At 62.0% G+C, this 55,456-nt stretch carries 56 protein-coding genes, 2 tRNA genes and 1 pseudogene (2 of these 59 running past the window's edge); 29 read left to right on the top strand and 30 right to left on the bottom strand.

Going from position 1 to position 55,456, the window contains the following annotated elements; all coding sequences use genetic code 11:
* The 7 genes from tolQ to aspS all read right to left on the bottom strand — a co-directional run.
* Positions 1–322, bottom strand: the 5' portion of a protein-coding gene (gene tolQ / locus GJV18_RS08355; RefSeq protein ID WP_160346047.1) for a protein TolQ. It extends 350 nt beyond the left edge of the window; 322 of the gene's 672 nt are visible here — the first part of the coding sequence; it begins with the start codon at positions 320–322; its stop codon lies beyond the left edge, outside the window.
* 32 nt (positions 323–354) lie between these two features.
* The gene (gene ybgC / locus GJV18_RS08350; protein ID WP_160344383.1) at positions 355–807 is read right to left on the bottom strand and encodes a tol-pal system-associated acyl-CoA thioesterase; all 453 of its coding nucleotides are present in this window, start codon (positions 805–807) and stop codon (positions 355–357) included.
* A 51-nt stretch (positions 808–858) separates the two neighbouring features.
* The gene (gene ruvB / locus GJV18_RS08345) at positions 859–1,911 is read right to left on the bottom strand and encodes a Holliday junction branch migration DNA helicase RuvB (RefSeq protein WP_160344381.1); all 1,053 of its coding nucleotides are present in this window, start codon (positions 1,909–1,911) and stop codon (positions 859–861) included.
* Entirely contained in the window at positions 1,911–2,516 is a 606-nt protein-coding gene (gene ruvA, locus GJV18_RS08340; protein ID WP_160344380.1) for a Holliday junction branch migration protein RuvA, read from the bottom strand. The genes ruvB and ruvA overlap by 1 nt, the downstream gene beginning before the upstream one ends.
* A gap of 21 nt (positions 2,517–2,537) precedes the next feature.
* On the bottom strand, positions 2,538–3,062 hold the full coding sequence (gene ruvC / locus GJV18_RS08335) for a crossover junction endodeoxyribonuclease RuvC (protein ID WP_160344378.1): 525 nt from the start codon (positions 3,060–3,062) through the stop codon (positions 2,538–2,540).
* A 183-nt stretch (positions 3,063–3,245) separates the two neighbouring features.
* Complete coding sequence (locus tag GJV18_RS08330) at positions 3,246–3,995, bottom strand: YebC/PmpR family DNA-binding transcriptional regulator (RefSeq protein ID WP_160344376.1); 750 nt, start codon at positions 3,993–3,995, stop codon at positions 3,246–3,248.
* A 104-nt stretch (positions 3,996–4,099) separates the two neighbouring features.
* Complete coding sequence (gene aspS, locus GJV18_RS08325) at positions 4,100–5,875, bottom strand: aspartate--tRNA ligase (protein WP_160344374.1); 1,776 nt, start codon at positions 5,873–5,875, stop codon at positions 4,100–4,102.
* Between the two features lie 257 nt (positions 5,876–6,132).
* Here aspS and GJV18_RS08320 point away from each other — a divergent pair, with 257 nt between their 5' ends.
* The 6 genes and pseudogenes from GJV18_RS08320 to GJV18_RS18635 all read left to right on the top strand — a co-directional run bounded on the left by GJV18_RS08320 (position 6,133) and on the right by GJV18_RS18635 (position 10,645).
* Positions 6,133–7,251 carry an HD domain-containing phosphohydrolase gene (locus GJV18_RS08320; RefSeq protein WP_160344372.1) on the top strand — a complete coding sequence of 373 codons (1,119 nt, stop codon included), beginning with the start codon at positions 6,133–6,135 and terminating at the stop codon, positions 7,249–7,251.
* A 52-nt stretch (positions 7,252–7,303) separates the two neighbouring features.
* On the top strand, positions 7,304–8,122 hold the full coding sequence (locus GJV18_RS08315; RefSeq protein WP_160344370.1) for an SDR family NAD(P)-dependent oxidoreductase: 819 nt from the start codon (positions 7,304–7,306) through the stop codon (positions 8,120–8,122).
* Between the two features lie 118 nt (positions 8,123–8,240).
* Positions 8,241–8,711 (top strand): Dps family protein, encoded by a 471-nt coding sequence (locus GJV18_RS08310; protein WP_160344368.1) that lies wholly within the window; start codon positions 8,241–8,243, stop codon positions 8,709–8,711.
* A gap of 100 nt (positions 8,712–8,811) precedes the next feature.
* On the top strand, positions 8,812–9,879 hold the full coding sequence (locus GJV18_RS08305) for a GGDEF domain-containing protein (RefSeq protein WP_160344366.1): 1,068 nt from the start codon (positions 8,812–8,814) through the stop codon (positions 9,877–9,879).
* A gap of 163 nt (positions 9,880–10,042) precedes the next feature.
* Positions 10,043–10,363: pseudogene (locus tag GJV18_RS18755) on the top strand (cold shock domain-containing protein membrane protein); the annotation flags it as partial.
* A 24-nt stretch (positions 10,364–10,387) separates the two neighbouring features.
* Positions 10,388–10,645, top strand: a complete 258-nt coding sequence (locus GJV18_RS18635; protein ID WP_233280147.1) for a cold shock domain-containing protein — start codon at positions 10,388–10,390, stop codon at positions 10,643–10,645.
* A 58-nt stretch (positions 10,646–10,703) separates the two neighbouring features.
* Here GJV18_RS18635 and GJV18_RS08295 read toward each other — a convergent pair whose 3' ends face one another.
* Together GJV18_RS08295 and GJV18_RS08290 are read right to left on the bottom strand one after the other, a co-directional pair.
* Positions 10,704–10,913: a SlyX family protein gene (locus GJV18_RS08295; RefSeq protein WP_160344362.1), complete on the bottom strand. Its 210-nt coding sequence runs from the start codon at positions 10,911–10,913 to the stop codon at positions 10,704–10,706.
* Positions 10,914–10,916: 3 nt separating this feature from the next.
* Positions 10,917–11,342: an HIT family protein gene (locus tag GJV18_RS08290; protein WP_160344360.1), complete on the bottom strand. Its 426-nt coding sequence runs from the start codon at positions 11,340–11,342 to the stop codon at positions 10,917–10,919.
* 695 nt (positions 11,343–12,037) lie between these two features.
* On the opposite strand from GJV18_RS08290, the gene GJV18_RS08285 reads away from it, so the two are divergent.
* Positions 12,038–13,300 (top strand): OprD family porin, encoded by a 1,263-nt coding sequence (locus tag GJV18_RS08285; RefSeq protein ID WP_160344358.1) that lies wholly within the window; start codon positions 12,038–12,040, stop codon positions 13,298–13,300.
* Positions 13,301–13,440: 140 nt separating this feature from the next.
* Here the strand turns inward: GJV18_RS08285 and GJV18_RS08280 are convergent, their stop codons facing one another.
* Positions 13,441–13,857 (bottom strand): PaaI family thioesterase, encoded by a 417-nt coding sequence (locus GJV18_RS08280; protein ID WP_160344356.1) that lies wholly within the window; start codon positions 13,855–13,857, stop codon positions 13,441–13,443.
* 268 nt (positions 13,858–14,125) lie between these two features.
* Here GJV18_RS08280 and GJV18_RS08275 point away from each other — a divergent pair, with 268 nt between their 5' ends.
* Genes GJV18_RS08275 through GJV18_RS08265 form a run of 3 tightly spaced genes read left to right on the top strand, consistent with a single transcriptional unit; the run spans position 14,126 to position 17,389 of the window.
* The gene (locus tag GJV18_RS08275; protein ID WP_160344354.1) at positions 14,126–15,841 is read left to right on the top strand and encodes a proline--tRNA ligase; all 1,716 of its coding nucleotides are present in this window, start codon (positions 14,126–14,128) and stop codon (positions 15,839–15,841) included.
* A 23-nt stretch (positions 15,842–15,864) separates the two neighbouring features.
* Positions 15,865–16,803: a hypothetical protein gene (locus GJV18_RS08270; protein ID WP_160344352.1), complete on the top strand. Its 939-nt coding sequence runs from the start codon at positions 15,865–15,867 to the stop codon at positions 16,801–16,803.
* A 13-nt stretch (positions 16,804–16,816) separates the two neighbouring features.
* Positions 16,817–17,389: a lytic transglycosylase domain-containing protein gene (locus GJV18_RS08265; RefSeq protein WP_160344350.1), complete on the top strand. Its 573-nt coding sequence runs from the start codon at positions 16,817–16,819 to the stop codon at positions 17,387–17,389.
* 61 nt (positions 17,390–17,450) lie between these two features.
* On the opposite strand, the gene GJV18_RS08260 is transcribed toward GJV18_RS08265, so the two are convergent.
* Together GJV18_RS08260 and GJV18_RS08255 are read right to left on the bottom strand one after the other, a co-directional pair.
* Positions 17,451–17,726: an acylphosphatase gene (locus GJV18_RS08260; RefSeq protein ID WP_160344348.1), complete on the bottom strand. Its 276-nt coding sequence runs from the start codon at positions 17,724–17,726 to the stop codon at positions 17,451–17,453.
* A gap of 4 nt (positions 17,727–17,730) precedes the next feature.
* On the bottom strand, positions 17,731–18,180 hold the full coding sequence (locus GJV18_RS08255; RefSeq protein WP_233280082.1) for a TlpA disulfide reductase family protein: 450 nt from the start codon (positions 18,178–18,180) through the stop codon (positions 17,731–17,733).
* Between the two features lie 60 nt (positions 18,181–18,240).
* On the opposite strand from GJV18_RS08255, the gene GJV18_RS08250 reads away from it, so the two are divergent.
* Together GJV18_RS08250 and GJV18_RS08245 are read left to right on the top strand one after the other, a co-directional pair.
* Positions 18,241–19,647 (top strand): PilZ domain-containing protein, encoded by a 1,407-nt coding sequence (locus GJV18_RS08250; protein ID WP_160344344.1) that lies wholly within the window; start codon positions 18,241–18,243, stop codon positions 19,645–19,647.
* 125 nt (positions 19,648–19,772) lie between these two features.
* Entirely contained in the window at positions 19,773–20,165 is a 393-nt protein-coding gene (locus tag GJV18_RS08245; protein ID WP_160344342.1) for a hypothetical protein, read from the top strand.
* 47 nt (positions 20,166–20,212) lie between these two features.
* On the opposite strand, the gene GJV18_RS08240 is transcribed toward GJV18_RS08245, so the two are convergent.
* A complete protein-coding gene (locus tag GJV18_RS08240) occupies positions 20,213–20,431 on the bottom strand; it encodes a hypothetical protein (protein ID WP_160344340.1) in 219 nt (72 codons plus the stop codon).
* 163 nt (positions 20,432–20,594) lie between these two features.
* On the bottom strand, positions 20,595–21,818 hold the full coding sequence (locus GJV18_RS08235) for a YihY family inner membrane protein (RefSeq protein WP_160344338.1): 1,224 nt from the start codon (positions 21,816–21,818) through the stop codon (positions 20,595–20,597).
* Between the two features lie 112 nt (positions 21,819–21,930).
* On the opposite strand from GJV18_RS08235, the gene arsC reads away from it, so the two are divergent.
* Genes arsC through GJV18_RS08220 form a run of 3 tightly spaced genes read left to right on the top strand, consistent with a single transcriptional unit; the run spans position 21,931 to position 23,286 of the window.
* The gene (gene arsC, locus GJV18_RS08230) at positions 21,931–22,284 is read left to right on the top strand and encodes an arsenate reductase (glutaredoxin) (protein ID WP_160344336.1); all 354 of its coding nucleotides are present in this window, start codon (positions 21,931–21,933) and stop codon (positions 22,282–22,284) included.
* Complete coding sequence (gene wrbA, locus GJV18_RS08225; RefSeq protein WP_160344334.1) at positions 22,281–22,886, top strand: NAD(P)H:quinone oxidoreductase; 606 nt, start codon at positions 22,281–22,283, stop codon at positions 22,884–22,886. The genes arsC and wrbA overlap by 4 nt, the downstream gene beginning before the upstream one ends.
* A complete protein-coding gene (locus GJV18_RS08220; RefSeq protein ID WP_160344332.1) occupies positions 22,879–23,286 on the top strand; it encodes a DUF2069 domain-containing protein in 408 nt (135 codons plus the stop codon). The genes wrbA and GJV18_RS08220 overlap by 8 nt, the downstream gene beginning before the upstream one ends.
* 54 nt (positions 23,287–23,340) lie before the next feature.
* Here GJV18_RS08220 and hda read toward each other — a convergent pair whose 3' ends face one another.
* From hda to GJV18_RS08205, 3 genes are all read right to left on the bottom strand, one after another.
* The gene (gene hda / locus GJV18_RS08215) at positions 23,341–24,045 is read right to left on the bottom strand and encodes a DnaA regulatory inactivator Hda (protein ID WP_160344330.1); all 705 of its coding nucleotides are present in this window, start codon (positions 24,043–24,045) and stop codon (positions 23,341–23,343) included.
* Positions 24,042–25,133: an AI-2E family transporter gene (locus GJV18_RS08210; RefSeq protein WP_160344328.1), complete on the bottom strand. Its 1,092-nt coding sequence runs from the start codon at positions 25,131–25,133 to the stop codon at positions 24,042–24,044. Before GJV18_RS08210 ends, hda begins: the two co-directional genes overlap by 4 nt.
* Positions 25,134–25,391: 258 nt before the next feature.
* Positions 25,392–26,435 (bottom strand): DUF2066 domain-containing protein, encoded by a 1,044-nt coding sequence (locus GJV18_RS08205; RefSeq protein WP_160344326.1) that lies wholly within the window; start codon positions 26,433–26,435, stop codon positions 25,392–25,394.
* A 197-nt stretch (positions 26,436–26,632) separates the two neighbouring features.
* On the opposite strand from GJV18_RS08205, the gene purM reads away from it, so the two are divergent.
* The 3 genes from purM to GJV18_RS08190 are packed head-to-tail and all read left to right on the top strand — an operon-like array spanning position 26,633 to position 29,082.
* The gene (gene purM, locus GJV18_RS08200; RefSeq protein WP_160344324.1) at positions 26,633–27,691 is read left to right on the top strand and encodes a phosphoribosylformylglycinamidine cyclo-ligase; all 1,059 of its coding nucleotides are present in this window, start codon (positions 26,633–26,635) and stop codon (positions 27,689–27,691) included.
* Positions 27,691–28,341: a phosphoribosylglycinamide formyltransferase gene (gene purN, locus GJV18_RS08195; protein ID WP_160344322.1), complete on the top strand. Its 651-nt coding sequence runs from the start codon at positions 27,691–27,693 to the stop codon at positions 28,339–28,341. The genes purM and purN overlap by 1 nt, the downstream gene beginning before the upstream one ends.
* Before the next feature lie 24 nt (positions 28,342–28,365).
* Positions 28,366–29,082, top strand: coding sequence for a DUF3108 domain-containing protein (locus GJV18_RS08190; protein ID WP_160344320.1), 717 nt, complete (start codon positions 28,366–28,368; stop codon positions 29,080–29,082).
* 51 nt (positions 29,083–29,133) lie between these two features.
* On the opposite strand, the gene GJV18_RS08185 is transcribed toward GJV18_RS08190, so the two are convergent.
* The 5 genes from GJV18_RS08185 to cysM all read right to left on the bottom strand — a co-directional run bounded on the left by GJV18_RS08185 (position 29,134) and on the right by cysM (position 35,391).
* Complete coding sequence (locus GJV18_RS08185; RefSeq protein ID WP_160344318.1) at positions 29,134–29,673, bottom strand: DUF2058 domain-containing protein; 540 nt, start codon at positions 29,671–29,673, stop codon at positions 29,134–29,136.
* Between the two features lie 101 nt (positions 29,674–29,774).
* Entirely contained in the window at positions 29,775–30,605 is an 831-nt protein-coding gene (gene mazG / locus GJV18_RS08180) for a nucleoside triphosphate pyrophosphohydrolase (protein WP_160344316.1), read from the bottom strand.
* Between the two features lie 140 nt (positions 30,606–30,745).
* Positions 30,746–32,989 (bottom strand): GTP diphosphokinase, encoded by a 2,244-nt coding sequence (gene relA, locus GJV18_RS08175; RefSeq protein ID WP_160344314.1) that lies wholly within the window; start codon positions 32,987–32,989, stop codon positions 30,746–30,748.
* 153 nt (positions 32,990–33,142) lie between these two features.
* The gene (rlmD, locus tag GJV18_RS08170; RefSeq protein WP_160344312.1) at positions 33,143–34,495 is read right to left on the bottom strand and encodes a 23S rRNA (uracil(1939)-C(5))-methyltransferase RlmD; all 1,353 of its coding nucleotides are present in this window, start codon (positions 34,493–34,495) and stop codon (positions 33,143–33,145) included.
* Complete coding sequence (gene cysM, locus GJV18_RS08165) at positions 34,495–35,391, bottom strand: cysteine synthase CysM (protein ID WP_160344310.1); 897 nt, start codon at positions 35,389–35,391, stop codon at positions 34,495–34,497. The genes rlmD and cysM overlap by 1 nt, the downstream gene beginning before the upstream one ends.
* Positions 35,392–35,544: 153 nt before the next feature.
* On the opposite strand from cysM, the gene GJV18_RS08160 reads away from it, so the two are divergent.
* Genes GJV18_RS08160 through GJV18_RS08145 form a run of 4 tightly spaced genes read left to right on the top strand, consistent with a single transcriptional unit; the run spans position 35,545 to position 40,169 of the window.
* Complete coding sequence (locus GJV18_RS08160) at positions 35,545–38,310, top strand: response regulator (protein ID WP_160344308.1); 2,766 nt, start codon at positions 35,545–35,547, stop codon at positions 38,308–38,310.
* A 9-nt stretch (positions 38,311–38,319) separates the two neighbouring features.
* Entirely contained in the window at positions 38,320–39,312 is a 993-nt protein-coding gene (locus GJV18_RS08155; protein ID WP_160344306.1) for a 2-hydroxyacid dehydrogenase, read from the top strand.
* Positions 39,313–39,339: 27 nt separating this feature from the next.
* The gene (locus tag GJV18_RS08150; RefSeq protein ID WP_160344304.1) at positions 39,340–39,777 is read left to right on the top strand and encodes a hypothetical protein; all 438 of its coding nucleotides are present in this window, start codon (positions 39,340–39,342) and stop codon (positions 39,775–39,777) included.
* Entirely contained in the window at positions 39,774–40,169 is a 396-nt protein-coding gene (locus GJV18_RS08145; protein WP_160344302.1) for an META domain-containing protein, read from the top strand. Before GJV18_RS08150 ends, GJV18_RS08145 begins: the two co-directional genes overlap by 4 nt.
* 78 nt (positions 40,170–40,247) lie before the next feature.
* On the opposite strand, the gene dinB is transcribed toward GJV18_RS08145, so the two are convergent.
* Together dinB and GJV18_RS08135 are read right to left on the bottom strand one after the other, a co-directional pair.
* Positions 40,248–41,336, bottom strand: a complete 1,089-nt coding sequence (gene dinB / locus GJV18_RS08140) for a DNA polymerase IV (RefSeq protein WP_160344300.1) — start codon at positions 41,334–41,336, stop codon at positions 40,248–40,250.
* 144 nt (positions 41,337–41,480) lie between these two features.
* Positions 41,481–42,113, bottom strand: a complete 633-nt coding sequence (locus GJV18_RS08135; RefSeq protein ID WP_160344298.1) for a LysE family translocator — start codon at positions 42,111–42,113, stop codon at positions 41,481–41,483.
* Positions 42,114–42,300: 187 nt separating this feature from the next.
* On the opposite strand from GJV18_RS08135, the gene GJV18_RS08130 reads away from it, so the two are divergent.
* Genes GJV18_RS08130 through GJV18_RS08115 form a run of 4 tightly spaced genes read left to right on the top strand, consistent with a single transcriptional unit; the run spans position 42,301 to position 47,071 of the window.
* Positions 42,301–43,164 (top strand): MBL fold metallo-hydrolase, encoded by an 864-nt coding sequence (locus GJV18_RS08130; protein WP_160344296.1) that lies wholly within the window; start codon positions 42,301–42,303, stop codon positions 43,162–43,164.
* A gap of 9 nt (positions 43,165–43,173) precedes the next feature.
* A complete protein-coding gene (locus GJV18_RS08125; protein ID WP_160344294.1) occupies positions 43,174–44,916 on the top strand; it encodes a bifunctional protein tyrosine phosphatase family protein/NAD(P)/FAD-dependent oxidoreductase in 1,743 nt (580 codons plus the stop codon).
* Positions 44,913–46,694 (top strand): SulP family inorganic anion transporter, encoded by a 1,782-nt coding sequence (locus GJV18_RS08120; RefSeq protein ID WP_160344292.1) that lies wholly within the window; start codon positions 44,913–44,915, stop codon positions 46,692–46,694. The genes GJV18_RS08125 and GJV18_RS08120 overlap by 4 nt, the downstream gene beginning before the upstream one ends.
* Positions 46,691–47,071, top strand: a complete 381-nt coding sequence (locus GJV18_RS08115) for a rhodanese-like domain-containing protein (protein ID WP_160344290.1) — start codon at positions 46,691–46,693, stop codon at positions 47,069–47,071. Before GJV18_RS08120 ends, GJV18_RS08115 begins: the two co-directional genes overlap by 4 nt.
* 68 nt (positions 47,072–47,139) lie before the next feature.
* Here the strand turns inward: GJV18_RS08115 and GJV18_RS08110 are convergent, their stop codons facing one another.
* The 5 genes from GJV18_RS08110 to GJV18_RS08090 form a co-directional block, all read right to left on the bottom strand.
* Positions 47,140–47,556, bottom strand: coding sequence for a DsrE family protein (locus GJV18_RS08110; protein ID WP_160344288.1), 417 nt, complete (start codon positions 47,554–47,556; stop codon positions 47,140–47,142).
* A gap of 194 nt (positions 47,557–47,750) precedes the next feature.
* Positions 47,751–49,424: a thiol reductant ABC exporter subunit CydC gene (cydC, locus tag GJV18_RS08105; protein WP_160344286.1), complete on the bottom strand. Its 1,674-nt coding sequence runs from the start codon at positions 49,422–49,424 to the stop codon at positions 47,751–47,753.
* The gene (cydD, locus tag GJV18_RS08100) at positions 49,417–51,102 is read right to left on the bottom strand and encodes a thiol reductant ABC exporter subunit CydD (protein ID WP_178113421.1); all 1,686 of its coding nucleotides are present in this window, start codon (positions 51,100–51,102) and stop codon (positions 49,417–49,419) included. Before cydD ends, cydC begins: the two co-directional genes overlap by 8 nt.
* Positions 51,086–52,087 carry a cytochrome d ubiquinol oxidase subunit II gene (cydB, locus tag GJV18_RS08095; protein WP_160344284.1) on the bottom strand — a complete coding sequence of 334 codons (1,002 nt, stop codon included), beginning with the start codon at positions 52,085–52,087 and terminating at the stop codon, positions 51,086–51,088. Before cydB ends, cydD begins: the two co-directional genes overlap by 17 nt.
* Before the next feature lies 1 nt (position 52,088).
* Positions 52,089–53,489, bottom strand: coding sequence for a cytochrome ubiquinol oxidase subunit I (locus tag GJV18_RS08090; protein WP_160344282.1), 1,401 nt, complete (start codon positions 53,487–53,489; stop codon positions 52,089–52,091).
* Positions 53,490–53,810: 321 nt separating this feature from the next.
* Between GJV18_RS08090 and GJV18_RS08085 the strand changes: the two genes are divergently transcribed.
* Complete coding sequence (locus GJV18_RS08085; protein ID WP_160344280.1) at positions 53,811–54,350, top strand: rhodanese-like domain-containing protein; 540 nt, start codon at positions 53,811–53,813, stop codon at positions 54,348–54,350.
* 44 nt (positions 54,351–54,394) lie between these two features.
* On the opposite strand, the gene GJV18_RS08080 is transcribed toward GJV18_RS08085, so the two are convergent.
* Positions 54,395–54,661 carry a metal-sensing transcriptional repressor gene (locus GJV18_RS08080; protein ID WP_160344278.1) on the bottom strand — a complete coding sequence of 89 codons (267 nt, stop codon included), beginning with the start codon at positions 54,659–54,661 and terminating at the stop codon, positions 54,395–54,397.
* Positions 54,662–55,202: 541 nt separating this feature from the next.
* On the opposite strand from GJV18_RS08080, the gene GJV18_RS08075 reads away from it, so the two are divergent.
* Together GJV18_RS08075 and GJV18_RS18575 are read left to right on the top strand one after the other, a co-directional pair.
* Positions 55,203–55,279, top strand: a tRNA-Met gene (locus GJV18_RS08075).
* A 122-nt stretch (positions 55,280–55,401) separates the two neighbouring features.
* A tRNA-Met gene (locus tag GJV18_RS18575) sits at positions 55,402–55,456 on the top strand (it continues 122 nt past the right edge of the window).

Below are 55,456 nucleotides of genomic sequence, written 5' to 3'. Positions count from 1 at the left end.
CCCGGGCCACACCGTCCATCACCGCATCCGGATCGACGCCCTGCTGTTGGCGCAGGCGGGAGAACTCCTTGAAACCGGCACGGAAGATCTGCTCCAGGCCTGAATCCGGATCCGGGTTGCTGCCGGCCTGGCGATACAGCTTGGACAGGTCGATACCCGACCAGAAACGATCCTCGAAATTGTCCAGGGCGCGCTTGGCCGCACGGATAGCGGTGCTGCGCTGGAAAATCATGACCCAGGAAATGACCGAAGCGGCCACCAGGGTGAGCATCACCAGTTGCACAAGCAGACTGGCATTGCTGATCAGACTCCACATCGACATATGGTCAACGGCGTTTGCGTTGGCTTCCACGCTTACTCTCCTGCGTCAGATAATCCCGCGCCGGCCTGCTCGGCAAACGCCGCACGCAAGGCCTGGGGTATGGCCCGGGGTTTCAAATTGTCGGCGCGCACACAGGCCACCAGAAACTGCCCCTCGCAGAGCAGCACGTCATCCGCAGCCCGCCTGACCTGTTGACGAAAGCGCAGGCTGGCACGGTTTAATTCAATGACTTCGGCGCTTACCAGCAACTCGTCGTCAAGCTTGGCCGGCGCGTGATAGCGCGCTTCGGCCGAATGCACAACGAACAACAGGCCCTCCTCGGCCAGCGTTGACTGGAAAAAACCCAGGTCACGCAGGCGCTCGGTACGAGCCCGTTCCATAAATTTGAGGTAATTGACGTAGTAGACGATGCCACCCGCATCGGTGTCTTCGAAATACACCCGACAACGATGGGTAAAGGGTTCAACTCCGTTTTGCGCGCGCATACTCTAGTCCCCGGCCTCGGTCTTGCCAATCGTCTGTAACAAGTATTTTTCTCACTCGGCTGGATTGCCAAACAGGTCAGCAGACGGCAGCTCGCCAAGACGTCCTGGCACATTCAAACCGAAGTGCAGATAAGCGTGCCGCGTTACCACTCGCCCCCTGGGGGTACGCATGATATAGCCCTGCTGGATCAGGTAGGGCTCCAGTACATCCTCGATGGTATGGCGCTCTTCACTGATGGCCGCCGCCAGGTTGTCGATGCCCACCGGGCCGCCGTCGAACTTCTCGATCATGGTCAGCAGCAGGCGGCGGTCCTGATGGTCGAAGCCACGCTCGTCCACATCCAGCAGATTGAGCGCCAGATCGGCAATCTGCCGGGTAATCTCACCCTGCCCGCGCACCTCGGCGAAGTCCCGCACCCGGCGCAGCAGTCGATTGGCAATACGCGGTGTACCGCGCGCGCGGCGGGCAATTTCTAGGGCACCATGGGCCTCGATGGGCAGACCGAGAATGCCGGCCGAGCGCATGACGATGGTGGCCAGATCATCCGTGTTGTAGAACTCCAGGCGCTGGACGATGCCGAAGCGGTCACGCAGCGGGTTGGTCAGCATGCCGGCACGGGTAGTGGCGCCGACCAGGGTAAAGGGTGGCAGGTCGAGCTTGATCGAACGGGCCGCGGGGCCTTCGCCGATCATGATATCGAGCTGGAAGTCCTCCATGGCCGGGTACAGCACCTCCTCGACTATGGGTGAAAGGCGATGAATCTCGTCGATAAACAGCACATCGCCCGGCTGCAGATTGGTCAGCAGCGCCGCCAGATCGCCCGGCCGCTCCAGCACGGGGCCAGAGGTGCTCTTGATCGAGACGTTCATTTCCTGGGCGATGATATTGGCCAGGGTGGTCTTGCCCAGGCCCGGCGGACCGAAGATCAGGGTGTGATCCAGCGCCTCGCTGCGGCCGCGAGCGGCCTGGATAAACAGTTGCATCTGCTCGCGCACCACCGGCTGACCAATATAGTCGGCGAGTTTGAGCGGGCGTATGGCGCGATCGACCTGCTCATCGCGGTCGCGGGCCGTGGCGGTAATCAGGCGGTCGGCTTCAAGCACTAGAGCATTCCCTTCAGGGCACGGCGGATCATATCTTCACTACTCAAACCATCCTCCTTGACCGCAGACACCGCCCGGCTGGCCTCCTGGGGCTTGTAACCCAGGGAGATCAGGGCGCTGACCGCATCATTCTCGGCGCTTGAGACTGCGTCAGCGGCCCGAGGTTCCACCACCAGACCACTCATGCCGGGCAGCGTCTCCCAGGCCTTGAAACGATCCTTGAGCTCTACCAGCAGGCGCTCGGCGGTTTTCTTGCCGACCCCCGGCACCTTGACCAGCACCGAGCTGTCCTGGGCCTGTACGCAGCGCACCAGCTCATCCACCTCAAGACCCGACATCAGCGCCAGGGCCAGCTTGGGGCCCACACCGTTGAGCCGGATCAGCTCGCGGAACAGCTCACGCTCGCGCTTCTCGAAAAAGCCGTAGAGCAGCTGGGCATCTTCACGCACCACCAGATGGGTGTGCAGAGTCAGCGGCTCGCCCACCGCGGGCAAACGGTACAGCGTGGTCATGGGCACTTCCAGCTCATAACCCAAACCATTTATGTCGAGAGTCACATGGGGCGGCTGTTTTTCCGCCAGGGTGCCGCGCAAACGTCCGATCACCGCTATCATCCTAAAATAAAGTTACAAACGCAGACGACCCGAACGCCGTTTGGCGCCCAGCAAGCCATGGGGGATCAGACTCTGCCGATGATGGGCATGACACAGGGCGATGGCCAGGGCATCGGAGGCGTCGATCTGCGGCTTCTGCACCAATTTGAGCAGATGCATGACCATCAACTGCACCTGCTCCTTATCCGCCCCGCCCGTACCGGCAATCGCCTGCTTGACCTGAGTGGCGGTGTATTCGGCGACGTCCAGCCCGGCCTCGACACCCGCCACGATGGCCACACCACGGGCCTGACCCAGCTTGAGGGCCGAATCCGGGTTGCGCGCCATAAACACCTGCTCGATGCCCATGGTCACCGGTCCGTAGGTGGCGATAACCTCGCGCACCCCGCGGAACACCGCCTGCAAGCGCTCGGGCATGCTGCCACTGCCGGTGCGGATGCAACCCGAGGCGACATATTCGCAGCCGCGTCCGGTATCGCGCACCACACCGTAGCCGGTGATACGCGAACCGGGATCGATCCCCAAAATCAGCGTCATGCTTGCTATCCATAGGTGACGCGACGAGCGCCACACTGTCTATTTATCCAGTTCGCGAGTATAGGGGCGCCAAGAGGCGTCGTCACTCACAACAAGATATCCGGCGGGCTGATACGAAAAAGCCGGAAGCGCCCGAAGGCGGCCTCCGGCCCGCACCGCTACCTCAGCAGCCCGCTCACGACCTCAGCCAAGCTGCTCCATCAGCTCATCGGCGATCTCGGCGTTGTGGTAGACGTTCTGCACGTCATCCAGGTCTTCCAGCATATCGATCAGCTTGACCACCTTCTGCGCGGTTTCCAGATCGGTGATCGGCGCACTGATCGAGGGAATCATGGCGATATCGGCTTCTTCGCCCTTGAGACCAGCGGCGTTCAGCGCCTCGTTGACCGCATGGAAGTCGGCAAAACTGGTGGACACCAGGGCGGAGCCATCCTCGCCCATTTCCACGTCGTCGGCGCCGGCCTCCAGGGCCGCTTCCATCAGAGCGTCCTCGTCAACGCCCGGAGCAAAACTGATCTGCCCCTTGCGCTCGAACATATAGGCCACCGAACCATCGGTACCCAGGTTGCCACCGCACTTGGTAAAGGCATGGCGCACTTCGGCTGCGGTACGGTTGCGGTTGTCGGTCATGGCTTCAACGATGATCGCCACGCCGCTCGGCGCGTAGCCCTCGTAGCTCAGCTCGACAACGTTGTCGGCTTCGTTGTTACCCGCACCACGGGCGATGGCACGGTCGATCACCTCGCGGGACATATTGGCGGTCAGCGCCTTGTCCACGGCCAGACGCAGACGCGGGTTATCCGCCGGCACCGGGCCGCCATGCTTGGCTGCAACGGTCAGCTCGCGAATGATTTTGGTGAAGATCTTGCCCCGCTTGGCGTCCTGACGCCCCTTGCGGTGCTTGATATTGGCCCATTTGGAATGACCAGCCATAACTCACTCCGGTTGTTTCATTTAACAGTTGCCAGGGTGTGAGAGTTCGAGTCTCTCCGCCCCATAACGAAGAAGCCTGGTAATCCAGGCTTCTCGGTAACGGCTTATTCGGCCTTGACTTGCTCGCGCAGGCGAATATGCAGCTCGCGCAGTGCCTTGTTTTCCACCAGCCCCGGTGCCTGGGTCATGACGCAGGCCGCGCTCTGGGTTTTCGGGAAGGCGATCACTTCGCGGATCGAGCTGGCGCCGGTCATCAGCATCACCAGGCGATCCAGGCCGAAGGCCAGGCCACCGTGGGGCGGCGCGCCGTACTTGAGCGCATCGAGGAGGAAGCCGAACTTCTCCTGCTGCTCTTCCTCACTGATACCGAGCACGCGGAACACGGTCTGCTGCATGGCCTTGTCGTGGATACGGATCGAACCGCCACCCAGCTCGGTGCCGTTGAGCACCATGTCATAGGCGCGCGACAGCGCGGCGGCCGGGTTGGCTTCCAGTTCCTCCGGGCTGCAGCTCGGCGCGGTGAACGGGTGGTGCATGGCGGTCAGGCTGCCATCGTCGTTTTCCTCGAACATCGGGAAGTCGACCACCCATAGCGGTGCCCACTCGCAGGTCAGCAGATTGAGGTCGTGACCCAGCTTGATACGCAGCGCACCCAGGGCTTCGGAAACGATCTTGGCCTTGTCGGCGCCGAAGAACACGATATCGCCATCGACAGCGCCGACGCGATCAAGGATCACGTTGATGTTGTCCAGCGGGATGTTCTTGACGATCGGCGACTGCAGGCCGTCCACGCCGGCCGCACGCTCGTTGACCTTGATATAGGCCAGGCCCTTGGCGCCGTAGATGCCGACGAACTTGGTGTAGTCGTCGATCTGCTTGCGCGGCATGCTCGCCCCGCCCGGGACGCGCAGCGCGGTGACGCGGCATTTCGGGTCGTTGGCAGGTCCCGCAAAGACCTTGAACTCGACGTCCTTGAGCTGATCCTCGACGTCCACCAGTTCCAGCGGGATGCGCAGGTCCGGCTTGTCCGAACCGAAGCGGCGCATGGCCTCGGCCAGGGTCATGTGCGGCAACTCGCCGAACTCGACGTCCAGCACTTCCTTGAACAAGTTGCGCACCATGGTCTCGGTGATGCCCATGATGTCTTTCTCATCGAGGAAGCTGGTCTCGATGTCGATCTGAGTGAATTCCGGCTGGCGGTCGGCACGCAGGTCCTCGTCGCGGAAGCACTTGGCGATCTGGTAGTAGCGGTCGAAGCCGGCCACCATCAGCAGCTGCTTGAACAGCTGCGGCGACTGCGGCAGGGCGAAGAAGCTGCCGGCGTGGGTACGGCTCGGCACCAGATAGTCGCGGGCGCCTTCCGGGGTGGCGCGGGTGAGGATCGGCGTCTCGACGTCGAGGAAGCCGTTGTCATCCAGGTAGCGACGGATGCTGCTGGTGATGCGCGAACGCAGCTTGAGCTTCTCGGCCATCTCCGGGCGACGCAGGTCGATAAAGCGATAGCGCAGGCGGGTTTCTTCACCGACGTCGGTGTATTCGTTGAGCGGGAACGGCGGGGTTTCCGCCTCGTTGAGCACTTCCAGCTCATAGCCCAGCACTTCGATGGCGCCGCTGGCCATATTGGCATTGCGCGCACCTTCGGGGCGCAGACGCACCTTGCCGGTGATCTTGACCACATACTCGCTGCGTACGCGGTCGGCCTTGGCGAAGGTCTCGGCGCGATCCGGATCGAACACCACCTGGGCCAGGCCTTCACGGTCACGAATATCGAGGAAAATCACCCCGCCGTGATCACGGCGACGGTGCACCCAGCCGCAGAGGGTAATTTCCTGGCCATCCAGGCTCTCGTTCAGTTGGCCGCAATAATGGCTGCGCATCATGGATCGCTTCTCTTGAGTCTTGAATTCGTTGGGTCGCCTGTTCGCGACGCGGTTGACCGGGCAAGCCGGCTGGCGCAAAGGCCGCTCTTGCAACCTCTGCACAGGGCCGTTCGCGCCTATCCGGACGCCCACCCTGCCTTGCAAAACGCGGGATTATATATGGTTAAGGCGTCACATGCAGCCGCCACACCACGCGCTTTTGCCCAGCCTCCCTATACTCAGGTGACATCGACAGCTTCGCCACCACCGGAGGCGCCATGGCTACGCCGAATCTTGCAGAGATCCCCAGCGACCTGCTGGCGGACTTTCGCCTGGAATCCAGTGAACAATTCCAGCGCTGCGAGCAACTGCTGATCGAACTGGAACACCACCCCAATGACGGCGAACGCCTGCGCGAACTGTTTCGCCTGGTGCATACGCTCAAAGGCAACCTGGGTTATATCGGCCTCAACGAGCTGATGCAGGTGCCCCAGGCCATGGAAGATGTACTGGCCTGCCTGCGTGAAGCCAGCCTGAGTTTTGACAGCCTGCTGGGCGATATCCTCCTGCTCACCCTGGACCACAGCAAAGCCCTGATCGCCCAGACCCTCGGCGACACCCCCGCACATATCACCGAGGCCCAGAGCCAGGCCCTGGCCCAGGGCCTATCGACCCTGGCCAAAGCGCCTGCAGCCGAACAAACGAAACTGCGCAGCACGCTGCTGCGCCAGCTTGACCCCGATACCCAGCTGCCCAGCCCCAGCCCCGCGGAGCAATCAGTGGCGGCCGAACTGCTCCAGCGCTACGGGATCACGGCCGATGCCGACCTGCTGTTCTTCGTCGAACTGATGCAGGCCAGCGAGCGCCGCTCCCAGTACTGGCAGGGCCGCGGCCTGCGTCAACTGCAACTGGCCCTGCAGATCAACCAGCTGGGCGGGCAACCGGTGGCACCCGCACAACTGGCGACCGCCGTTTGCCTGCATGACCTGGGCATGGCCTTTCTCCCCCTGGAAATCCTCCATAAACAGAGCGCCTACAGCCGCGAAGAACGACGCCAGATGCAGGCGCACCCCCGCCTGGCCCATGACCTGCTCAAGCGCATGCCGAACTGGCAGGAGGCCGCAGAAATCGTCATGCAGCACCAGGAGCACGCCGACGGCAGTGGTTACCCCAAAGGCCTGAGCGAAATCGAAATCAACCCCGGCGCCCTGATCCTGGGCATCGTCGACACCTTCGACGCCCGCACCCACGAACGCGCCCACCAAACCCTGACTAAACGCCCACTGCTGCGCGCCATTCTGGAAATCAACAACCTGGCCGGCAGCCAGTTCAGTCAGCACTGGGTCGAGCTGTTCAATCAGGCCCTGCAACAGCAACCGGAACTTGCTCATCAGTAATGGATCACTGCATGCTCAACTGCTCCGATCAGCCAACAGACAGGGAAGTGTTATGCAAGGACTCGCAGGCAAGGTGGCCGTCATTACAGGCGCAGGCTCCGGCATCGGCCGGGCCCTAGCCCACGCCCTGGCCAAGGAAGGTTGTGACCTGGCCCTGGCCGACATCAACGAACACAATCTTCACGCCCTGACCCAGGAGCTGCAGCACCCTGGGCGCCGCATCAGTTGCCACGCCTTGGATGTCGCCGACCGACAGGCGGTTTTCGCCTTTGCCGATGACGTCCTGCAGCAACATGGCAGCGCCTACCTGGTTATCAACAACGCCGGAGTCGCGGTATCGCAGTCTATTGCCGAACTCAGCTACAACGACTTCGAATGGCTGATGAATATCAACTTCTGGGGCGTGGTCCATGGCAGCAAGGCTTTCCTGCCTCATCTGCTGGCCAACAGAAGCGGCCAGATCGTCAACATTTCCAGTATCTTCGGCATCCTCAGCATGCCCAGCCAAGGCGCCTACAACGCCAGCAAGTTTGCCGTACGCGGCTTTACCGAGGCCCTGCGCCAGGAGCTGTGCCACACCGGCGTCAGTGCCAGCTGTGTACACCCCGGCGGCATCAAGACCAATATCGCCCGCGCCGCCCGTTTCTATCGCGGCATCGACGGCCAACAGGATGCCGAGCGCGCAGCGCAAGCCTTCGAGAAACTGGCGCGCACGACTCCGGAACAGGCTGCCGATACCATCATCAAAGGCATCAAGGCCAAACACCCACGCATCCTGATTGGCCAGGATGCGCATCTATTGGACTGGATCCAGCGCTTGCTGCCTGCAGCCTACCCAAGGCTATTGACCAGATTGCTCAAACATCACTGACTCACCATAGGCACACACCATAGGCTTGATTGATCTTGCTCAACAGCGCCCCAAGACAGCGCATGTTAGGCTCAGGCCATTGGTACATTGACGACCTACTCAACCAAGGAGAATAGGCATGGAGATTAATATCGGCATCGCCGAGCAGGATCGCGCCGCTATCGCTGAAGGCCTGTCCCGCTTGCTGGCCGACACCTACACCCTGTATCTGAAGACCCACAACTTCCACTGGAACGTCACCGGCCCGATGTTCAACACGCTGCACCTGATGTTCGAAGGGCAGTACACCGAACTGGCCCTGGCCGTCGACCTGATAGCCGAACGCATCCGCGCACTGGGATTCCCGGCCCCAGGAACCTACGCGGCCTACGCCCGACTCTCCTCGATCAAGGAAGAAGAAGGCGTACCCAGCGCAGCCGATATGATCAAGCAACTGGTGCAGGGCCAGGAGGCAGTAGTGCGCACGGCCCGCGGCATCTTCCCACTGCTGGACAAAGTCAGCGACGAGCCCACCGCCGACCTGCTGACCCAGCGCATGCAGGTGCACGAGAAAACCGCCTGGATGTTGCGCAGCCTGCTCGATAGCTGATCCAGAACAAACAGAGGCCCGATTTTTGGGCCTTTTTCTAGGCGTCTGGGCAAGCCATGCTCTATGCTTTGCTCATTCGCAATTTGCCACAGTGAAGTGCATGAGCCAGCCTAAAAAAGCCCCCAGCCTACTGGAACTTTTTCCCGAAGAAACCCGCGAGGCGGCGGCACTTCTGAAAAAAGCCGTGCCGCTGATGATGAAGCACAGCATTCCACCCAACCCCGTGCATTACGCCCTCTGGTATAGCTACAGCAAGGGGCTGGATGCCGAGTTGAATCGCCGCCTGGATAAAACTGTTCAGGATTTCGACTGCTTCCCGCCTGAGACCGCCGTCAAGCTGTTCCGCGACTTCATCATCCATGGCGAGCTGGAGGAAGCCCGTGCCGGCCAGCAGCAAGTTATCGACCTTGTTGATGATATCGAAGGTGATGTATCACGCAGCATAATTGGTAGCCGACACTATCAAACCAGCCTGGAGCAGGGCTTGGCCGCTCTGCACGAGCCCATCATCGAAGACCTGCCCGCCGTACTCAACGAACTGCAACACAGCACCCAGGTCATCCAGGATCAGCAGGACAAGTTTCTTTACCGCCTACAGGCCGCCCAGGAAGAGATCAAGTGCCTGCGCAACCAGCTGGAACGCGCCCACATGGCCGCCACCCTGGACAGCCTGACCAAAGTATTTAACCGCAATGCCTTTACCCGCCTGCTGGAGCAGATACTCCACGACAACCCTCAGGGCGTCGCCTTGCTGATGCTGGATATCGACCACTTCAAGCAGTTCAATGACCAGTATGGCCACCCTCTAGGCGATCGCGTCCTGCAACATGTAGGCTCCCTGCTACGCGATCTGCTCCCCCCTCAAGCCATTGCCGCACGCTACGGCGGCGAAGAGTTCTGCGTAATTCTTCGAGACTGCAGCAACCCTGACAACGTGCACGCCTTCGCCGAGAAACTGCGCCTCAAGATCCACGCCCTGCGTATCAAGGTCAGGCGTACCGATGAAGTGCTCGATAGCATTTCGGCCTCCTTCGGTTATGCCTTGGCGCAAGCAGGGGATGACTTTGAAAGCCTGCTCACCCGTGCCGACGACGCCCTCTATCAAGCCAAGCGCAACGGCCGTAACACGGTCCACCCAGCCCCCGAAACCAGCCTTGCAAGTGCCTGATTTGAGTCCCCTCGCGCTTTGCTGTTAAATACGCCCCGTGCAGCCAGTCGCCCTGTCGGCCTGGCGCATAGGCCCGCTGCGTATGACCCACCGCCCCTCTTCAATATAGCCAAGCCTGCGCAGCCAGCTCTTCCTGCGACCCTGTAAAGTGAGTTCATTCAACATGCTTAAAGCCGTTCACCTGTTTACCGGCCTTGCCGCTCTGATTCTTTCCGCCCTCCCCAGCGTCAGCGACAACGCCCAGCCCTTTCTACAACAGATCGATGCCCTGTGCCTGGCCCTGTTTGGCCTGATCAACCTGATTCTGGCTCCTCAACTGCCTATCTGGCACAACGGCCTACGCAACCCCCTGCAGAACCTGGTAAGTGCCTTGCTGATCCTGGCCACCCTGCTGCAAACCCTGATCCTGCTGGCACCACTGCCCTTCATCGCTGACCTGCCTTCGACTTTGTTCAGCCTGTTGACCCTGACTGCCGCCGTTGCTCTGCACCTGGCCTGCAACCTGCGCCTGCAACCACGCCAAAACGCTAGCCGCGAAAGCAGCGGCAACCGCGAGACCGGCACCGTCAAGTGGTTCAATACCTCGAAAGGTTTTGGCTTTATCTCCCGCGACTCAGGGGATGACATCTTCGTGCACTTCCGCGCGATTCGCGGCGAAGGCCATCGCGTACTGATCGAAGGTCAACGGGTTGAGTTTGCCGTGATGCAGCGTGACAAAGGCCTGCAGGCAGAAGACGTGATCGCTGCCCTACCAAGCCGTCGCTAAGCAACTCGCACATACAACAAAGCCCGCAATCGCGGGCTTTGTTGTATTGATCCCTCAATTAATAATGAGGCGGCGGCGCCTCGTCCTCACTGATACCAAACTGACCCGCCACTTCCTCCTGACGCTTGGCCAGCAGCGCGATTTGCATCTGCATGCGCTCCAGCAACCGTTGCTGAGCCGCCAACTCGTCACTCAGGGCCTGGATGGTATCGTCCTGAAAGGCCAACCGGCTCTCCAGCTCACTGATTCGCACATCCGTATCACTCAAGGCTCAACCCTCGGCAAAACAAAAATCTTCGGTAAGCACCAGACGTAAACGCTCTTTGACACGTTCAACCTGCTGCGCAGTATAAGGCACTGCCGCTTGCTTACCCCAGACCGGCGCAGGCCAGGCCGAATCGTCACGGCGACGCACAATCACATGCATGTGCAACTGCGCGACCATATTGCCTAGCGTCGCCACATTCATCTTGTCAGCAGCGAAACTGTCCTTGAGCACCTCAGCAAGAAAGGTGGTTTCACGCCAAAGCATTCGCTGATCCCGCTCATCTAGCTGAAACAACTCACTCACGTCCTCGCGTAGCGGCACGAGGATAAACCAGGGGTACTGCGCATCATTCATCAACAGCAAACGGCATAGCGGAAAGTCCCCAACCGCCACCGTATCCTGCTGCAGACGTGAATCCAGGGTAAACATGAGCCTCTCCCCACCCAAAAGCTTGCAATTCACACCGGCCAACCGACCAGCACACCAAATGGCAGGATACTCCTGCATACGCCGTCATTCACCCAGGCAGCGCATTGCACCAAGAGAATGCATGATTTCTCCACTCCAGCGAGCCATGCACCATTGTGTTTCCTTTGGTAATCCAACCCGGTCACCTGTGCGTTACGCCAGCAAGCACCCTCCCCCCCATCTACCCCAGCACAAGCGCCCTCAAGCAACCGAGCCAGATCAAGCACTTGAAAAAGCCAAAACAGGCAGTGAAAAAGCCTAAAAAGCACTCACCAAACCAGAATAAAAGTTGATTTACCCGCCAAAATCAGAAGGACATAAAACACCCAGAGCCAACCTGAAAGATGGCACGATTTTAGCTTTTACTCAGCGATGGATTTGCCAGACGGCAGCAGGCATACAACAAAAACAACGCCAGTCCAGTGTTTACAAGGCTTCAAGCCCATTCGGGCCAAAGCCCTGAAACAAAATCTACAGATTTGCGACATGGCTTTTTAGTCATTGCGACAAGAATGTGAAGAATTGGTTACGGATAGACTGCAACTATCGTCAACATCGGTGACGTGCTATAAGGTATGCCGCCGACACAAAAAGAAAAATCTGTCCACACCTTTCGTGCGTGACAGAAGTGCTTTCAAACCAAAGGAGCAATCACGATGCAAGTGATGAAGTGGAGCGTTATCGCCCTGGCAGTAGCCGCGGGCAGCACCCAAATGGCAGTGGCTTCCAGCCAGTCCGAATCCAAGGGCCTGATCGAAGACACCAGCTTCGAAATCTTTAACCGCGCCCTGTACATGAACCGTGATTTCCGTAGCGGTTCGCCAGCACGTAGCGCTCAGAGCTACCGTGAAGAAACCGGCCTAGGCATCCGCCTGCTGCTGGAATCCGGCTTTACCCAAGGTACTGTTGGCGTTGGTTTTGACGCACATTCTCTCAGCAGCATCAAATTTGACAGCGGCCGAGGTCGCCACTCCAACGGTCTGTTCGCAACTGATAGCGATGGTCGTGGTGAAGACACTCAAAGCGAGATCGGTGGCGCGATCAAGTTTCGTGTTTCCGACACTGTCCTGAAACACGGCAACATGTTCGTTGGCAACCCAGTTTTGAGTACTGACGACAGCCGCATTCTGCCTGAAGTCGCCACTGGCACCATGGTCACCAGCAATGAAATTGAGGGCTTGGAAATTCAAGCCGGCCGCTTCACTGCTTTAAACTCGCAAACCAACACTGCACGTGACAGTGCAAATGGTGGCGCTCTCGAATCTATTGACTTCCTTGGTGCCAGCTACAGCTTCACCGATGATTTCAGCGGTGCAATCTATGCCTCCCATGTAGAAGATCACTTCGATAAGCGTTACCTCAACTTGAACTACAACTTGGGCCTGAGTGAAGAGCAGTCGATCAATTTTGACTTCAACGCTTACCGCACCACAGACACTGGGAATAAGCTGAGCGGCAATGTAGACAACACTATCTGGAGCCTGGCTGCTGCTTATAATGTTGGCGCCCATACTATCACCTTGGCTCATCAGCGCTCCTCGGGCAACTCCGGCTATGCCTACGGTGTTGATGGTGGCGGCACCATCTGGCTGGCCAACTCCGTTCAGTACTCCGACTTCCTCTACGAAGACGAGACTTCTTGGCAAGTTCGCTACGACATTGACATGGCCTCCTATGGTGTACCGGGCCTGAGCTTCATGACCCGCTATGTCGCTGGTGACAACATCAACATGGGCGCAGCTCAAAGCGATGCATCCGAACGTGAACTCGATATCGAAGCCAAGTACGTGATCCAGGAAGGCGCTGCAAAGGATCTGTCCTTCCGCATCCGTAATGCCTTCTACCGTGCAGACAACCGTCTGGACAACGACATCAACGATTTCCGTCTGATCGTCGAGTACCCGCTGAGCGTTCTGTAATTCAGTCCGTTTAGTTGCTACACAAAAAAGCCCGACCTAGGTCGGGCTTTTTTGTGGCTTAAGATCCATGGTGCCGCGCTGTGACACGTCATGGTGCGAAGATAAAAATTGCTCACGGTAATTTTTTGCCTGAATCAAACTCACAAGGGCAAGGCATAGGTTCCTGTTACATGGGCTACCAGTTCTTCCTCATTGCCCGCCGAATACAACGACACCTCGCATACTGCCTGGCGGCGACTCAAACGCAGGATACGTGCTGCGGCTAGCAGGTCCACCGGTTTGGGCTTGACCAGAAAGTTGATATTCAGGTTCGAGGTCACCGCCATTTCAACCCGGCCCAGGCGCCCCAGCACCACGGCATACATGGCCGCATCAGCCAGGGCCATAATGGTCGGCCCGGACAGGGTGCCACCAGGGCGAATCAACTTATTGTGAAACGGCACCCGAGCCAGCACGCCATCCTCATCCAGGCGATCGATACACAGGTTGATATCTTCGGCCATGGGCAGCCCCGCCCGAATCAGCCCCTGCACCTGCTCTGCACTTAAACTCGACATCCACACACTCCCCTTCTGAGAACCTGTTTACGATCTAGCGAGCTAGAGCCATACAAGGCGCTACGTTAGTAACAGCCTCCGGCTTATCAAGCAGGCGAGGAAGCGGAGTTTACTGGTGTAAATGAGCATTCCGAGCTTGTTTTTAACGCAGTAGGGCCGACGCGCAGCAGATCGCAATCAGGTTCTGACGGCATCCTGTACGCCGCTATATAGGCACCGTACAATGCCGGCCATTGAAATCCCCTTGCAAACGACAGAACGGCCAATTATGCGTACCAGTCAGTTCCTGCTCTCGACCCTGAAAGAAACCCCTTCCGATGCCGTGGTGATCAGCCACCAGCTGATGCTGCGTGCCGGCATGATCCGCAAGCTGGCATCCGGCCTGTATACCTGGCTGCCCATGGGCCTGCGCGTGCTGCGCAAGGTGGAAAAGGTGGTGCGCGAGGAGATGGACGCCGCCGGCGCCCTGGAAGTGCTGATGCCGGGCATCCAGCCGGCCGAGCTGTGGCAGGAGTCCGGGCGCTGGGAGCAGTATGGCCCCGAGCTGCTGCGCATGAAGGATCGTCACGGTCGCGACTTCTGCGCAGGCCCCACCCACGAGGAAGTGATCACCGACCTGGCGCGCAATGAGCTGAACAGCTACAAGCAGTTGCCAATCAATCTGTATCAGATCCAGACCAAGTTCCGCGACGAGATCCGCCCACGCTTCGGCCTGATGCGCGGCCGCGAGTTCATCATGAAGGACGCCTACTCCTTTCATGCCGACCAGGCTTCCCTGCAGGAAACCTACGACCGCATGCACCAGGCCTACTGCAATATCTTCACCCGCCTGGGCCTTAACTTCCGCCCGGTGCAGGCCGACACCGGCTCCATCGGCGGCACCGGCTCCCACGAGTTCCATGTGCTGGCCGAGTCCGGCGAGGACGATATCGCCTTCAGCAACGCCTCCGACTACGCCGCCAATATCGAGAAGGCCGAAGCCATCCCACGTGAAACCGCGCGCGGTGCCGCCACCGAGGCCATGCGCCTGGTTGAAACCCCGAACTGCAAGACCATCGACGATCTGGTCAGCCAGTTCAACCTGGCCATCGAGAAAACCATCAAGACCCTGGTGGTGCATGGCAGTGAGGAAGGCACCCTGGTTGCCCTGATCATCCGTGGTGATCACGAGCTGAACGAAATCAAGGCTGCCAATCTTGAGCTGGTAGCCAGCCCCCTGGTGTTCGCCTCCGAGGCCGAAATCCGCGCGGCCATCGGTGCCGGCCCCGGCTCCCTGGGCCCGGTCAACCTGCCGATTCCCTGCATTATCGACCGTAGCGTGGCGCTGATGAGTGACTTCGGCGCCGGCGCCAATAGCGACGACAAGCATTACTTCGGCATCAACTGGGAGCGCGACCTGCCGCTGCCGGCGGTCGAGGACCTGCGCAACGTCGTGGCCGGCGATCCTAGCCCCGATGGCCAGGGCACCCTGGAGATCAAGCGCGGCATCGAGGTCGGGCATATCTTCCAGCTCGGCACCAAGTACAGCCAGGCGCTGAACTGCCAGGTGCTGGGCGAAAATGGCAAGCCAGTGACTCTGACCATGGGCTGCTACGGTATCGGCGTCTCCCGCGTGGTGGCAGCTGCCATCGAACAGAACAATGACGAGCGCGGCATTCTCTGGAACGATGCCCTGGCCCCCTTCCAGATCGCCCTGGTGCCGCTGCGCTACGAAACCGAACTGGTGCGCGAAGCCACCGACAAGCTGTATGCCGAGCTGACCGCCGCCGGTTTCGAGGTGCTGCTGGACGACCGCGACAAGAAGACCAGCCCCGGCATCAAGTTCGCCGACATGGAGCTGATCGGCATTCCGCATCGCATCGTGGTCAGCGACCGCGGCCTGGCTGAAGGCAACCTGGAGTACAAGAGCCGCCAGGAAACCGAAGCCCAGGCCGTACCCGTGGCCGACATCATGGCCTTTATCCAGGCCCGTATCCGCCGCTAATCAGCTGTCAAGCAAGAGCCATCATGTTCACACGAAGCACCTTGCAACCGATCGGCGCCGCACTCTGCGGCGTCCTGTTCTTAAGCGGCTGTGCCAATCAGTTGCCACAGCGTAGCGAGCATGAAGAGCGCTTCGAGCGCAAACTGCTCGATCACGACATGCTGATCGAGACAGGAGAGCCTGCGGTGCTGGAATTGCCACAGCGACGGATCGAGGTGCATGAGCAGAAGACCTTTGAGGTGACCCGCATCGAAGTCACCCGCCGCTATGATCGCTATACCCCCTACCAACCCTGGCGTGAACTCTATGAGGTGCCCGCAGGCGCCGTGGCAGTGGTCGGCGGCATCACGGCCAACGCGCTCAACGTTCTGCTGCTCGGCAGCCTCCCGGACAGTGCCACCAAGGACCTGATCGGCTACGGCTTCGCCGGGCTCAACCCCTTTATGAATATAGAGTCCAATGGCCGCTCGCAGCAGAACCTGGCCAGCCTCGAAGAGCAGCGTCACGAGCCCCATACCGAATACCTGAATTTGCCCTGGAGTGAACAGCGTGTTCAGGTACTGGCTGGTGATGAAACCTATGAACTGCAAACCGATCGCCACGGCATCCTGCGCCTCAATCTGCTCGACAGTCCGTTCGCCGATCAGGACATCAGCCGCATCAATCGCCTGGTGCTCAGCGTAGAAGCCCCACAGGGCAGCGCACGCAGCGACGCCACCCTGCTGGTCAGTCGCACCCTGCGCGGAAAGCTGCAGGAAGCCCACGCACTGATCTTCAACGACCTGGAAGCTGATGATGTGGCGCAGTGGGTGCACCGGGTGCAGCGCCTCTCCGAGCTGGGCCTGGAAGAGGAAGCCAGCGAACTGGAACAGAGCCTGATCGAACTGACCCGCAACGACCCCGAGCTGCAGCAAAGCTTTCTCCAGGCCCTGACCCGTACCGGGCGCAAGGTCAGCGAATAGCGCAGTACAGCGGATGGGCAGATACCTGCTGCTGGCCTGCTGCCTGACACTGCTTTGCCAATCCGCTCAGGCCAGCCTGCGCCAGGCGCCAGATGCCGAACTGCGCGCCGCATTACAGCGCACCGTGAACCAGGCCGACAGTTTTGCCGATCGCTTTGAAGCGCAAGTCTGGCTGCTGGATATGTCGACCCGCCTCAAGCGCTATGTGCCCGATACCGAGGAACGCCTGGACCTGCTGCGTCTGGTGCATCGAGAAGCCAGCAAAGCCGGCTTGCGCCCCGATCTGGTGGTGGCGCTGATTCACGCCGAAAGCCTGTTCGACCGTTTTGCCATTTCCTCGGTGGGTGCCCAGGGGCTGATGCAGGTGATGCCCTTCTGGAAAGCCGAACTGGGCCGCCCCCAGGACAACCTGACCGACAACGCCACCAATCTGCGTTACGGCTGCACCATCCTGGCCCACTACCTCAAGCGCGAGCAGGGCGATCTACGTCGCGCCCTGGCCCGCTATAACGGCAGCCTGGGCCAGGACAAGTACCCGAACAAGGTGATTGGCTTCTGGTATGACTACTGGCATGTAAAACCCTAGGGTCTGTTGCCGTTTCATCGCGAGACGCGAATGAAATGGCAACAGACCCTAAGCATCCGCATCAACGCAACAGCTGAAAGTCCACAAACCCCTGGACCGGCTGCCTGTGCAGCTCCAACTCATGAACCTGGGGTTGAGCCGGCCCCTGCTCCAGCCAGCGCGACAAGTGCTGCAGCGCCTGCTCATCGCCCTCATACCAGACTTCGACACGACCATCGCTCAGGTTGCGTACCCAGCCGCGCAAGCCCAGAGCCTGAGCCTGTTGCAGCGTCGACTGGCGAAAGTACACACCCTGCACCCGCCCCGACACCAGTGCCTGCATGCACTGTTGCGACATGCCCTCAGCCCTCCTTGCGCAATGCGCTGATGCGGGCAATCAGGGCCTCGGCGGTCTGCTCCCCCAACAAGCGCTCACGCATACGCCCCTGGTCATCGATCAGATAGGTGACCGGCAGTACTTCGGTGACCGGCAAACCGAAGCGCGCAGCCGGGTCCTGCGCCAGCACGGTAAAGCGAATGCCCATCTCCTCGACGGCCTGGCTGAGTTTCTCACCCTGCAAACCATCGAAGTTGACCCCCAGCACCCGCACACTGCCATCCTCGAAGCGCTGTTCAAGACCATTGAGTTCGGGAATTTCGCTGCGACAGGGCGCGCACCACTGAGCCCAGTAATTGATCACCAGCCACTGGCCTTCCGGGCCGGCAACCGCTACCTTTCGTCCATGCTGATCAACACCCAGATCCTCGCCACAGGCCCCGAGAATCAGCGCCATGCTTATAACGGCAACCATTTGCATGACTGTTTGGAACTGCTTGCCCATGCACCCGCTCCTCGATAAACCAAGGTTGATATGACCCTAGATGCCTTGTGTCTGGAAGTACCGGATCTGCTTGACGAAGCAGCCCTGCCTCTTGCCGAACTCAATCAGGCACTCGGCCAGGCCCGCCAAGAAACCCTGAGCAATGGCCTGCAACAGGTTCTGAGCCTGCTGTTTCGCCTCAACCGCAGCGCCACGACCTTACTCGAAAGGCAGCGGGCCCTGCAAAGCTTCAGCGAGGAATACCGCCACTACGCCAATGCCTTTCAGGGCACGCAAGCGCCACCCAGTCTGTTTGTTCGCCTCTGCGATGAACTGGCCATCGGCTTTAAACGCCTGTTGCTGCAGATGCTGCAGGGCCGGCAACCCTCACGCCCGCACCTGGCCTGGGGCCTGTATATGGCCCAGTATTTTCTTGCCCAGAGCCTGCTGCGTCACTACCAGCTGTATCGTGAACCCGAGTCCGGCCTGTGGCGCGACAGCCACCTGCTGTACTGGATCGGCGAGCAGCAGCAATGCCTGGATGAACCCGTCGCGGCCGCCTTTCAGCCACAACCGGCCAACACCCTGCGCGGTCTTTACCAACAGATGCTGCTGGTGGCCCAAAGCAATCCCTTCCATCTGGCCGAAGGTGAATGCCTGCAACTCTTCAGCGCCCTCTCGCCCCTGGCCGAACTGGTCCGACTGCAACCCTGGGACGAAGAGGATGACGCTGAAGGAACAATCATTGACCTGAGCGCTGCGCAACCTTGCCTGAACCATGGCCAGCAGATTGACAGTCCAACCCATCTGCGCCGCCTTGAGTTGGGCGCCCTGCTGGTGGCGGTGCTAGACCCCTCACCCCTGCAGAGCCAGGCCCAGCGGCACCTGCTGGAGCAAGCGAGCCGGCATTGGCAAGGACGCCAACAGCGCCGCCATGAACGCACCGAGTACAGCCGTGAATGCCGGCTGGTGGTAGGCATCGGCGCCATCCATGCGCAGTTGCTGGAGCAACGCCCCAGCCAGACCAGCGCCCAGATACTCGATGCCAGTCCCGGCGGCGCCCGCCTGCTGTGTAACCCGGACAGCGGCACGCAGCTGCCGATTGGCCAGTTGCTGTTATTGCTGACCGGCAGCGAAACCCCCACTTTGGCCCTGATCCGCTGGCGCCATAGCAATGAACAGGGCCTGCATCTGGGCCTGCGTTATCTCAAAGGCCTGCCACGGCCAGTCTGGTTGCGCCGAACCCCCAGCTCACAACCTCACCCGGCCGTGCTGCAAAGCACACCCGCACCCGGCAGCGGCTGGCATCACGGCCTGTGGCTCGGCAACGAGCAATTCAGCAGCGGGGAGAACCTCTGGCTGCAACTGGTCAACACCCTCAATCAAACCGCCCTGATGCTGCCCGCCAGCAACCTCTGCAGTCCGGCCGTCAGTCGTTACCCGCTACGCCTGGCCTGATCGCTGAAACTGCGAGACAAATCACGCCTTACGCCGGCAGAGCGCACAGTTTCAAGGCTGTGCCGGCTCTTATAATTTCCCGCAGTGCACTGAATGTCATTTGCTCTCTGCCGGGAACCCTCACCATGACCCAAGCCCAAGACAAGCTGGTTGGCTCCGTCCCCTCGGCCATCATCAATAACGCACGCCTGCAACTGAGCACCTATGAAGGGCGGGTAGCCGAGTTCAATGTCGCCACCTGGCTGCAACTCCCGGGCCTGGCCAATCTGCCGGTTTCGTTGCTGGTCAGCTATCGCGATGGCGACAAGCGTCGCGAAGTCATGATCGACCATGGCAAGGTCAATGCACATGGCAAGATTCTGCTGTCCGGCATCGCCCGCATGCCGGTCAGACAGAAGATCGAAGAGATGCAGGTGCGCCTGCGCTCGGCGGTACCGGCATCGGCACTGGTGGTGGAGGAATTATTCGTGCAGGCCGTGGAAATGGCGCAGAACGCACCACGCCAAGCCAGCGCCTAATCCCACGACAATCCCACAGCCCCGCGCATCGACGCGGGGTTTTGCATTTAGCCTGACAACACCTCAGTGGAACCCTGAGACGCCGCAGGCAGGTTATCCGCACCAGCAGTGGGTTCCAGGGAAGGCTGCGGCACGCGTTCCTGGTCGCTGCACAGTGACTGTGGCCAGCAACTGAAGTGCAGGCCGGTAATCCGGTTCAGACGCTCAAGCGCCTCCAGCGGATCGCGCTGATGCAGATAAATCACCTTGCCTTTGCTGGCTGTCATAAGCCTTCTCTCTGTGCCGATCCGTGCCATGCTGGCAAAACGACTGCAACCTGACGAACAGATTGCCAGAAGCGTGCCAGCCTCCTGATCCCCACTACAGCGGCTATGCCTTGGCTATTGGCACAAGCGCCCTCAAGAGCGCGCCGCAAACTGACGCTTTTTGTCACTCAGCCTGTTCAGGCCGCAACCAGCTGGCCAGACTCTGGGAAAACAGCAGTTGCTGTTGCTCGTGCAGGGTCGCCAGACTCGCCTGTAAAGCCGGATACCAGGGCTCATCGAAAGCCCCAGGCAACTGCTCAAGGCCCGGCAAGGGCCAGGGACTGGCAAGCAGCAGCTGCTGCACGGTGTAATGCTGCAGATCGCGGCACAACACCCAGCCCCCGGCACCACAGGGCGCCACCAGCTGCTGGCGCTCAAGAAACGCCAGCATGTCTTCCCACTCGTAGTCGGCCAACGGCCAACCGTGACGCTGCACATCCTTGAGGCGCACCTTGCGCCCCCTTTGCTGATAGTCGTAGAAAATCCGCAGAATCCCCAAGACGGTCAGCAGCGGCGGCACCGCACGGGCGCGCCATTGCTGGGAAGAACCCAGGTTGCACGCCAGCTCGGCGCCAAACAGCACGATCAGCCAGGACAGATAAATCCACAGCAAAAACAGAGGGACAGTGGCGAAAGCGCCATACACCAGCTGATAGCTGGGAAACAGCTGCACATAAAGGCCAAACAGCATTTTCGCCACTTCAAACAACACCGCCGCAAACAACCCGCCCAGCCAGGCATGCTTAAGCGGCACTTGGGCATTGGGTACCGTGGCATAAAGCAGGGTAAAGGCCGCCACACTGAACAGCAGCGGCATTAACGTGAGCAGGGTCTTGATCCCGAGCAGGGCATCCGGGCCGGAAATCAGCGACAGCGAGGTGATATAGGTGCTGATGGCAAAACCGCCACCCAAAAGAATCGGGCCCAGGCTGAGAATCGCCCAGTACAGCAAAAAGCTTGATACGCCACGACGCGGCTGACGCACCCGCCAGATGGTATTGAAGGCCTTTTCAATGGTGACCAGCATCCAGAAGGCCGTCGCCGCCAGCACCACCACCCCGATCCAGGTCAACTGGCGGGCCTGTTCGGTGAAACCACTCAGATACTGCTGCAGGGTTTCCCCTGCCGAAGGCACGAAGTTACGAAAGATAAAGCTCTGCACCTGTTCGCCAGTGCCCTGAAACGCCGGAATGGCGGACAGCATGGAGAAGGTCACGGTCATCATCGGCACCACCGCGAACAGCGTGGTGTAGGTCAGTGCCGCCGCCGTGTTGGCTCCACGGTTATCGATAAAGCGGCGAAAGAGAAACTGCCAAAAGCCAATAAACGTGCTGACGCGCTGATGCATTCCTGCTCCTTAGGATGGATTGGCATCTGCCACCTCCCCGTACTTCCATTCAGGTATCGATACCATTCGCGGTTAGAATAGCCGCCATCACCTCGCACAGGCGACCCACACCATGCCCGACCTCAAGTTCTACCATAACCCGCGCTGCTCGAAATCCCGCGCGGCCCTGCAATTGCTCGAAGCGCGCGGCCTCACGCCTCAGATCATCAAGTACCTGGAAACACCACTCGATGGCAGCGCCCTGCACAGCCTGCTGGACAAGCTGGGCATCAGCGCGCGCCAGTTACTGCGCAGCGGCGAAGATGAATACAAGAGTCTGGCGCTGAGCAATCCGCAGCTGAGTGAAACTCAGCTGATCGCGGCCATGGTGGAGCACCCCAAGCTGATCGAACGCCCCATCTTCGAATATGGCGACAAGGCCGTGATCGGCCGCCCACCGGAAAAGGTGCTGGAGTTGCTGCCATGAGTGCGCCCTATATCCTGGTGCTCTACTACAGCCGTCATGGCGCCACGGCGGAAATGGCCCGGCAGATTGCCCGCGGCGTCGAGCTGGGCGGCCTGGAAGCGCGGCTGCGCACCGTACCGGCGGTATCCAGCGAGTGCGAAGCCGTGGCGCCGGCGATTCCGGATGAAGGCGCCCTTTACGCCAGCCTGGATGAACTGAAGAACTGCGCCGGCCTGGCCCTGGGCAGCCCGACTCGCTTCGGCAATATGGCCGCGCCACTCAAGTACTTTCTCGATGGCAGCAGCAGCCTGTGGCTCAGCGGCGCCCTGGTCGGCAAGCCCGCCGGCGTCTTTACCTCCACCGCCAGCCTGCACGGCGGCCAGGAAACCACGCTGTTGTCGATGATGCTGCCCCTGCTGCACCACGGCATGCTGATCACCGGCCTGCCCTACAGCGAAGGCGCCCTGCTGGAGACCCGCGGCGGCGGCACGCCCTATGGTCCCAGTCACCATGCCGGCGCAGACGGTAAACGGCCCCTGGATGAGCATGAGATCGCCCTGTGCCGTGCACTGGGCCAACGTCTGGCGCAAACCGCCAGCCAACTGGAGCACAAGCGTGGCTAGAACCCCCAAACCCCTACCCTCTCTGGAATGGCTGAAGCCGCGCCTGACTTTCAGCCGCGTCGCCAGCCTGTCGAGTTTCTTCGCCCTGGCCGGCGTACTGCTGGGCTGGAACCTGTGGTTTGCCGCAATCCCCGGCAAGTTACTCTGGGTGATTCTGGCCCTGCAGCTGATCCCCTTGCTGCTACTGGCTCCCGGCCTGCTGCTTGGCCATGCCCGCGCCCATGCCTGGGCCTGCTTTGTGGTCAACCTGTACTTTATCCAGGGCGTACTGGCCGCCTTCGACCCAAGCAAGGCGCTATATGGCTGGCTGCTGGCCCTGCTTAGCCTGGCCCTGTTCTGCGCCGCCCTGCTCTACACGCGCTGGCGCTTTCAGTACGACCGCAAGTTGGCCGGCGAATAGCTGCAAGCGAATCAGCCTAACCTGCCGCCTATGGCTTGCAGCTTGAGGCTGGAGTTACCAGCCCAGGGTTTCTTTAAGAAAGGGAATGGTCAGCTTGCGCTGGGCCTGCAGTGAGGCCTGATCCAGACGTTCTAGCAGCTCGAACAGGGCGCTCATGCTGCGCTCACCCCGGGTCAGGATAAAACGTCCCACCTCATCGCTCAGCTGCAGGCCACGGCGCGAGGCACGCAGCTGCAAGGCGCGCAGCTTGTCCTCGTCGGACAGCGACAGCAGCTGAAAGACCAGTGCCAGGGTCAGGCGCGACTGCAGATCCGCCAGTTGGATGGGCAGCTCCCGCGGCGCCGTGTCAGCCGCCAGCAACAGGCGCCGGCCCGCATCGCGCAGGCGATTGAATAGATGAAACAGCGCCTCTTCCCAGTCCGCCCGCCCAGCCACCGCCTGCAGATCATCCAGACAGACCAGCTCACACTGTTCCAGGTTGTCCAGCAGTTCAGGGCCGTAATCCGCCAGTTCGGCCAGGGGCAGATAGACCGCCTGCTCGCCGCGCTGCTCGAAACGCAGACAGGCCGCCTGCAGCAGATGGCTGCGGCCGACGCCCGCGCCGCCCCATAGGTAGATCAGGCTTTCCGTCCACCCGGCATCCGCCTCGCACAAGCGTTCGACATAACCAAGGGCCGCGGCATTGGCGCCGGGGTAGTAGTTGGCAAAGGTGGCGTCATCACGCAGACGCACCCCAAGAGGCAGCTGGATAGGTTTCATTCAGGGTTCGGCGGCTCCGCGGAATCGCCCTTCGACTCACCGTAAAGATCGGAAAGTTTATAGAAATCATGGGCATGGCGCAGCAAAACCATGATCACGGCGGCGACCGGCAGAGCCAGCAACACGCCAGTAAAGCCGAACAACTGACCACCCGCCATGATGGCGAAGATCACCGCCACCGGATGCAGACCAATACGGTCCCCCACCAGCAACGGGGTCAGCAGCATGCCTTCGAGCAACTGGCCGACGGTGAACACGGCGGCAATAGCCAGCAACGGGAAAGGCTCCAGGCCGAACTGAAAGAGGCCCGCCGTCATGGCCGCACCCACGCCGACGACAACCCCCAGATACGGCACGATACTGGCCAGCCCGGCGAGGATGCCGATCAATAACCCCAGCTCCAGCCCCACCAGCATCAGCCCGGTGGAATACATCAGGCCCAGCGCCAGCATTACCAGCAACTGCCCGCGCAGGAAAGCGCCCAACACCTCATGGCACTCGCCGGACAGCTTCACCACCAGGCCCTCGCGGCTGCGCGGCAGCAGCGCCCGCACCCTGGCCATCAGCAGGTCCCAGTCGCGCATCAGGTAGAAGCTCACCACCGGAATCAGCAGCAGGTTGGCCAGCCAGGCCAGCAACGCCAGACCGGAGCTGGTGGCCTTGCTCAGCACCAGACCGACAATATCGGTGGTCTTGCCCAGCTGGCCGGAAAACGCCGCCTTGAGCTGATCGAAACGCCAGAACCCTTCACTCAGGCCAAGCTTGAGCTGAATCCAGGGCAAGGCCTGCAACTGCAGCCAGTCGAGCATCTGCGGCGCCATTTCATACAGGCGCACCATCTGCTTGCCCAGCATGGGCAGCAACACCAGCAGCATCAGCACAAGAAGCAGGCTGATTATGGCAAACACCACCACCACACCCCAGGTGCGCGAGAGCTTGTATCGCTCCAGGCGATCGACCAGCGGATCGCCCAGGTAGGCCAGCAGCACACCGATCAGAAAGGGCGACAGAATCGGCTGCAGGGCATAAACCAGCCACCCCAGCAACACCAGGGCCACCAGCCATAACCAACGATAGGACGCCATCATGTTTACCCTCCGTTCTTCCATGGAAATCGCCGCTCGATAAAAACGCTGCGCCAATCAGTTGCTGCCTGACGACTCGGGCCAGGTCCCTTCCAGTAGGGTGCGCCGTGCGCACCGCCCCAAACGCAGCAGGTGCGCACAGCGCACCCTACGAACAGAGCTGCTCCCTCAGCCGTGATCACTGACCCCGACGAGCGTGTGCACAGCGCCATAAAAAACCGCTGCACAGAGGCAGCGGTCTTCACTCAATTGGCCGGCAGTCTACCAGCGAAACCGCAATATATTGTCCCGCGGCACAATACGCGGCGCCTCAGCTGGCTCTGCCCCTTCCACCAGCGGCGCACTGGCATCCACCGGGGTTTCGCCCACGACCTCCTGCAAGCGGGCCAGAGCCAGCTGAGCACGCAACTGCTCGGCACTGGCATTGAGGGCAAAGGTCAGACGATCTCCTTCGACCTTGAGCAGTTGTGCGGCGAAGGGTTCGAGCAGGCGCTGCAGTTCGGCATAACGGCCCAGATCAGTGCCCTGTACTTCCAGGGTCAGCGTGCTCGCAGCCCCCGGGGCCACGATAAAGCGCGGCGCCAGGCGTTGACTCACGGCCAGCAGCACGGCATCGGCCAGACTCGCCTGATCCTCCGCCGCGGTCTTGCCCTGCTCACGGGTTTCGCCCAGCCATAACCGCCACTGCGCCTGCCACTGGCCGTCTGCTTCCCGGGCCTGAACCGCCAGCAAGGCGTCCGCGGCATAACGCTCGGAGGCCTCCTGCAGGGCCTTGGGCTGATCGGCGCCAAGGTTTTCCGAGTTGGCCAGCAACTGCTCGCTGAGATCGGCCAGCGGCAGGCGCAGCGGCAAACCACGGTATTGCCCAGCCTCACGCAGCGGCGCGGCAATGGCCTGGCCATCGCCCAGCAGGCTGCTGCCTTCGATACTCTCACTCAACCACCAGACCAGAATGGCCGGGCGATTGGCACCCCATAGCGCCAGCCCGCCCTGGCGCAGGCTGCGTTCGGTACTGAGTGGATCAAACTCCACCAACAGACGCTCACCTTCATAGCCGTACTGACTGATGATCTGCTTGGGGTCCTTACGCAGTTCGGCCACAGCCGGATTGCTCAGCGCCTCATTGCTGCCGGTCAGGCGCAGCACCAGGGTGTCCAGGGCACGCACCAGAGCAGCATCGCGAGCCTCCGGCTGCTGGCTCTCAACGGCCTCGCGCACCTCGTACAGATCGGTCACGGGCGCCGCCCAGGCGGGCAGGCCAAACAGGGGCAAACTGGCAAGCAACAAGCGAAGGGTCACACGCATGGAAGGTTCTCGACGGACGGAGACTGGCTCTGGAGCCAGACGGGAAGGCTCCTACCTTAAACAGCCGCCTGCATGCTCGCAACCATCGCCGCGCGCGGCTGGCCGCTGCCCGGCAAGCCTGATAAAATCGCGCGCCTTCGCACACTGCCCGGCACGGGTCGGTGTCTATTCGAATTCCCCCTTAAAGGCCTGGATCTATGAGCAAGCAACCCTCCATCAGCTACAAGGACGCAGGTGTAGATATCGACGCGGGCGAAGCCCTGGTCGAACGCATCAAGGGCGTGGCCAAGCGCACCGCGCGTCCGGAAGTCATGGGTGGGCTGGGCGGTTTCGGCGCCCTGTGCGAGATCCCGGCCGGCTACAAGCAGCCGGTACTGGTGTCCGGCACCGATGGCGTGGGCACCAAGCTGCGCCTGGCACTGAACCTGAACAAGCACGACAGCATCGGCCAGGATCTGGTCGCCATGTGCGTCAACGACCTGGTGGTCTGCGGCGCCGAGCCGCTGTTCTTCCTCGACTACTACGCCACCGGCAAGCTCAATGTCGACGTGGCCGCCACCGTGGTCACCGGCATTGGCGCCGGCTGCGAACTGGCGGGCTGCTCCCTGGTTGGCGGTGAAACCGCCGAGATGCCGGGCATGTATGAAGGCGAAGACTACGATCTGGCCGGCTTCTGCGTCGGTGTTGTGGAAAAGGCCGAAATCATCGACGGCTCCAAGGTTGCCACCGGCGACGCGCTGATTGCCCTGCCGTCCTCCGGCCCGCACTCCAACGGCTACTCGCTGATCCGCAAGATCATCGAAGTGTCCGGCGCCGATATCGAAACCACCCAGCTGAACGGCCAGCCGCTGACCGACCTGCTGATGGCGCCGACGCGCATCTACGTCAAGCCGCTGCTCAAGCTGATCAAGGACACCGGTGCGGTCAAGGCCATGGCCCATATCACTGGCGGCGGTCTGCTGGACAACATCCCGCGCGTGCTGCCCAAAGGCGCCCAGGCCGTGGTCGATGTGGCCAGCTGGATCCGCCCGGCCGTATTCGACTGGCTGCAGGAGAAGGGCAACGTCGACGAGCACGAGATGCACCGCGTGCTGAACTGCGGCGTCGGCATGGTGATCTGCGTGGCCCAGGATCAGGTCGAAATCGCCCTGGCCAACCTGCGCGCCAGCGGCGAAAGCCCCTGGGTGATTGGCCAGATCGCCGAAGCAGCCGAGGGCGCGGCCCAGGTTCAGCTGAACAACCTGAAGCAGCACTGATGACAACACAGTGCAATGTGGTGGTGCTGATCTCCGGCTCCGGCAGCAACCTGCAGGCGCTGATCGACAGCATTACCCAAAACGGCAATCCGGCGCGCATCGCCGCGGTGATTTCTAACCGCGCCGATGCCTACGGCCTGACCCGGGCGCAGAACGCCGGGATCGCCACCGCCGTGCTCGATCACAAGCAGTTCGATGGCCGCGAGGCCTTCGACAGCGCCCTGATCGAAGCCATTGACGCCTTTGACCCGCAGCTGGTGGTACTGGCCGGCTTTATGCGCATCCTCACACCCGGCTTCGTCAATCATTACAGCGGCCGCCTGCTGAATATCCACCCTTCCCTGCTGCCCAAGTACAAGGGCCTGCACACCCACCAGCGGGCCCTGGAATCCGGTGACAGCGAGCATGGCTGCAGCGTACATTTCGTCACCGAGGAACTCGACGGCGGCCCGCTGGTCGTACAGGCTGTGGTGCCCGTGCTGGCAGACGACAGTGCCGAAAGCCTGGCGCAGCGTGTGCACGGCCAAGAGCACCTGATCTATCCACTGGCAGTACGCTGGTTTGCCGAAGGCCGTTTGCGTCTTGCCGACCAGGGCGCCATGCTGGACAACCAGGTCCTGCCCAGCAGCGGCCACCTTATTCGCACCTAGCTGCGCCACCCCACAGGAGACACCATGGCTCGCGCCTTATTGCTCGCACTGTCGATGATCTGCCTCCCAGCTCTGGCTACCGAACTGAAACCCTTCTCCGCCAGCTATACCGCCGACTGGAAACAGCTGCCTATGAGTGGCAGCGCCGAACGTCACCTCGAAGCACTGGATGACGGCCAGTGGCAACTGCGCTTCCAGGCGTCCATGCTGGTCGCCAGCCTGACCGAGCAAAGCACCCTGCGTCTGGAAAATAGCGCCCTAGTACCGCAGAGCTATCTGTATGAGCGCAGCGGTCTGGGCAAGGGCAAGAAGATCGAACACCGTTTCGACTGGGCCAGCAAGCAGGTGCTGGGCCAGGATCGCGGCAGCGAGGTAAAACTCCCCCTCAACCGTGGTCTGCTGGACAAATCCACCTACCAGCTGGCGCTGCAGTATGACGTGGCGGCCGGCAAGCAGAGCATGAGCTATCAGGTGGTCGATGGCGACGAGATCGAAACCTACGACTTCCGCGTACTAGGCGAAGAAGTGGTGCGCACCCAGGCGGGCATGGTCGATGCCGTGAAGGTCGAGCGGGTGCGCGACCCGACCCAGAGTGCGCGCAAGACCACGCTGTGGTTTGCCAAGGACTGGGCCTACCTGCTGGTGCGCCTGCATCAGGTGGAGAAGGACGGCAAGGAATACCAGATCATGCTGAAAGCCGGCACGGTGGACGGCAAGACCGTAGAAGGTCGCCGCGACTGAGCAGCGCTCACTCGCACAAAAAAGCCGAGCATAAATGCTCGGCTTTTTTGTTTACCACATCAGATCATCGGGAATCTGATAGGCCGCGTAGGGATCATCCGCCTCCGCCGCCTCGGTCGGCGTATTGAGCAGCACGATACGCCTGGGGTCGCGCTCCTGGATCTTCAGCGCGGCTTCCCGGGGAATCACCTCATAGCCACCAGCATGGCGCACGATGGCCAGGGAGCCGCGGCTGAGCTTGTCGCGCATCAGGTTGTTGACGGCCAGGCGCTTGACCTTCTTGTCGTCAACGAAGTTGTAGTAGTCCTCGCTGGTCAGCTTGGGCAGCCGCGAATGCTCGATCAGCTGCTTGACCTGAGCGGCGCGGGCCTTCTGCTCGGCCTTCTCCTGCTGCTGGCGATTGAGTTCCTGATCCCGCGCGGCCTTCTCGGCCATGGCCTGCAGGGCAGCGAGTTTCTGCGACTCATCCTTCTCGACCTGGCCCTTGTGCTCCAGGCGTTTCTGCTTCTGTTGCTGCTTGCCAACCTGCTTGGCCTGCTTTTCGTTGACCAGCCCGGCCTTGAGTAACTGATCCCGTAGTGAGAGAGCCATAACCTACCTTTCCAACCTTCAATAATAAGTGGGCGTACCCAGCGCAATCGTGACGCGTTATTCGTAGGATGGATGAAAAGAGCGTCATCCACCCTGCGGGCTCAACAACTCGGAGTCTGCTTTTCCAGCTTCTTGGCTTCGCCCCAGAGCGCATCCAGTTCTTCCAGGGGGCAATCTTCCATGTTGCGCCCGGCCTCGCGCAATGCCTGCTCGATAAAACGAAAACGCCGCTCGAACTTGCCATTGGCGGCACGCAGGGCAGTTTCCGGGTCGACCTTGAGATGCCGTGCCAAGTTGCTGACCACAAACAGCAGATCGCCGATTTCCTCGCCAATGGCTTCGGCATCGTTCTCGCTCATGGCCTCCAGCACTTCATCCAGCTCTTCGCGCACCTTGTCCACCACCGGCAGCGCCTCGGGCCAGTCGAAACCGACCTGAGCCGCGCGTTTCTGCAGTTTGATCGCCCGACTCAGAGACGGCAGCGCCGTGGGCACGTCGTCGAGCAGCGACAGTTGCTCAGGTGCTGCAGCCTTTTCGGCGCGCTCTTCGGCCTTGATCGCTTCCCAGCGCTGCTTGATCGCGGCTTCTTCCAGTTTGGCCACGTCCACCGCGCCATACAGATCGCCATCGGGGAACACATGGGGGTGGCGGCGTACCAGCTTACGGGTGATGCCATCGATCACCTGGGCAAAGTCAAAACGCCCTTCCTCACGCGCCAACTGGCTGTAATACACCACCTGAAACAGCAGGTCGCCCAGCTCACCGGGCAGATGGTCGAAGTCGCCGCGCTCAATGGCGTCAGCCACCTCGTAGGCTTCTTCGAGGGTGTGCGGCACGATGCTCGCGTAGTTCTGCTTGAGGTCCCAGGGGCAGCCGTGCTGCGGGTCGCGCAGACGGGCCATGAGGTGCAGCAGGTCGTCGAGTTGGTACATAGGCTTCCTTCGTAAACGTAGGCCTGAGCGTCGCGGGCGAAGGTCAGACAAGGCGGAGGGGGTGTGAAAAAGCGGATTTGGCTTTTGCCAATGAGCATTTTTCACACGCCCTGCAACGCCGTATGACCGAGCGCAGCAGCTCAGGAGACCCGGTGGCGGCTCGCTTCGATGATATTCGGCAACTGGGAAATACGCCCCAGCAACCGGCCCAATGCATCCAGCCCGGGAATTTCCACGGTAATCGACATGGACGCGGTGTTGTCGTCCTTGTTCGAACGGGTATTGACCGCCAGCACATTGAGCTTCTCGTTGAGCAGCACCTGGGTCACGTCACGCAGCAGGCCGGAACGGTCGTAGGCCTTGATGATGATATCCACCGGGTAGGTCTGCACCGGCACCGGGCCCCAGCTGACCTGGATCATCCGCTCCGGCTCGCGCCCGGCCAGCTGCAACACCGAGGCGCAGTCCTGGCGGTGGATGCTGACCCCGCGGCCCTGGGTGATGTAGCCGACGATCGGGTCGCCCGGCAGCGGCTGGCAGCAACCGGCCATCTGAGTCAGCAGGTTGCCGACGCCCTGGATCTGGATATCACCGCGCTTGCCCGGCTTGAAGCCAAGGGCCTTGCGCGGAATCAGCTCCAGCTGCTCGTTGGCCCGATCCGGCTCGACCAGTTGCTGGGCCAGGTTGACCAGCTGGGCCAGGCGCAGATCGCCGGCGCCGAGGGAGGCAAACAGGTCCTCGCTGGTTTTCAGATTGGCCTTTTCCGCCAGCTTGTCGAAATCCACATGGGGTAGGCCCAGGCGCTGCAGTTCGCGCTCCAGTTGCTGCTTGCCGGCGGCAACGTTCTGGTCGCGGTCCTGCAGCTTGAACCAGTGCACGATCTTCGCCCGTGCCCGGCTGGTGGTGACATAGCCCAGGTTGGAGTTCAGCCAGTCGCGGCTTGGCGTGCCGTGCTTGCTGGTGATGATCTCCACCTGCTCGCCGGTCTGCAGGCTGTAGTTGAGCGGCACGATACGGCCGTTGATCTTGGCCCCGCGGCAGTTGTGGCCGATTTCGGTGTGCACCCGGTAGGCGAAGTCCAGCGGCGTGGCGCCCTTGGGCAGGTCGATGGCGTGACCGTCCGGGGTGAAGACATAGACCCGGTCCGGTTCGATATCCACGCGCAGCTGCTCGGCCAGGCCGCCGATATCGCCCAGCTCCTCGTGCCATTCGAGCACCTGACGCAGCCAGGAGATCTTCTCTTCGTAGTGGTTGGAGCCGGACTTGACGTCGGTGCCCTTGTAGCGCCAGTGCGCGCACACGCCCAGTTCGGCCTCTTCGTGCATGGCCTGGGTGCGGATCTGCACCTCCAGCACCTTGCCTTCCGGGCCGAGCACGGCGGTGTGCAGGGAGCGATAGCCGTTTTCCTTGGGGTTGGCGATGTAGTCGTCGAACTCCTTGGGAATATGCCGCCACAGGGTGTGCACGATACCCAGGGCGGTGTAACAGTCACGCACCTGCGGCACCAGCACGCGCACCGCGCGCACATCGTAGATCTGGCTGAACTGCAGGCCCTTGCGCTGCATCTTGCGCCAGATCGAATAGATATGTTTGGCCCGGCCGCTGATATCGGCCTTGATCCCGGTGGCCTCCAGCTCCTCGCGCAGATGACTCATCACATCATTGATGTACTGCTCGCGGTCCAGGCGGCGCTCGTGCAGCAGCTTGGCGATCTGCTTGTACTGCTCGGGCTCCAGGTAGCGGAATGACAGATCCTCCAGCTCCCACTTGATATGACCGATGCCCAGACGGTGCGCCAGGGGCGCGTAGATATCGAACACCTCGCGGGCCACACGCTGGCGCTTCTCGTCGTCGGCCTCCTTCACCGCGCGGATGGCACAGGTGCGTTCGGCCAGCTTGATCAGGGCCACGCGCACATCGTCGACCATGGCTACCAGCATCTTGCGCAGGTTTTCCACCTGGGCCTGGGAGCCGAGCACCAGGGAGTCGCGGGGATTGAGCGAGGCGCTGATGGCGGCCATGCGCAGCACCCCTTCCACCAGCTTGGCCACCACCGGGCCGAACTGCTGGTGGACCGTCGCCAGGGGCACCTTGCCCTCGCGTACGCAGCGATAGATGACTGCTGCCACCAGGGAGTCCTGATCGAGTTTGAGGTCGGCGAGGATCTCGGCAATCTCCAGGCCGGCACGAAAGCTCGACGCCCCCTCGGTCCACAGATTCTGCGCGGCATTGGCCTGTTGCTCGGCCTCGCGGGCAAACTCGCAGGCAACCTTGAGCGCCTCGCGCTCCAGCGCCGGGTCGACGCTTAAGACATGATCGAGCCAGGCATCGAGGTTGATGCTGCCGTCGTCGTTGATCGGCTGATGCGCCCTGACCTGAACCATCTTGCTACCTTCCCTACGGCGGATTCCAGACCCACCGAACAGTCGCCGACTTATTCGCAGCCGGTCGGTTTAACCACTATCGGCGCAATCCCTGTGCGCCCCTGTTGCAACCAAGTGGGGGCTTGCCAGCACAAAAGCAAGCCACCGCATACTCTACTGCCGAACAAACAGCGCCATGGCTTCCACGTGCGCGGTCTGCGGAAACATATCGAGGATACCGGCGCGCTCCAGCCGGTAGCCCTGGGCCTGCAATTCGGCACTGTCGCGCGCCAGGGTCGCCGGGTTGCAGGACACATAGAGCACCCTCGCCGCGCCCAGTTTTGCCACGTGCTGCACCACCTGCAACGCGCCATCGCGCGGCGGGTCGAGCAACACCGCGGCAAAACCGCCCTTGGCCCAGGCTGCGTCAGCCAGCGGCTTGGACAGGTCGGCCTGGTAAAAGTGCGCATTACCCAGGCCATTGTCCTCGGCATTTTTTGCAGCCCGCTCGACCATGGCCTGTACCCCTTCCACCGCCACCAGCTCGCGCACCCGCCGGGCCAGCGGCAGGGCGAAATTACCCAGACCGCAAAACAGATCCAGCACCCGCTCATCGGCCTGGGGCGTCAGCCAGTCCAGAGCCTGGGCGATCATGGCGTCATTCACCGGCTGGTTGACCTGGACAAAATCTCCAGGGCGATACGCCAGACTCAAGCCCTCACCCTGCACCGCGTAACGAAGCGGCTGCACGGACTGATCAGGCTGCGGCTCGCCTTTACCCTGCAACCACAGCTGCGCCCCTTGCTCGGCGCAGAAATTGCGTAGCGCGGCCAGATCGACATCGGGCAAGGCACTGGTATGTCGCACCAGTACAGCGCAGGCCGTGCCACTGAACAACTCCACATGACCAATGGCCTGGGGCTTGGCCAGCGCCGCCAGGGTAACCGGCAGTGCACGCAGAATCGGCTGCAAGGGCTGTACCAGCACCGGGCAATCGTTGATGGCGATGATGGCCTGGCTGGCGGCGGCGCGAAACCCCACATCCAGGCGTTTGGCCTTCTGATCCCAGCGCACGGCAATGCGCGCACGACGGCGATAGCCCAGCTCCGGGCCGACCAGCGGCGCTGCCCACTCCCGGGGCTCGAGGCCGGCCAGGCGACTGAGTTGCTCGGCCAGCATGCGCTGCTTCAAGGCCAACTGATCGGCATGGGGCATATGCTGCAGGCTGCAGCCGCCACACACCCGGGCATGCACGCAGGGTTCGGTGCGGCGTTCAGGGCTGGCGCTCAGAATCCGCTCGACCCGCGCCTGCACCACCTTGCCCTGGGCGCCCAACACCCGCGCCTCGACCTGCTCGCCGGCCAGGGCGCCGCTGATAAACCAGGTACGCCCCTCGACAAAAGAGATGCCGCGGCCATCAGCCGCCAGGCGCTCAACCGTCAACTTCTGTTTTTTGCCCACCGGCACCTGAGGCGTACGGGTACCACCGCTGGGTTGAAAGCGCAGACCGCCGTCTTTCCTGGCCATCAGTTGCTCGGCGCGTCGTAAACGCCACTGGACAGGTAACGGTCGCCGCGGTCACAGATGATTGCCACCAGCACCGCGTTCTCCACCTCCCGGGACAGGCGCAGCATGGCCGCCACCGCACCACCGGACGACACCCCACAGAAGATGCCTTCCTCGCGCGCCAGACGGCGCATCACCTCTTCGGCCTCCTGCTGACCCATATCGATGATGCGATCGACCCGCTCGGCCTGATAGATCTTCGGCAGGTATTCCTCGGGCCAACGGCGGATACCGGGGATGGCGGCGCCTTCCATGGGCTGCAGGCCGACGATCTGCACCTCGGGCTTCTGCTCTTTAAGGAAGCGTGACACACCCATGATGGTGCCGGTGGTGCCCATGGAGCTGATGAAGTGGGTGATCTCGCCACCGGTCTGCTGCCAGATTTCCGGACCGGTGCTGCGGTAGTGGGCTTCGGGGTTGTCACCATTGGCGAACTGATCGAGCACCTTGCCGCGACCCTCGGCCTGCATCTGCAGCGCCAGATCGCGGGCCTCCTCCATGCCGCCAACCAGAATCAGCTCGGCGCCATAGGCGCTCATGGCCGCCTTGCGCTCGGCGGTGGAGTTGTCCGGCATGATCAGCACCATCTTGTAGCCCTTGATCGCCGCCGCCATGGCCAGGGCGATGCCGGTATTGCCGCTGGTGGCCTCGATCAGCACATCACCGGGCTGGATATCGCCACGCAACTCGGCGCGACTGATCATCGACAGCGCCGGGCGATCCTTGACCGAACCCGCCGGATTGTTGCCTTCCAGCTTGAGCAGCAGGGTGTTGCTGGTCTGACCCGGCAGGCGCTGCAGGCGCACCAGCGGTGTATTGCCGACACAATCGGCGATGGTGAGGTAGTGCTGGGTCATGGTGCGGCAAACATCCAAACAACGAGCGGGCCTCTATGATAACGGCAAAGCGACTCGCGCCGTAGCCCGCGCCACCTTCTCCCTGTCAATGCGCCACCCCAAGCCGCTACACTTCGGCCAGATGCATTTATCGGGCGAATCAGGAGGAAAGGCGTGATCAAGGATCTAGGCATCAAGGGCCGCGTGTTGATGCTCACGCTGCTGCCCACCAGCCTGCTGGCGCTGGTACTGGGCGGCTATTTCACCTGGGTGCAGCTGTCAGATCTGCAGGCGCAGCTGCTGCAACGCGGGCAGATGATCAGCGAACAGCTGGCGCCACTCGCAGCTCCAGCGCTCAAGCGCGGCGATGCCGTGCTGCTGCAGCGCATCGCCCAGCAGGCCCTAGAGCAGCCGGATGTGCGCGCGGTCAGTTTTCTTGCCGCGGAGCGCACGCCCCTGGCGCATGCCGGGCCGAGCATGCTCAACAGCGCCCCTGGCAGCCGTGGCCTGCAGGCAGCGCAAAGCAATAGCCAGGACGCCACACGCTTCCTTCTACCGGTGCTGCCCCAGCACCTGAGCCTGACCGGTGCGCCCCAGGACGAGCAGAACGACGCCCCCCTCGGCTGGGTCGAGCTGGAGCTGTCGCACCACAGCACCCTGCTCAGCGGCTACCGCAGCCTGCTGGCCAGTCTGCTGCTGATCGGTACCGGCCTGGCAATCACCGCCCTGCTCGCCCTGCGCATGAGCCGCACCATCAACGAGCCGCTGCGGCAGATCAAGCACAGCGTCGCCCAACTCAAGGAAGGCCACCTGGAAACCCGCCTTCCGCCCCTGGGCAGCCACGAGCTGGACGAACTGGCCTCGGGCATCAACCGCATGGCCGAGGCCCTGCAGAATGCCCAGGAAGAACTGCAGCACAGCATCGAACAGGCCACCGAGGACGTGCGGCAGAACCTGGAAACCATCGAAATCCAGAACATCGAGCTGGACCTGGCACGTAAGGAGGCCCTGGAAGCCAGCCGCATCAAATCGGAGTTTCTGGCCAATATGAGCCATGAGATCCGCACGCCCCTCAACGGCATCCTCGGCTTTACCAATCTGCTGCAGAAAAGCGAGCTGACCCCGCGCCAGCAGGACTACCTGGGCACCATCGAGAAATCCGCCGACAGCCTGCTGGCGATCATCAACGAGATCCTCGACTTCTCCAAGATCGAAGCCGGCAAGCTGGTACTGGAAAACATCCCCTTCAACCTGCGCGACCTGCTGCAGGACACCCTGACCATCCTCGCCCCGGCCGCCCACGAGAAACAGCTGGAGCTGCTCAGCCTGGTGTACCGCGACACCCCGCTGTCGCTGATCGGCGACCCGCTGCGCCTCAAGCAGGTGCTGACCAACCTGGTCAGCAACGCCATCAAGTTCACCCGTGAAGGCAGCATCGTCATGCGCGCCATGCTCGAAGACGAAAGCGCCGACCGCGCCCAGTTGCGCATCAGCGTGCAGGACACCGGCATCGGCCTGTCCGACGACGACTTGGGCGAGCTGTTCCAGGCCTTTACCCAGGCCGACAACTCCCTCAGCCGCCAGGCCGGCGGCACCGGCCTGGGCCTGGTGATTTCCAAGCGCCTGATCGAACAGATGGGCGGCGAGATCGGCGTCACCAGCAGCCCCGGCGAGGGCTCGGAATTCTGGATCAGCCTGAGCCTGCCCAAGGCCCGCGACGATGCCGAAGACCTGCCACGCCCTCCGCTGCTGGGGCGGCGGGCGGCGATTCTGGAAAGCCACGAGCTGGCCCGTCAGGCCCTGCAGCACCAGCTGGAAGACTGCGGCCTGGAGGTCAGCCCCTGCACCAGCCTGGATCACCTGCAACACCTGGTGCAGGAGGCGCAGCACAGCGCCCGGCCAATCGAGCTGGCGGTACTCGGGGTCAGCCTGCACAGCCTGCCCCCGGAGCAGCTGGGCCAGCAGATCGACAGCCTGGAGCGTCTCAACTGCAAGGCCCTGGTGCTCTGCCCCACCACCGAGCAGAGCCGCTACCACGCCAGCCTGCCGGATGCCCACAGCCAGCTGCAGGCCAAACCCGCCTGCACGCGCAAGCTGCAACGGGCCCTGGCCGAGCTGATCAGCCCGCGCCAACGCAGCCTGCTGCCGGCCGCAGCACCGGCGCCCACGGCAAGCCGGGCACCGCGCATCCTCTGTGTCGACGACAATCCGGCCAACCTGCTGCTGGTGCAGACTCTGCTCGACGACATGGGCGCCCAGACCCGCATCGCCCACAGCGGCTTCGAAGCCGTGGAACTGGTCCAGCAGGACCGCTTCGACCTGATCTTTATGGATATCCAGATGCCCGGCATGGACGGGCGCCAGGCCAGCGAAGCCATCCGCCAATGGGAAAACCAACAGGGCCGCGCGCCAGTGGCCATCGTCGCCCTTACCGCCCATGCCCTGGCCAACGAGAAGCGCGCCCTGCTGCAGAGCGGCATGGACGACTACCTGAGCAAACCCATCAGCGAACGCCAGCTGGCCCAGGTGGTTCTCAAGTGGACCGGCCTGCCTCTGCGCCAACACAGCGAAGTGACCAGCCAGCCGGCCCCTGCGCCCCAGCAGGAGGAACTGCGGGTACTCGACAGTGATGAAGGCCTGTGCCTGGCCGCCGGCAAGGCGGATCTGGCGGCCGATATGCTGCAGATGCTGCTGGCCGGTCTGGCCGCCGACCGCCAGGCCATCGCCCAGGCGCGCCAGGCAGGTGATCGCAACAGCCTGATCGAGCGGGTTCATCGCCTGCATGGCGCCACCCGCTACTGCGGCGTGCCGCAGCTGCGCGCCGCCTGCCAGCGCTGCGAAACCCTGCTTAAACAGAACGACCCGAGCGCGACCCAGGCCCTGGATGAGCTGGACCAGGCTATCGAGCGCCTGGCCTGTGTCACCCAGGTCAGCGCCTGAGGACAGTCTATGCAGATCACCTTTTTCAGCAGCAAACCCTACGACCAGAGCAGCTTTCTCGCCGCCGACCTGCCACAACACTGGCAGCTGCATTTTCAGGAGGCACGCCTGCGTCTGGACAGTGTCGAACTGGCCACCGGCAGCGAGGTGATCTGCGCCTTTATCAACGACGAATTGTCCGCACCGGTACTGGAACGCCTGGCCGCTGGCGGTACACGCCTGATTGCCCTGCGCTCGGCCGGCTATAACCATGTCGATCTGCACGCGGCCCAGCGCCTTAATCTGACCGTAGTCCGGGTGCCGGCCTACTCACCGCATGCCGTGGCCGAACATGCCCTGGCCCTGATCCTGACCCTCAACCGGCGCACCCACCGCGCCTTCAATCGTACCCGCGAAGGCGATTTCTCCCTGCACGGCCTGACTGGCTTCGACCTGCATGGCAAGACCGTGGGCGTCGTCGGCGCCGGGCAGATCGGCCTGACCTTCGCCCGCATCATGGCCGGTCTCGGCTGCCAACTGCTGCTCAATGATCCGCATCCCGTGGCTGAATTACCGGCCGGCGCGCGCCAGGTGGGCCTGGACGAGCTGCTGGCAAGCAGCGATATCCTCAGCCTGCACTGCCCCCTTACCCCCACCACTCAGCATATGATCGACGCCAGGCGCCTGGCGCAGATGAAGCGTGGTGCCATGCTGATCAATACCGGGCGCGGTGCGCTGATCGATACCCCCGCATTAATTGGTGCCCTGAAAAGCGGCCAGCTCGGCTACCTGGGCCTGGACGTCTATGAAGAAGAGGCCGAACTGTTCTTCGAGGACTGCTCCGATGCACCGCTGCAGGATGACGTGCTGGCGCGCCTGCTGAGCTTCCCCAATGTGCTGATCACCGCCCACCAGGCCTTCCTTACCCAGGAAGCCCTGGCCGCCATTGCCAGCACCACGCGCGACAATATCCAGGCCTGGCTGGACGGGTTGCTGCTCAACCAGGTTTTGCCGCCTGCGTGATAGCATGCGCCACCTTCTGGAGGACCCATGGCCGAACACGATTTTCGCTACAACCTGCTCAACCCCGAACACACCCTGATCGAGTGCCGCGCCCTGGCGCCGGGCCGTTACCAGGTCACCGGCAATGGCGGCTCGGTGCAGAGCGGCGACGATTTGCTGGTCACCCTCAAGGGCAGCCGCGATCTGTTTATGCGCCTGCACGCCGAGAAGGTTCGCCACCTGATCAATCCGCCCGGCCAATGGGTGGCGGTCACCAGCGGCCCGGCCTTCCGTGAGCTGGCCATCCATAACTGGCAGGTCAAGTGCGACAGCTGCAATACCGAGCTGGATTTCGAATTCGCCGTGGACGCCGCCCTGGGCAAAAAGGCCCAGGGCCCTGCCGCCGAAACACGTATCCGTGAGCTGGGCTGGACTCAGCAACAGGACAAGCACCTGTGCCCCAAATGCCAGAGCGCAGCAGCATGAGAGCCCTGCTGCCGATCCTGCTCGGCGCCAGCCTGCTGGGCTGCGCCAGTGTGGGGCCACAACTGCAGTACGAGCATGGCTACCGGGTGGAATGGATCGGTGAGCGCCCGCTGATCGACCGCAGCCACCTGAGCATCACCTTCGGCAGCGATGGCCGTGCCTACGGCAGCGCCGGCTGCAACCACTGGTTCGCCGGCTACAGCGAGAAGGATGGTCAGCTACGCCTTGAGGCTCCCGCCAGCACCCGCAAGCTCTGCGCTCCGGCGCTGATGGAGCAGGAACAGCGCTTTCTCGCTGCCCTGGCCCAGGTGCAACGCTGGGACTACAACGGCATCGGTCAGCTGCAACTGTGGCCGGCCAGCGGCAAGCCGATTCGCCTGTGGGCTGAATAAGTCCAAAACATACAAGCGCATAGGGTGGATAACAGCGCAGGCTGAGCCATTGGCGGACAAGCCTTCGGCATGTCCGCCCTACGGCGCAAACAGCTCCAGCTGCTCATGGCGACCGCGCAGATCCACCAGGCGCACCCCCACCCCCAGCAAACGCACCGGCTTATTGCCGCGGGCATGGGCGGCCCCCAGCAATAACTGGTAGCTATCCAGATCCCGCCGCGCCCCGCTCTGCTCCAGGGTGGTCTGGCTGAAGTCGTGGAACTTGACCTTGACGAAGGGCTTGCCCGGTCGATAACTGCCATCCAGCCGCGCCATGCGCCGCTCCAGCTCGCCCAGCAGCTCGGGCAACTGGGCCAGACAGGCGGCCAGATCCGGTAGATCCTGTTCGAAGGTGTTCTCCACGCTGATCGACTGACGCCGACTGTCGGTCTGTACGGCGCGCTCATCGATGCCCCGGGCCAGGCTCCACAAGCGCTCGCCAAAGCTGCCGAACTCGCGCACCAACGCCAGCTTGGGCCACTCGCGCAGGTCGCTGCAGTGGCGGATGCCCTGGCGCGCCAGCTTCTCGGCGGTGACCTTGCCCACCCCATGCAGCTTGCCCACCGGCAAGGCAGCGACAAAGTCCTCGACCTGATCCGGGGTAATCACGAACAGCCCATTGGGCTTGTTCCAGTCACTGGCAATCTTGGCCAGGAACTTGTTCGGCGCCACCCCGGCGGACACGGTGATATGCAGTTGCTGCGAAACGCGGCGGCGAATTTCCTGGGCGATGCGCGTGGCGCTACCGGCAAAGTGCGGGCTGTCGCTGACATCCAGATAGGCCTCATCCAGAGACAGCGGCTCAATCAGCTCGGTGTAATCGCGAAAGATGGCGTGAATCTCCCGGGAGGCCGCCTTGTAAGCGTCCATCCGCGGTTTGACGATCAACAGATCCGGACACAGCTTGAGCGCCTGCCCCGACGCCATGGCCGAGCGCACCCCGTAGCTGCGCGCCTCGTAATTGCAGGTGGCGATCACCCCGCGGCGATCCGCCGAACCGCCCACGGCCAGCGGCTTGCCCTGCAGGCGCGGGTCGTCACGCATCTCGATGGCGGCGTAGAAACAGTCGCAATCCACATGGATGATTTTTCTTTGACGGGTAAGCGGTTGATTATTCAATGGTTTCATCAGAGCTTCGGGTTTGATACCCGCTTTGATACCCGCTTTTTTATACACGGCAGATAGCATATATCAGAATGAAAAATAGCCCCCAGGCTGGCGTATACCCTGACCATGCCCTCAAGGGCTGGCAGGTTGTTTTTCAAAAACCTGTCAGGCGCGCTCCGCCAGGGCCATGCGCACACCGAAACCGATCAGCACGCAGGCAAACAGCCAGCGTTGTAGCGTGCGAGCCAGAGGTGTCTGTGCCAGCCAGCGACTAAGTGCCGCCCCCGCTCCGGCATAAAGCAGATCGAAGATCAGCCCCGTGAGCACCAGCACGATACCGAGCAGGGCAAACTGCGCAGGTACTGCCCCCGCCTCCAGATGAATGAATTGCGGCAACAGCACCGAGCAGAACAGCAGCGCTTTGGGATTGCTGATGTTGGTGAACACGCCCTTGCGCCAGGAAGCGCGCCAACCGCTCCTTTTGCGGCGCTCTCCTGCGGCCGGGAATGACTTAATCAGTGAGGCCGCACGGAAGATTCTGATGCCCAGCCAGATCAGGTAGGCGGCGCCCAGCAGACGCAGTCCCTCGAAAACCTCAGGCGCAGCCTTGAGTATCGCGCCTAGCCCCAGCGCCGCCATCAGCACATGCGCGCCTCTGGCCACGGCAAGGCCGGCAGCAACCGCCATGGCATGGCTGCGCCCCTGGGTAGCCGCTGTTTGCAGCATCAGTACCATGTCCGGGCCTGGTACCAGATAAACAACCACCAATGCCCCGACAAAGATCCACAACTCGGCCATCACACCCCCTGCGACCTTGTTCTAAAACCCAGAAAGTATTTTTTAATCAAGCACTTGCTGATTCTTTATGGCGGCTCAGCACAACCCCAACCCGATATATTCTTTTTTATTCTAAGCATAGAACCAAAAAACAGTTACGCTCTATCTTAAATGAATACCCCTACAGGTATAGCACTGGAGCCTAACCATGCACCCTCATGTAGAAGCGTTTTTCGACCCTGCCACCTACACCTATAGCTATGTTGTGATCGATCCGGGCAGCAAACGCTGCGCCATCATCGACTCGGTGCTGGATTACGACCCGGCATCCGGGCGCACTTCGTACAAGAGTGCCGATCGCCTGATCGACTATGTGAAGGCCAATGGCCTCGAAGTCGAGTGGCTGCTGGAAACCCACGTGCACGCCGACCATTTATCCGCCGCGCCCTACCTCAAGCGCGAACTGGGTGGAAAACTGGCCATTGGCGAAAACATCACCCTGGTGCAGAACACCTTCGGCAAGCTATTCAACGCCGGCAGCGAATTCGCCACCGATGGCCGCCAATTCGATCAGCTGTTCAAGGATGATGACACCTTCCAGGTCGGCGCCATCGAAGCCAGGGCCATCCATACCCCGGGGCATACCCCCGCCTGCATGACCTACCTGATCGGCGATGCCGGCTTTGTCGGCGACACCCTGTTTATGCCGGACTACGGCACTGCCCGCTGCGACTTCCCCGGTGGCGATGCCCATACCCTGTTCCAGTCGATCCGCAAGCTGTTTGCCCTGCCCGACGCCACGCGCCTGTTTATGTGCCATGACTACAAGGCACCAGGGCGTGAGGACTACCGCTATGAAACCACGGTGGCCGAAGAGCGCGCACACAACGTGCACGTCCATGAAGGCATCAGCGAGGCTGATTTCGTCGCCATGCGCAAGGCTCGTGACGCCACCCTGGGCATGCCGACCCTGATCCTGCCCTCGGTGCAGGTGAATATGCGCGCCGGGCAGTTGCCGCCTGCCGAGGACAACGGCACGCGCTACCTGAAAATCCCCCTCGACGTGCTCTGAGGTGCAGCCATGGACTCGCTCAAGCGTCTGACTCCGTTCTTCGCCGTCGCCGCGCAGCTGCAGCCTGCCGATATGGGGGCACTGGCTGCGGCTGGTTTTCGCTGTGTCATCAACAACCGCCCCGATAATGAAGGCGAGGGACAGCCCAGTTCCGAGGCCATGCGCGCCGCCGCACTGGCCAGCGGCCTGGACTATCACTATCTGCCAGTGGTTTCAGGGCAGATCAGCGATGCCGATGTCAGCGCCTTTAGCCAATTGCTCAACCAGGTACGCGGCCCCGTACTGGCGTTCTGCCGTACCGGCACCCGCTCCAGCAGCCTCTGGGCCCTGAGCGAAGCCCATCATCTCGACCCCCTGGCCTTGCTCAGTGCAGCCCGGAAACAGGGCTACGACCTGACCGGCCTGGCCCCGCGCCTCGAACAGCGCTGGCAGAATGCCCCACTCAATGTGCCACAACCCAACACTCGTCCCACACAGCGCTATGACGTGGTGGTAGTGGGGGGTGGTGCGGCAGGGTGTGCCGTCACCGCGAGCCTGCTGCGCCGCGCCCCGCAGCTGCGTATCGCGGTGATCGAGCCGCGTGATCAGCACTACTACCAGCCAGGCTGGACCCTGGTCGGTGCCGGCATATTTGACCGTGCCCGCACCGAACGCCCCATGGCCCGCTGCATCCCCCAGGGCGCCCAGTGGATTCGCGCTGCCGTGGCCGGTTTCGAAGCGGACGAACAGCGCGTGGTACTGGAAGATGGCAACCGGGTGGGCTACCGCGCCCTGATCGTCTGTCCCGGCCTGAGCCTGAACTGGGATGCGGTCGAAGGTCTCAAGGAAACCCTGGGCAAGAACGGCGTGACCTCCAACTACCAGTTCGAACTGGCGCCCTACACCTGGCAACTGGTACAGAACCTGCGCCGCGGCCGCGCCCTGTTCACCCAGCCACCGATGCCGATCAAGTGCGCCGGCGCGCCGCAGAAAGCCCTGTACCTGTCCTGCGACTGGTGGCGCAAAGAAGGCGTACTGAAGGATATCGAAGTGGAATTCTGCACGGCCGGCGCCGTGCTGTTTGGCGTATCGACCTTCGTCCCGCCGCTGATGAAATACGTCGAACGCTACAACGCACAGCTCAACTTCAACACCACCCTCAGCGCCGTCGATGGTCCGGGGCGCAAGGCCTGGTTCAAGCAGGTGGATGCCGCCGGCAACAGCCAGACGATCGAGAAGAGTTTCGACTTCCTGCATGCCGTGCCCGCCCAGTGCGCGCCGGAGTTTATCCGCCAGAGCCCCCTGGCCAATGCCGATGGCTGGGTCGAGGCCGACCACGAAACCCTGCGCCACCCGCGCTACGGCAATATCTTCAGCCTGGGCGACGTGTGCGCCGCACCCAATGCTAAAACCGCCGCGGCGGTGCGCAAACAGGCCCCTGTGGTGGCCGAAAACGTGATCGCCGTGCTGGCCGGCAAAGGCCCCCAGGCCCTCTATGATGGCTATGGCTCCTGCCCGCTGACGGTCGAGCGCGGCAAGGTGGTGCTGGCCGAGTTCGGTTACGGCGGCAAGCTGCTGCCGACCTTCCCGCTTGACCCGGCGGTTCCGCGGCGCATGGCCTGGGAGCTGAAGGTGAAGATGATGCCAAGCATCTACTTCGACCTGATGTTGCGTGGCCGCGAGTGGCTGGCAGAACCCCGGCATCTGCCCCATGAGCCCCTGCCGGTGGAAGCGCCCGCCGCCTGCAACTTCGAGAAGGAAACCGGCCAATGAAACTGAGCCGCTGGCTGCCCTGCCTGGAGTGGGGGCGTCGCTACGATCGCAACAGCGCGACCCAGGACGGCCTGGCGGCGCTGATCGTGACCCTGATGCTGATACCGCAGAGCCTGGCCTACGCCATGCTGGCCGGGCTGCCACCCGTCACGGGCCTGTATGCCAGCATCCTGCCGTTGCTGGCCTATGCCCTGTTCGGTTCCAGCCGTACCCTGGCGGTCGGGCCGGTGGCCGTGGTCTCGCTGATGACCGCTGCGGTGCTGGCCCCGCTGTTCCCCGCTGGCAGCGCGGAATATATCGGCGCAGCCATGTTGCTGGCGCTGCTGTCCGGTTTGCTACTGGCCCTGATGGCAGTATTGCGCCTGGGCTTTCTCGCCAACTTCCTCAGCCACCCGGTGGTTTCCGGCTTTATCAGTGCCTCGGGCATCCTGATTGCCGTAGGCCAGCTCAAGCACCTGCTGGGGCTTTCGGCCTCCGGAGAAAGTCTGCTGCAGATTCTGCCGCAACTCTGGCAGAACCTGCCGCAAAGCCATTGGCCCACCCTGCTGATCGGCCTGCTCAGCCTGGTCTGGCTGTGGTGGTCAAGGGCCCGGCTGAAGGCGCTGCTGCAACGCCTGGGGTTGTCGTCACAGAGCGCTGGCAACCTGGCCAAGGCCGGGCCGGTGCTGGCCATCGTGGTGGCCATAGTCGCCGTCACCTGGCTGCAGCTGGACCAGCTTGGGGTCAGGGTGGTCGGTGCCATCCCTCAGGGCCTGCCCGGCCTGACCCTGCCCACCCTCGACCTGAACCTGGCCCTGCAACTGCTGCCGGCGGCCTTGCTGATCAGCCTGGTCGGGTTCGTCGAATCGGTCTCGGTCGGCCAGACCCTGGCAGCCAAACGACGCCAGCGTATCGAGCCGGACAATGAACTGCTCGGCCTTGGCGCCGCCAACCTCGGCGCCGCCTTCAGCGGTGGTTTCCCGGTCACTGGCGGCTTTGCCCGCTCGGTGGTCAACCATGATGCCGGCGCGCAGACGCCCATGGCCGGAGTCTTTACCGCTGCTGGCATCGCCCTGAGCGTAATGCTGCTGACGCCGCTGCTGCACAACCTGCCCCAGGCCGTGCTGGCCGCCACCATCATCGTCGCGGTGCTGAGCCTGGTCGACCTGGGCTCACTGCGTCGTACCTGGCGCTACTCGCGCCAGGACGGCAGCGCACAGCTGGCCACCCTGCTCGGCGTGCTGCTGATTGGTGTGGAGGCTGGCATCCTGATCGGTGTGGCACTCTCGCTGCTGCTGTTTCTCTGGCGCACCAGCCAGCCCCATATGGCGGTAGTCGGCCAGGTGCCGGGCAGCGAGCACTTTCGCAATGTCGAACGCTTCGCCGTGATCGAGGCCCCCAGCGTGCTGTCGCTGCGGGTCGACGAGAGCCTGTATTTTCCCAACGCCCGCTACCTGGAAGATCGCATTGGCGAACTGATCAGCTCGCGGCCCCAGGTTCGCCATTTGGTGCTGATGTGTTCCGGGGTCAACCTGATCGATGCCAGCGCATTGGACTCGCTGGAAACCATCACTGAGCGACTCCATACCGCCGGCGTGCAGCTGCACCTGTCCGAGGTCAAGGGACCGGTGATGGATCAGCTGCGCCGCTCCAGCTTCCTCGACCACTTTGGCGGCCAGGTGTTTATCAGCCAGTTCGAAGCGCTCAGCACCCTGGCCCCACAGAACACCCAGTCCGGTTTGCTGTACGGGCAACCCACCCCTGATCAATCAAGCAAAATAGACAGGCAATCGAGATGAAAAGCGCCCATGACCTGGTTACAGCAGCCAAAGCCTGCATTCACGAAGTCGAACTGCCGGATGCCGACACCGCCATTCGTGAAGCCGACGTGCTGATCGATGTACGCGAAGCGGACGAATTCCATGCCGGCCATATTCCCGGCGCCATCAACATTCCTCGCGGCCTGCTCGAATTCAAGCTGAGCAATGAAACTGAGCTGGCGGCGCGGGACCTGAAGCTGGTGCTGTATTGCAAGAACAGTGGCCGTTCCGCCCTGGCGGCCCAATCCCTGCAGGACATGGGTTATCTGCAGGTACGCTCGATCCAGGGCGGCTTCGAGGCCTGGGTCGCGGCCGACAAGCCCGTGGTCAATCCCAGCCTGCCCAGCTTCGACTGAGGCACTGGGCCTGTGCCACTCTGCAATCGAAGACCGCTGCCACAGTCTGCTGCGCAGCGGTCAGTGCGTCAGAAACTAAATACCTTGCGCTGGGCTTCCAGCATGGCGCGGGCCATGGCGTCAGGCTTGGCGATAGATACCCCCTCCTTGAGTTGCCCCTGGGTATAACCAGTGTTCGGCAAATAGAGCGCACAGACCGAAGCAGTGGCACCTTTTTGCATGGCGGCATTGAGCAGTTGCGCCGGAGTCACATCATTGGGCTTCAGGGCTTCGCCGCCCGCCTCCTTGAGCGCCAGGGCACCCGCCTGGTCGCAAAGCAGAATATCCACCTGAGCCCCCTGCGCCTGCATCTGGTTGGCCAGCACCATGGCCATGCCCTGGGTCATATTGCTGGCGTCACTGAGTATGACCGTTACCGCCTGGGTTTCGGCCATGGCCAGGGAGGTGAAACCGGACAGTGCAACGGCTGTGAGTAATTGCTTCATGTGTTTCTCCTTGATCAGCAAAAGATGCAGTGGCGTCAGTCAGGCCGGCAGCCGTAACTCATCACATAATACCCCTATGGGTATATTGCACATCCTAGACTTTCCGCTACCCCGTGCCCAGCCGCTCGGCCGCGACATAATGTCCGCCATGGTGTCCTGGACGACCGCCTGACCGAGCACAGGCATCGGCTTCATCAGCAGATCGACGCTGGCCTGCTCTGCAGCTGCTGCCAGCACAGCAGTCGATCAGCCGTGGGCAATGCCTCTGCACTGTGCCCGAGCAGCAACACCGTGCGCCCCTGCAGCCAGGTATCGAGGCCTGGCTTGATGCGCTCGCGGGTGGCCTGATCGAGGCCGGAAAAGGGCTCGTCGAGTATCACCACCGGCGCATCCCGAAGCAGCACCCGGGCCAGGGCCAGGCGTCGCCCTTCGCCACCCGACAGCTGCCTGCCGCTCTCCCCGACCCAGGTGTTCAGGCCGGCGGCAAAGCCTTCCACCGTATCGGCCAGATCAACCATCTGCAGAACCTGCCAAAGCTGTTCATCGCTGACATTGGGGTTACCCAGCAGCAGGTTGTCGGCGATGCTGCCATGCAACAGCTCGGTTTCCTGAGTCAGGTAGGCCACCTGGCTACGCCAGGCGTCCAGAGCGAACCGGTACAAGGGGATACCCGCCACGCTGACCTGTCCGGCATCCGGGTCAATCAGGCGCGCAGCCAGTGCCGCCAGGGTTGACTTGCCGCAGCCGGAGGGCCCGACCAGGGCCAGGCGCTCGCCGGCAGACAGGTGCAGATCGAGCTGGGCAATGCCGGCATGTTCGACCTCCACCGCCTGCCAGCTCAGGCTGATTTTCTCCGGTATGAGGACCGGTTTATCCGGGCTGTGCAGGCGTCCGGCCAGGGCCACCTGCTGGTTGAGGCGGGCCGCTGCCGCACAGGTGGCCCCCCATTGACCGAACGCCGCCGGCAACGCGGCAAAGACTTCGTTAAGGGCCATCAATGCCAGGGCAATCAGCACCACCAACGGCCCGCTGAGCAGCCCCTGCTGGTAGGCAAAAACCCCGGCAAACAGGCCCAACAGACTCGCCCCCAGCACACCAAACAGCCCCAGTGACTGGCCCAGCAACACACGCCCCTGCAAGGCCAGCTGTTCATCCAGCAGTTGCTGGCTGCGTTCCAGCAGGGCTTGGCGATGCAGCCCCAGGCTCGCGGCTGCCGACAGCTCGGCCAGCCCCTGCAACTGCTCGATGCACTGCACGCGCAAGCCATCCAATTGTTCCACACGCCTGGCACTCAGGCGCAATCCGGCCGCGGCCATACCGAGCGTCACCAGCAGCAACAAAGCCAGCAGGAGCAACAGCAGGGTCAAGGCCAACCCCGGATGCACCAGCGCCAGTAGGGCACCGACCAGCCCAATCGCCAGCAGCGCCACGGCAGGAGGCGCCAGCAAGCGCAGGTAGAGGGTGTCCAGGGCGTCGATATCGGCGGTCAGGCGATTAAGCCACTGGGCGGCGCGCAGCTGCCCCAGGGTCGCGCCATCCAGTTGCGCCAGGGCGCTGAAGTGACGCACCCGCAGATCCGCCAGCAAGCCGAGTACCGTGTTGTGGTTGAACACCCGCTCGCAGTAGCGGGCCAGGGTGCGCGACAGGGCAAAAAAGCGGATACCGCCACCCGGCACATAGATATCGAACAGCACCTTCTGCCCTGCAGCCCAGAGCAATGCGGTGACCCCGGTTGCGGTGATAAACCAGCCCGACAGGGCCAACAAGCCGATGGCGCTGAGCACCGTCAGCAACATCAGCAGCGCGCCCATCAGCAGCCGGCCACGCCATTGCCGCATGTGCTGCAGCCAGGGCAACAACTCACGCATCGATCAGGCTCCCGTTGCTCAGGCGCAGCACCCGATCGGCCATACGCATCAGGGCCGGGTGATGGGTGGCCATGATCAGGGTACGGCCAGCGGCGGCCAGGGCCTGCAGGGCCTCGACCACTTCCGCTTCGCTCTGTTCATCGAGGCTTGCGGTCGGCTCGTCGAGCAACACCAGCGGCGCATCGCTCAGCCACACCCGTGCCAGGGCCAGGCGCTGGGCCTGGCCACCGGAAAGCCCGCGCCCGCCTTCACCCAGCGGGCTGTCCAGGCCCCGCTCTTGCGCAGCCAGCAGCTCACTCAGGCCAACCGCTGCCAGCGCCTGCCCCATGGCGGCCGGCTGCGCATCCGGTGCGGTCAGACGCAGGTTTTCGGCCCAGCTGCCTTTGATAAGAAACGGTCGCTGCCCCATCCAGGCCAGCGGCCGCGCACCGGGGGCATGGCCGAATATGCTCACAACACCGGCATCCGGCTGCACGAAACCGGCCAGGCAATGCAGCAGGCTCGACTTGCCCGAGCCCGAGGGGCCGACCAGGGCGATCACCTCCCCCGCCGCTACATGCAGATCAACCTCGCGCAGGATCAAGCCGCGCCCGGCATAGCCAAGGCTCAGCCCCTGCACGTGGATCTTGCCGCCGTCAGCGTCCGGTGGTGCAGTCACCGGCATAGTGACGGGCACCTCCAGCGCCTCCAGTTCGGCCAGGGTATCGGCCGCCGCCAGCGCCGCTGCCCGGTCATGGTAATGCTGGGCCAGGCTGCGCAACGGCTGGAAAAACTCGGGGGCCAGTAGCAGGATAAACAGGCCGCTGAACAGACTCAGCGCCGGCGATGGACCGTAGCTGATATAGCCGAGCAGACCGAAACCGATATACATGGCCACCAGGGCAATGGCCACCGAGGCAAAGAACTCCAGCACCGCCGAGGACAGGAACGCCACCCGCAGCGTCTCCATGGTGATGGATCGATAGCGCTGGGTGGCCTGCTCCACGCTGGCAATCGAGCGCCCTACCTGACCGAACAGCTGCAGGCTGGTGAGGTTGCGCACCCGATCGAGAAACTGTCCGGCCAGACGCCCGGCTTGCAGTACATGACGCTGACTGATGCGCTCCGCACTCATCCCCACAAGAGCCATAAATAGCGGAATCAGCGGCGCGGCGAACAAAAGAAACAGGGCCGCCAGCCAGTCGAGCCAGAACACCACAGTTAGCAGGCACAGGGGCACCAGCAAGGCCAGCCATTGTTGCGGCAGGTAGCGGGCATAAAAACCATCCAGGGCGTCCACCTGCTCGACCCACTGGTTGCTCAGGCTGGCGCTGGGCTGGGCTGCCAGGCGCACCGGGCCGAGCCTGGCCCACAGGGCACTGAGTTCAGCGCGTACCCGCTGGCGCACACGGGCACTGGCATGCTGGCCCAGGCGCTCCTGCACGGCCTGGGCCAGCACCCGCAGCAATAGCGCCAGTACCAGCCCAAGCATCATCGGCCAGAGGCTGGCCGGCGCGGCGGCCTCAATCAACAGGGCGTGCACCAGAGCGGCCATAAGGCCCATCTGCAGGATAATCGCCAGAGTCCCCAGCAGCCCAACCGCTACGGCCCCCAACAACAGGGGCCGTACCGCCCGCTGATGACGGGCCAGCCAGCGGCGGCTGCGCTGTTTGCGCGTGCGTTCAGTGATAGCCTTCACCCGCCCGCACCTTGCCGCGGAACACCCAGTAGGTCCAGGCGGTATAGGTCAGCACGATGGGGATCACAAACAGCAGGCCCAGCAGCAGGAACAGCTGCGATTCCGGGGCCGAGGCCGCATCCCAGATAGTGTGATTCGGCGGGATGATATAAGGCCACTTGGTCACCAGCAGGCCCAGGTAAGTGAAGACAAACAGGCCCATGGTGGCCATAAAGGGCATGGCCTCACGACGCTTGCGCAGGCTGCGGAAAATCTGCAGCGCACACAGGCCGGCCAGCAGCGGAAATATCCAGATCAGACCGATGGACGAGAACCAGCGGGCGTAGGCGGAAGGATCGATCCAGGGAGTCCAGACGCTGATGGCGACAAACACCAGCAGCACGGCAGCCAGCAGCTTGGGCGCCAGTTTATAGGCCCAGTCCTGGATATAGCCTTCGGACTTCATGATCAGCCAGGTACAGCCCAGCAGCGCATAACCGGCCAGCAACCCCAGGCCAGTGAGTACGGTAAAGGGCGTCAGCCAATCCAGGGCGCCGCCCACATACACCAGGCCCTCGGTGTTGAAGCCCTGGATATAGGCCCCCACCACCGCTCCCTGGGCGAAGGAGGCGACAATCGAGCCGCCGGCAAAGGCCCAGTTCCACAGGTAGCGCGAGGTATTGGCCTTGAAGCGGAACTCGAAGGCCACGCCGCGGAAGATCAGCCCCGCCAGCAGCAGAAAGACGCCGATATACATGGCCGGCAGCAGCACCGAATAGACCAGCGGGAAGGCCGCCAGCAGCCCGGCCCCGCCGAGCACCAGCCAGGTCTCGTTACCGTCCCAGACCGGTGCCACCGAGTTCATCATCACATCGCGGGCCTGCTCGTCCGGGGCGAAGGGAAACAGAATGCCCACCCCTAGGTCGAAGCCATCCATCAGCACATACATGATGATGCCGAAGGCGATGATCACCGCCCAAATCATGGAAAGATCAAACGGCACCATATCAGTGCTCCCCCTGTTCCAGACGTACGTGGGTTGCCGATAGCGGACGCGATGCCCGCTCCACCTCATGGGTTGCCTCGGCGCTCAGGTCTTCTTCCAGACCGTCCTGCAGTACGCGCATCAGGTAGTACAGGCCGGCACTAAAGACCACGGCATAAACCAGGATGTAACCGATCAGGGTAAACAGCGCCATGCCACCGGTCAGCGAGGGCGTCAGGCCCTGGGCATGGGTCATCACCCCGTAGATCAACCAGGGCGCCCTGCCCGCTTCGGTCACCACCCAACCGGCCAGCACTGCCAGGAAAGGCGTGATGCTCATCCAGCGCATGCCATTGAGGAACCAGGGCGTTTGCCAGTAGCGACCACCCCGACGTAGCAACAAACCGGTCAATCCGAAGGCGATCATCAGCAGTCCGATGCCGACCATCACCCGGAACGACCAGAACACGATCCACACAGGCGGTTGCTCTTCGTAAGGCACCTCGGCAATGCCCGGCAGCTCGCCTTCCCAGTCGTGGGTCAGGATAAAGCTGGCCAGCTTGGGGATGGCAATCTCGAAGTGGTTGGTCTGCGCCTGTTGATCAGGCCAGGCAAACAGCAGCAGCGGCACGCCGGATCCACGTTGCCAGTTGCCCTCCATCGCCGCCACCTTGGTTGGCTGATGTTCCAGGGTATTGAGGCCGTGGTAATCACCTACCACTGCCTGGGTAGGGGCAATAAGCAGGATCATCCACAGGCTCACCGACAGCGCCTTGCGGTTCAGCTCCACCTCACGCTGGCGCAGCAGGTACCAGGCACTGACCCCAGCCACCACAAAGGCACCGGTCAGGAAGGAAGCCAGGGCCATATGCATAAAGCGATAAGGGAAGGATGGGCTGAACAGTGCCTCGGACCAGGAAGCCACATGGATCATGCCATCACGCAGCTCGGTGCCCACCGGGGTCTGCATCCAGCTGTTGGCCGAGAGAATCCAGAACGAGGAGATAAAGGTTCCCAGGGCCACCATGCACGCGGCAAACAGATGCACGCCCTGGGGCACCTTGTCGCGGCCGAACAGCAGCACGCCGAGGAAGGCTGCCTCCAGGAAAAAGGCCGTAATCACCTCATAGCTCAGTACCGGCCCGAGGAAGTTCGAAGCCGCATAGGAGAAATTGCTCCAGTTGGTACCGAACTGGAAGGCCATGACGATGCCCGAGACCACCCCCATGCCGAACACCACGGCAAACACCTGAATCCAGAACTTGGACAGGCGCTCCCAGGTTGGGTCACCGGTACGGAAGGACATACCCTCCAGAAAGGCGATAAAGGAGGCCAGGCCAATAGTGAACACCGGAAAGATGGCATGAAAGCAGACCACAAAGGCAAATTGCAGCCGCGAGAGGAAAAGCGGGTCTAATTCCATCTGAGCATGTCCTGTAAGCGGAACTGACTGAACGGCCAGACCAGGCGAGAGCCCGTGCCAGCGGCATCGAGTGTAGCCCAGCACACTCCCTGGGGTATGTGGACCAATTGCCGCACCCGAGCAGCAACGTAGCAGCGCCATTCGCGGGTCTCTCAGCCAGCTTCACCGGCAAGCGCTATTTCCCGATTGCAGCATAGCGGTCAAAAACAGTTAAGATCATGATTAACTGTTTACCCCACAGGGTATATAACTCAACCCGCAAACCGAGGCCACCGGTTACTGGCCGGGTACCTTGATCCTGACTCACACGAGGACACCACGATGAAAAGGCTTATTGCCGCCGCCTGTTTCAGCCTGCTCAGCCTGACAACCCAGGCAGGCGAGATCGCCATTACGGCCCAGGAGGTCTACGCCAAGATCCAGCAGGCCGAACCGAATCTGCTGTTTGTCGATGTACGCGATCCGGTGGAAATCATGTTTGTCGGCTTCACCGATGCCGTTCACGTCAATGTGCCCTACCTGCTGGTGGATCGCAGCCAGTGGGACGCTGATCGAGGTACCTACCGGGTTACACAGAACCCCGCTTTTCTTGATCAGATCCGCACAGAACTTGAAAAGCGTGGCATGGGCCAGGATAGCGAAATCATCACGATGTGCCGTTCCGGTAGTGAGCGCGGCAAACCCAGCGCGGACTTCCTGCGCGCCAATGGATTTGCCAATGCACGCTACGTGATCGATGGTTTCCAGGGCCCTAGCCGTAAAGACGGACCGCAAGCAGGCATGCGTCTGGATAGCGGCTGGCAGAACAGCGGGCTGCCCTGGAGCAGCAAGATGAACGCAGAAAAGATGTACCGCCCCTAGTTCTCTCTGCAGAAAAATCTGGGGAAAACCTCTAAAAGACCGGCTCAGGTGTACTTGGTGAAGATGGCGCGCACCTGAGCCAGTTTTTCGCTGTTGCTCTGATCCGGGCTGAGAATGGCATCCTCGGCCAGACACACCAGCATCTGTTGGTAGGCCTTCTCTAGGGCCTTGCGCGCCGCACTGAACTGCTGTGCAACCGCCTCGCATTCATCTCCACGACGGATCATGGCCTGAATACCCCGTATCTGCCCCTCAACCCGAGCGAGACGCTTGAGGATGGCATCAGGGCTTTTAGAGTCTTGGTCTTGCATGTTCTGCTCCCGAAGTGAATCGCCCCTTGCTTTGTAAAGGGCGTCTCGCCCAAGTCAGAGCACTAAGGTCTAGCCTGATTTTTGAGGGTAGGAGTTTGCCTCAACCTTGGCACGCGGGATATAGCCAGGAGACTTAAGCCCGCGCGCCACCAAGGACGGGCGCGATTCCCGCCCCGGACTAGCCTGGAGAATTGGGCTATCTGCCAGAGAAAGAGCGGGCATCAAACCACCTCAATTGCGCCTTTACTACTGGCCGGCCCAGTACAACAGCGAACTCAGAGCGTCGAAAACCTGCGCCCGGCGCGGATGGTAATGCGTAACATAGCCAGGACGGACACGCTGCGCAGCCAACAGGAATTTCCCCAGTTGTCGCCATCTGCCAATTTTCCCGCCCCGCCCCATTCATGACCGGACTCCCGCCCACCCCGAATGGCAGAGCCATGCCCCAGCCAGCCGGGAAACCGGGCTAACTGGCTGAGCGAAAAGGACTTCCTGCAAAACTTTGCCTTGACATACTGTCTTTCAAGGCTAGAATGGCGGCCGCGGGATGGAGCAGTCTGGTAGCTCGTCGGGCTCATAACCCGAAGGTCGTCGGTTCAAATCCGGCTCCCGCAACCAGATACTCTAAAAAGGCCACTCAAACGAGTGGCCTTTTTAGTTTCTGCCATTCGACGATTTAAGTTATTGATTAAAAAGCACGAATCCATTGACAAAAGTTCGTTTCTATATAGAATGGCCGGCGCGGGATGGAGCAGTCTGGTAGCTCGTCGGGCTCATAACCCGAAGGTCGTCGGT

Origin of the sequence: Pseudomonas xionganensis (assembly GCF_009763245.1) — a bacterium.
Classification (GTDB): Bacteria; Pseudomonadota; Gammaproteobacteria; order Pseudomonadales; family Pseudomonadaceae; genus Aquipseudomonas; species Aquipseudomonas xionganensis.
The sequence above is the reverse complement of the archived record's forward strand: the minus strand, read 5'-3'. Positions and strand labels throughout refer to the sequence as shown.

Coding starts and splice junctions, on each gene's coding strand:
- ybgC (WP_160344383.1), bottom strand. CDS start 807: ATGCGCGCGCAAAACGGAGTTGAACCCTTTACCCATCGTTGTCGGGTG.
- ruvC (WP_160344378.1), bottom strand. CDS start 3,062: ATGACGCTGATTTTGGGGATCGATCCCGGTTCGCGTATCACCGGCTAC.
- GJV18_RS08330 (WP_160344376.1), bottom strand. CDS start 3,995: ATGGCTGGTCATTCCAAATGGGCCAATATCAAGCACCGCAAGGGGCGT.
- aspS (WP_160344374.1), bottom strand. CDS start 5,875: ATGATGCGCAGCCATTATTGCGGCCAACTGAACGAGAGCCTGGATGGC.
- GJV18_RS08320 (WP_160344372.1), top strand. CDS start 6,133: ATGGCTACGCCGAATCTTGCAGAGATCCCCAGCGACCTGCTGGCGGAC.
- GJV18_RS08315 (WP_160344370.1), top strand. CDS start 7,304: ATGCAAGGACTCGCAGGCAAGGTGGCCGTCATTACAGGCGCAGGCTCC.
- GJV18_RS08310 (WP_160344368.1), top strand. CDS start 8,241: ATGGAGATTAATATCGGCATCGCCGAGCAGGATCGCGCCGCTATCGCT.
- GJV18_RS08305 (WP_160344366.1), top strand. CDS start 8,812: ATGAGCCAGCCTAAAAAAGCCCCCAGCCTACTGGAACTTTTTCCCGAA.
- GJV18_RS08290 (WP_160344360.1), bottom strand. CDS start 11,342: ATGTTTACCCTGGATTCACGTCTGCAGCAGGATACGGTGGCGGTTGGG.
- GJV18_RS08285 (WP_160344358.1), top strand. CDS start 12,038: ATGCAAGTGATGAAGTGGAGCGTTATCGCCCTGGCAGTAGCCGCGGGC.
- GJV18_RS08280 (WP_160344356.1), bottom strand. CDS start 13,857: ATGTCGAGTTTAAGTGCAGAGCAGGTGCAGGGGCTGATTCGGGCGGGG.
- GJV18_RS08275 (WP_160344354.1), top strand. CDS start 14,126: ATGCGTACCAGTCAGTTCCTGCTCTCGACCCTGAAAGAAACCCCTTCC.
- GJV18_RS08270 (WP_160344352.1), top strand. CDS start 15,865: ATGTTCACACGAAGCACCTTGCAACCGATCGGCGCCGCACTCTGCGGC.
- GJV18_RS08265 (WP_160344350.1), top strand. CDS start 16,817: ATGGGCAGATACCTGCTGCTGGCCTGCTGCCTGACACTGCTTTGCCAA.
- GJV18_RS08260 (WP_160344348.1), bottom strand. CDS start 17,726: ATGTCGCAACAGTGCATGCAGGCACTGGTGTCGGGGCGGGTGCAGGGT.
- GJV18_RS08255 (WP_233280082.1), bottom strand. CDS start 18,180: ATGGTTGCCGTTATAAGCATGGCGCTGATTCTCGGGGCCTGTGGCGAG.
- GJV18_RS08250 (WP_160344344.1), top strand. CDS start 18,241: ATGACCCTAGATGCCTTGTGTCTGGAAGTACCGGATCTGCTTGACGAA.
- GJV18_RS08245 (WP_160344342.1), top strand. CDS start 19,773: ATGACCCAAGCCCAAGACAAGCTGGTTGGCTCCGTCCCCTCGGCCATC.
- GJV18_RS08240 (WP_160344340.1), bottom strand. CDS start 20,431: ATGACAGCCAGCAAAGGCAAGGTGATTTATCTGCATCAGCGCGATCCG.
- GJV18_RS08235 (WP_160344338.1), bottom strand. CDS start 21,818: ATGCATCAGCGCGTCAGCACGTTTATTGGCTTTTGGCAGTTTCTCTTT.
- arsC (WP_160344336.1), top strand. CDS start 21,931: ATGCCCGACCTCAAGTTCTACCATAACCCGCGCTGCTCGAAATCCCGC.
- wrbA (WP_160344334.1), top strand. CDS start 22,281: ATGAGTGCGCCCTATATCCTGGTGCTCTACTACAGCCGTCATGGCGCC.
- hda (WP_160344330.1), bottom strand. CDS start 24,045: ATGAAACCTATCCAGCTGCCTCTTGGGGTGCGTCTGCGTGATGACGCC.
- GJV18_RS08210 (WP_160344328.1), bottom strand. CDS start 25,133: ATGATGGCGTCCTATCGTTGGTTATGGCTGGTGGCCCTGGTGTTGCTG.
- GJV18_RS08205 (WP_160344326.1), bottom strand. CDS start 26,435: ATGCGTGTGACCCTTCGCTTGTTGCTTGCCAGTTTGCCCCTGTTTGGC.
- purM (WP_160344324.1), top strand. CDS start 26,633: ATGAGCAAGCAACCCTCCATCAGCTACAAGGACGCAGGTGTAGATATC.
- purN (WP_160344322.1), top strand. CDS start 27,691: ATGACAACACAGTGCAATGTGGTGGTGCTGATCTCCGGCTCCGGCAGC.
- GJV18_RS08190 (WP_160344320.1), top strand. CDS start 28,366: ATGGCTCGCGCCTTATTGCTCGCACTGTCGATGATCTGCCTCCCAGCT.
- GJV18_RS08185 (WP_160344318.1), bottom strand. CDS start 29,673: ATGGCTCTCTCACTACGGGATCAGTTACTCAAGGCCGGGCTGGTCAAC.
- mazG (WP_160344316.1), bottom strand. CDS start 30,605: ATGTACCAACTCGACGACCTGCTGCACCTCATGGCCCGTCTGCGCGAC.
- relA (WP_160344314.1), bottom strand. CDS start 32,989: ATGGTTCAGGTCAGGGCGCATCAGCCGATCAACGACGACGGCAGCATC.
- rlmD (WP_160344312.1), bottom strand. CDS start 34,495: ATGGCCAGGAAAGACGGCGGTCTGCGCTTTCAACCCAGCGGTGGTACC.
- cysM (WP_160344310.1), bottom strand. CDS start 35,391: ATGACCCAGCACTACCTCACCATCGCCGATTGTGTCGGCAATACACCG.
- GJV18_RS08155 (WP_160344306.1), top strand. CDS start 38,320: ATGCAGATCACCTTTTTCAGCAGCAAACCCTACGACCAGAGCAGCTTT.
- GJV18_RS08150 (WP_160344304.1), top strand. CDS start 39,340: ATGGCCGAACACGATTTTCGCTACAACCTGCTCAACCCCGAACACACC.
- GJV18_RS08145 (WP_160344302.1), top strand. CDS start 39,774: ATGAGAGCCCTGCTGCCGATCCTGCTCGGCGCCAGCCTGCTGGGCTGC.
- dinB (WP_160344300.1), bottom strand. CDS start 41,336: ATGAAACCATTGAATAATCAACCGCTTACCCGTCAAAGAAAAATCATC.
- GJV18_RS08135 (WP_160344298.1), bottom strand. CDS start 42,113: ATGGCCGAGTTGTGGATCTTTGTCGGGGCATTGGTGGTTGTTTATCTG.
- GJV18_RS08130 (WP_160344296.1), top strand. CDS start 42,301: ATGCACCCTCATGTAGAAGCGTTTTTCGACCCTGCCACCTACACCTAT.
- GJV18_RS08125 (WP_160344294.1), top strand. CDS start 43,174: ATGGACTCGCTCAAGCGTCTGACTCCGTTCTTCGCCGTCGCCGCGCAG.
- GJV18_RS08120 (WP_160344292.1), top strand. CDS start 44,913: ATGAAACTGAGCCGCTGGCTGCCCTGCCTGGAGTGGGGGCGTCGCTAC.
- GJV18_RS08115 (WP_160344290.1), top strand. CDS start 46,691: ATGAAAAGCGCCCATGACCTGGTTACAGCAGCCAAAGCCTGCATTCAC.
- GJV18_RS08110 (WP_160344288.1), bottom strand. CDS start 47,556: ATGAAGCAATTACTCACAGCCGTTGCACTGTCCGGTTTCACCTCCCTG.
- cydC (WP_160344286.1), bottom strand. CDS start 49,424: ATGCGTGAGTTGTTGCCCTGGCTGCAGCACATGCGGCAATGGCGTGGC.
- cydB (WP_160344284.1), bottom strand. CDS start 52,087: ATGGTGCCGTTTGATCTTTCCATGATTTGGGCGGTGATCATCGCCTTC.
- GJV18_RS08090 (WP_160344282.1), bottom strand. CDS start 53,489: ATGGAATTAGACCCGCTTTTCCTCTCGCGGCTGCAATTTGCCTTTGTG.
- GJV18_RS08085 (WP_160344280.1), top strand. CDS start 53,811: ATGAAAAGGCTTATTGCCGCCGCCTGTTTCAGCCTGCTCAGCCTGACA.
- GJV18_RS08080 (WP_160344278.1), bottom strand. CDS start 54,661: ATGCAAGACCAAGACTCTAAAAGCCCTGATGCCATCCTCAAGCGTCTC.